Source organism: Micromonospora sp. C28SCA-DRY-2 (genome assembly GCF_030519475.1).
Classification (GTDB): domain Bacteria; phylum Actinomycetota; class Actinomycetes; order Mycobacteriales; family Micromonosporaceae; genus Micromonospora.
This window is the reverse complement of the sequence record NZ_JAUMKD010000004.1, coordinates 370168-426032: the sequence shown is the minus strand read 5'-3', so window position 1 is coordinate 426032 and position 55865 is coordinate 370168. Positions and strand designations below refer to the sequence as shown.

The following is a 55865-nucleotide window of genomic DNA, read 5'->3' as shown; positions in this document are numbered from 1 at the left end:
GGTAGATGGTGGTGATGTTGACCCCGGCCGCCACCTCCCGGACCGCGTTGTGCACCTGCTCCGGGGTGGCGTGCCCGAGGTCCAGCACCGCCTGGAGGACGAGCTGCCGCTGCGCCGTCAGCCGCAGGCCACGGGCGCGGAGCAGTTCCGCGAGGGAGGATTCGGACACCGTTCGATCATAGTTCGGTAACCGCGCCGTCCCCCGTGCCGGCGGGCACGCGGTTACGCTCGGCGGTCATGGCGTCGAGGATCGCGGTGCTCGGGCGGGGGCTCGTTCCGACCGGGGAGCCGGTGCTGCGCGGCGACGACCTGGGCGTGCTGCGCGGTGACGGGCTCTTCGAGACGATGCACCTGCGGGCCGGCCGGCCGTGGCTGCGCGACGAGCACCTGGCCCGGATGGCCCGTGCGGCGGCGGCCGTGGAGCTGGCCCTGCCGCCGGCCGAGGCCCTGGTCGACCTGCTGGACGCCGTCTGCGCCGGCTGGCCCGCCGAGGTGGAGGGCGCGCTGCGGCTGGTCTGCACCCGGGGCCCGGAGGACGGCGGGCCGCCGACCGTCTACGCCACGCTGGCCGAGGTGCCGGCCGCCGCCCGGGCCGCCCGGCGGGACGGGATCACCGTGGCGACGTTGCCGCTCGGCGTGCCGGCGGTGGCCCGGACCGGCCTGGACTGGCTGCCCGCCGGGATCAAGTCGACGTCGTACGCGGTGAGCACGGCGGCCCGCCGCTGGGCGCGGCGGGCCGGCGTGGACGACGTGCTCTGGGTCTCCAGCGACGGGTACGCCCTGGAGGGGCCCACCGCCAACGTGGTCTGGCTGGCCGGCGACACGCTCTGCACGGTGCCCGCCGCCGACACCGGCATCCTGCCCGGCACCACGGCCGCCTGGCTTCTCGCGCACGCCCACGAGCTAGGCCTGAAGGCGACGGAGCGCCTGGTCACCCCGGCGGAGCTGGCCGCCGCCGACGGCGTCTGGTTCACCTCGTCGGTCCGCGGCCTCACCCACCTGCGCACCCTCGACGGCACCCCACTCCCCACCTCCCCCCTGACCCCCACCCTCCACACCCTCCTGGCCTTCCCCCTCCCCTGACGGGGCGGACCCTGTTGATCATGAAGTTGTCGCCGCGACACGCCGAGGCGGGTCACCACAACGTCATGATCACCGGGGTGGGGTGGGTCAGCCGGCTATGCGGAGGAGGCGGGCGGAGAGGTGGGGGGAGAGGCCGTGGCCGAGGGCGGCCATCTCCTGGGCGTAGAGCAGGGCGCCCTCGACGATGCCGAAGAGCCGGTGCCCGCCGGTGACCTCCTTGGCGGTGGCGGTACGCACCACGGCGTCGGTGGCGAACTCGACCTGGGTGCCGGTACGCCGGCCCAGGTAGAGCTCCATCACGCCGGTGGGCGTCGTCATCAGCGCCTCCAGCTCGTCGGTGGCCCGGTCGTCCTTGAGGACCGGACGCCACCAGCCGACCTCCCGACCGGCCGGGCGGACCGGCCGGCTCTGCTCGTCGAGGATCCACGCCCGGGACTCGTAGAACAGGAACGGCCGGCCGTCGTGGCTGATCCGGATCTCCTGGGCGAAGTCGAAGTCCTCGATGGTGGGGAAGCCGCCCCGGCCCCGGCCCCGCCACACCCCGATATACGGCAGCAGGCCGTCCAGCGTGGGGTGCAGCTTCGGACCGACCCGCAGGTCGTGGCTCTCCTCGTACGGGTAGGGGTCGACCGGCGGCGCGTTCAGCCACGGCGGCGGCTGCAGCGGGTTCTCGTCGCTCACCGGATCACCTTCGTTCGCGACTGCGGGGCTCGCAGACCCGGCTCACTCCTCGCGCTCACCGGGCCACCTTCGTTCGCGACTGCGGGGCTCGCAGACCCGGCTCACTCCTCGCGCTCACCGGGCCACCTTCGTTCGCGACTGCGGGGCTCGCAGACCCGGCTCACTCCTCGCGCTCACCAACGTCCTCTCGATATGCGTACCGCGACGTAGACCAGGCCACCGGCGAGCGCGCCGAGGCCGGCGACCAACAGGCTGACGAACCCGATCTCGGTGACCATCCCGACCATCCTATGCTGGCGCCATGGCCCGCACTCTCGTCGTCAAGGCCACCGCCGGCGCGGACGCGCCGGAACGGTGTGCCCAGGCCTTCACGGTCGCCGCCACCGCGGCCGCCGCCGGGGTGGACGTGTCGCTCTGGCTCACCGGCGAGTCGACCTGGTTCGCGCTGCCCGGGCGGGCCCAGGAGTTCGAACTGCCGCACTCCGCGCCACTGGCCGAACTGCTGCACGTGATCCTCACCACCGGCACGGTCACCGCGTGCACCCAGTGCGCCGCCCGGCGGGACATCGGCCCCGGCGACGTGCTGCCGGGCGTACGGATCGCGGGCGCGGCGGTCTTCGTCGAGGAGGCGATGGCCGAGGGGGCGCAGGCGCTGGTCTACTGACCCGCGAGCCCGACCCGATACCGGCCCGACAACTCGGACTAATGCCTACGATTCGGTTGTGGGCCAGGCCATCGAGCGGTTCTTCGAATCACTGCCGGCACGCGCGCCGGAGATCCTCCGCGGCCTGATCAGCGGCACCCTCCAGATCGAACTCACCAACGGCGACGGGACCGACCACTGGCTGGTGCGGATGCGGCCCGGCGCGATCGAGGTGAGCCGGCAGCGGGGTCCGGCCGACGCCATCTGGTACAGCAGCGAGGAACTCTTCGAGCGGCTGGTCACCGGCCGCGCGCAGGGGGTGGCGGCGGTGCTGCGCAACGAGAGCACGTTCAGCGGGAACGTGGTCCTCTTCCTGGCCTTCCGGCGGTTCTTCCCCACCCCGCCCGGCACCCGGGACCCCCGTGAGGTCGCCCGCGAACAGGCCGGACGGCTTCGGTGAGGGCGCTGGTCAGCATCCTGGACGGCAACACCTTCCTGGTCAGCGACCGTCGGGGCGACATCGAGCCCTCCCTCGACTACCCCACCGGGCTCTTCTCCTTCGACACCCGGTTCCTCTCCACCTGGCGGCTCACCCTCGACGGCGAGCGGCTGCACGCGCTCTCCGTCGACGACACCGAGTCCTACCGCACCCGGTTCTTCCTGGTCCCCGGCGAGCCGACCCACTACCTCGACGCGAAGGTCTCGGTGATCCGCAGTCGGGCGATCGGCAGCGGCCTGGAGGAGGAGCTGACCGTCATCAACCACGCCGGCCGGGAGATGGAGTTCACCATCCGGGTCGACATGGGCGCCGACTTCGCGGACCTCTTCGAGATCAAGAACGTGCGGCAGAAGCACGGCCGGATCACCGCCACGGTGAGCGAGAACGAGTTGCGGTTGACCTACCGCCGGGAGGCCTTCCACCGGGAGACGGTGATCCTCACCAGCGCGCCGGGACGGCTCGACGTGTCGGGCATGACCTTCCAGGTCCGGATCGGCCCGCACGACGAGTGGACCACCCGGCTGTACGTGAACACCGTCGTCTACGGGGCGCGGGGCGAGGACATCCGGTCCAACCTGCCGCTGTACCGCGGCAACCGGGGCGCCGCCGCGATCGAGACCGAGCAGAACGAGCTGATCAGCCAGGCGCCCAAGCTCGGCTGCGACTGCGAGCCGCTGGCCGGCGCGTACCGGCGCAGCCTGAACGACGTCGCGGCGCTGCGCTACGAGTCGATCGCGCTCGGCGTGCGGCTGCTGGCGGCCGGGCTGCCCTGGTTCATGACCCTGTTCGGCCGGGACAGCATCATCACCTCGCTCCAGCTGCTGCCCTACCTGCCGGAGCTGATCCCGCCGACCGCGCTGATCCTGGCCGGCCTCCAGGGGCACCGGTTGGACGACTTCCGGGACGAGGAGCCCGGCAAGATCCTGCACGAGCTGCGCTACGGCGAGATGGCCGGCTTCGAGGAGCAGCCGCACTCGCCGTACTACGGCAGCGCCGACTCGACGCCGCTCTTCGTGATCCTGCTCGACGAGTACGAGCGGTGGACCGGCGACGTGAAGCTGGTGAAGCAGCTGGAGGCGGCGGCCCGCGCCGCGCTGGAGTGGATCGACACGTACGGGGACCTGCTCGGCACCGGCTACATCTGGTACCGGACCCGCAACCCGGAGACCGGCCTGCAGAACCAGTGCTGGAAGGACTCCTGGGACGCCATCTCCTACCGCGACGGCCGGTTGCCGGGCTTCCCCCGGGCCACCTGCGAGCTACAGGGGTACGCCTACGACGCCAAGATGCGCGGCGCCCGGCTGGCCCGCGCCGTCTGGGGCGACCCGGAGTACGCCGACCGGCTGGAGCGCGAGGCGGCCGCGCTCAAGCAGCGCTTCAACCGGGACTTCTGGATCCCGGAGAAGGAGTACTACGCGCTCGCCCTGGACGCCGACGGCCGGCACGTGGACGCGCTCAGCTCCAACATCGGGCACCTGCTGTGGAGCGGCATCGTCGACGAGTCGCGGGCCGGCCGGATCGCCGAGCACCTGCTCGGGCCGCGGCTGTTCTCCGGTTGGGGCGTCCGCACCCTCGCCGACGACCAGGGTCTCTACAACCCGATCGGGTACCACGTCGGCACCGTCTGGCCGTTCGACAACTCGATCATCGCCTGGGGGCTGTGGCGGTACGGGTTCCGCGAGGAGGCCGGGCGGATCTGCGAGTCGATGCTCGCCGCCTCCCGGTACTTCGGCGGGCGGCTGCCGGAGGCCTTCGCCGGCTACGAGCGCCAACTCACCGAGTATCCGGTGGAGTACCCGACCGCGTGCAGCCCGCAGGCCTGGTCCACCGGGACCCCGCTGCTGCTGCTGCGGGTCATGCTCGGGCTGGAGCCGCAGGGCGAGCACCTGATCATCGACCCGGCCCTGCCCGAGGGGATGGGTCGGGTCGAGCTGCTCGACATCCCCGGCCGGTGGGGGCGGGTGGACGCGCTCGGCCGCAGCCGCACGCCGCACGACGGCAGCCACGACCGCTGAGGCCGGGCGGTCAGCGGGGGCAGGCGGTGGTGGCGGAGACGGGGCTGTCGCCGGCGGCCCGGTCGACCAGCACCGCGACGTCGCCGCGGCGGTAGGCGTACACCTCGGGGGTGTCGGCGACCGGGGTGGCGAACCGGGCGAGGGCGGCGGCCGGAGACAGCGGCGGCGCCCCGCCGGCGACCCGCGCGGTACGGGCGACACCGCCACCGGGGCAGGGCGCGGCCAGCACCTCCGGGTCCGGTCCGGCCGGCCGGCCGAGGGCGGCCAGCGCCTCGGCGAGGACGGACAGCTCGGCTCCGGCGGCACCGGGCGGCGGGGTCGCGTAGCCGCTGCCCACCGGACGGCAGCCGGTGTCGGCGGTCAGCCGGACCCGGCCGTCGGTCCCGGCGCGACCCTCGACGGTGACGAACTCGCCCGCGTCGGCGCGCAGCCGCGGCCCGTCCGGGGTCGCCCGCACGCCGGCCCCCCAGCCCGCCGGCAGCCGGTCGGCGACCCGCTCCAGCAGTGCCCGCTCCTCGCCGGCGGGCACCACGACGTCGACCCCGCGCGCCAGCGTGGCGCCGTCGGCGAACGGGGTGACCCGGCAGCCCCGCTCGACGCGCGCCGGGGTCAGCGCCAGCACCGCGTCGCCGGCCGCCGCGACCAGTTCGCCGACCGCGCGGTCGACCACCGGGCCGGCCTGGTCCAGGGAGCGCTGCTCGCGGACGGTCGGCGGGTCGTCGCGTACGGACACCCAGGTGAGTGCCGCCAGCAGCACCGCCCAGACCACCGCCACGACGAGCAACCAGCGCCCCCGTCGGGGGGCCGCCGGCTGGTCGGGACCGGTCGGTGGGGCGTACCCCGGCTGGACGACACCGCTCACCCGCTCATGGTGTCACGCGCGGGCAGCGGGCCCGCCGCCGCGTCACCGCTGCCCGGTACACCCTGGCGAGACGACTCGTGGCCCGCCTCCCCGGGTGGGGACGACGGGCCACGGGGCCGATCAGAGCGTGGGTCAGGCCAGGGCCACCGTCACGGCGACCTCGTTGACGCCCCGGCCGGCGGTCACCGTGGTGTCGCCGTTGCCGAACCGGGACAGCGCCCGCAGGGTCCAGTCGCCCGGGGCGGCGAAGAACCGGAACTGCCCGGCGGCGGAGGTCACCACCTCGGCGGTGAACTCGCCGGTCGAGTCGAGCAGCCGGACGTACGCGCCCGGCACCACCTCACCGGACTCGGCCGTGACCTGGCCGGTGATGACTGTCTCCTTCTCCAGGTCGAGGCTGGCGGGCAGCGGGGCGGCCTGGTCGGGAGCGGCGCAGCCGGCAGCGGTCGGTGCGGTCATCTCAGGCCTCCCCGGGCTCGTCGCCGAGCGCGACCGGCACGCCGACCAGCGAGCCGTACTCGGTCCAGGATCCGTCGTAGTTCTTCACGTTGCGGTGGCCGAGCAGTTCCTGGAGCACGAACCAGGTGTGCGAGGAACGCTCGCCGATCCGGCAGTAGGCGATGGTCTCCTTGTTGTCGTCCAGCCCGGCGTCGGCGTAGATCTTGCGCAGCTCGTCGTCGGACTTGAAGGTGCCGTCCTCGTTGGCCGCCTTGGACCACGGCACGCTGAGCGCGGTCGGGATGTGCCCGGCCCGCTGCGCCTGCTCCTGCGGCAGGTGGGCGGGGGCGAGCAGCCGGCCGGCGTACTCGTCGGGGCTGCGCACGTCGACCAGGTTCTTGGTGCCGATGGCGGCCACCACCTCGTCGCGGAAGGCCCGGATGGAGGTGTCCGGCTCCTGCGCCACGTACCGCGTCGCGGGACGGGTCACCGGGTCCTTGACCAGCGGCCGGGCGTCCAGCTCCCACTTCTTGCGGCCGCCGTCGAGCAGCTTGACGTCGCGGTGGCCGTAGAGCTTGAAGTACCAGTACGCGTAGGCGGCGAACCAGTTGTTGTTGCCGCCGTAGAGGACGACGGTGTCGTCGTTGCCGATGCCCCGCTCGGAGAGCAGCGCCTCGAACTGGTCCTTGTTCACGAAGTCCCGGCGCACCGGGTCCTGCAGGTCGGTCTTCCAGTCCAGCTTGATGGCGCCGGCGAGGTGGCCGGTGTCGTAGGCCGAGGTGTCCTCGTCGACCTCGACGAAGACGACGCCCGGGGCGTCGAGGTTCTTCTCGGCCCACTCGGCCGAGACGAGTGCGGTGTCGCGACTCATCAGATCACTCCCTGGTGAGGATGGATGGTGAGCCAGCGCGCGGAGATCGATGATTGTCAGTGTCGCACCACGCGCGGGACCCATGGACGGAACGGATCACGGGTTCGTGCGACGGCGCCGCTGCCGGGCGATGGTGGGATCACCGGAGGGTACGCGGACCCTGCGTGCCGATGGCCGCTAGGCGGCCGAGGACAGCCCCGCCGTCAGATGACGGGGCGACACAGGCAGGTGGCCACGCGGCACAGGTCGACCGCGCGCCGTTTGGTGAGGAGCGTCCCCATGGCCAGGGAGCCTACCAGCCGGACCGGGAGTCGCCACCGGGCCGACCAGCATCCGGGACGCCGGCACGACCGACGGTACGGCCGGGCCGGCCGGCCGTCCCGCCGGCTGACCGGTCGCTCAGCCGGCCGAGTTGATCGGCACGTCGCGGGCGTCCGCGGTCACCGCCAGCCCTTCCGGCAGCGGCCGGACCTCGCGCACCGTGAGCTGGAACGGCAGGTCGGGCAGGGGTACGTCGACCGAGATGCCCTTGGCGTAGTTGCTCAACAGGGCGCGGGCCAGCGGGACGTTCGGCAGCCCCTCGGCGTCCAGGTCGTTGAAGCGCAGCGCCACCTGGCCCTCCTTGCCGACGGTGATGTCGGCGGTGCCGGTGACGGTCAGCCGCTGGCCGAGGATGTCCACCGGCGCGGTGACGGCGAGCCGGCCGTTCTGCTCGGCCAGTCGCAGCCCCGGCCGGTCGAGCAGCTTGGCCAGGCTGTCGTAGCTGATGGTGCCGGTGCCGTTGACCGTCTCGGCCACCACCTCGCCCTGCCCGGAACGGATGGTGTCCAGCGAGGCGCGCACGTCGCGGGCGTCCACGTCGAGCCGGGGCACGCTGACCGCGTCCCCCTGCACCGAGCCCTGCACGTCACGCAGCACGATGGAGATGCGCTCGTAGCGGCCGTCGAGGACCTGGGTGAGGAAGGGGAAGCCGCCCACCTCGACCTCGGGCGGGGCGGACTGCGCGTCCTGCTTGGCGACCTCCTGCCGCACCTGGTCGGCGATCGCGCGCTCGGCCACCCCGGCCGCCACCCGGTCGGCGACGACCAGCAGGCCGGCCAGGACCAGCAGCAGGACCACGAGGGTGATCAGCACCTTGCGACCCCGACGCCGGGGCCGCTCCTCGTACGGGTAGTCCTGCGCCACGCCGCCTCCTGTCTCCGCGCCACCGGCCCGCGCCGTGGCGGTCCGTTCGTACCCGAAAGGGGAAAAGCTCAATCTCCGGTCACAGCACCAGCTTGCACATCGCGTACGCGGCGGGCGCGGCCAGCGCGAAGCCGCCGAGCGGGCCCTGCATGTGCCGGGCGATCCACATCGTCGGCGGCTCGCCGGCCATCAGCCGGCCCGCCTCGGCGTAACCCACCGCGAGGTCGGCCAGCACCGCGGCGACCGCCGCCACCAGCCCGATGATCGCGGCCCGGGTCGGCGTGAACGGGGTGACCAGGTAGCTGCCGAGCAGGGCGCTGACCAGCGTGCCGACCATCGCGCCGGCGACCACGCCGGCGGCCCCGCGGGGCACCTGGGGGGCCAGCCGCGGCCACGGCGCCACCGCGTCGGTCAGCCGGGCGACGGTGAGCGCCACCCCGCTCGCGGTCAGGCAGACGGTGATCGCCTGGGTGCCGGCGGGGATCCGGCTGAGCACGATCAGGGTGCCGAAGGCCACCACGCCGACCACGATCAGCAGCGTGCCGCCGAGCGAGTCGGTCACCCGCACCCGGTCGACCCGCCGGACCAACTGGCCGAGCACGCCGAGGACGAAGCCGCCGACCGCGACGAAGCCCAGCGGCGCCAGCCCGGCGACGTCCGTCTGCACCGCGGCGGTGTCCGCGGCGACCGCGGTCGCCACGCTGACCCCGGCGACCAGCAGCACCGCGGGCGGCCGCATGGCCATCGTCCAGGCCAGCACGTAGAGCATCTGGACGCCGAGGATGATGAACGCGAACGGCAGCCGGTGCCCCGGACCGGAGGTCTGCGCGCCGAGCACCAGACCCACCCCGAGCAGCGCGGCGAACCCGGCGACGGCGACCGCGAGCGACCGGCGTACCTCGACCGGCGGCACGGCCTCCTCGTCCGGCTCGGCGCCCGGCTCGTCGTCGGGGCGGCGGGCCGGCTCACCGCCGCGGCGGGCCCGGCGCGGCCCGCTGCGCTCCCGGCGGTCGTCCTGGTCGACGGCCGGGCCACCACGAGGGGCCGGCGGCTGGCCCCGGGACGGGCCGGCCGGCTGCGGACGGGGGCCGTCGGGCCACTGATCGCGGCCGGTCTCGGGCGAACTGGAGGGAAACACGCCCCGATCGTGCCAGACCGGCCGGCAACCCGGGGAGCACGGTTTCCGCGACGTTAAAACCTGAGTCGCGATCAGGGGCAAGGCGGGCAAACAGGAAAGCGCACGGAGGCGCGGCCGGGGCGATCGGTTACGCTCAAGCCGATACCCGCCCGTCAGCGACGCCGGGACCCACGCCTAGTTCTCAGCGCCACATCCGTGCGGAGTGCCGCTGGTCACGCGCGGCGCCCGCCGCCGGGACGGAGGTGATCGTGGAGATCCTGCTGCTGGTGACCGCGCGAGCGAGCGAGCCGTCCGCTGTGCTGCCGGCGCTCGACCTGCTGCCCCACTCGGTCCGTACCGCGCCGCGCGACGTCCGCACCCTGGTCGCCGGCCCCAGCCCGGACGCGGTGCTGGTGGACGCCCGCTCGGAGCTGAGCGAGGCCCGGGCCACCTGCCGGATGCTGCACGCCACCGGGCTCGGGGTGCCGCTGGTCGCGGTGGTCACCGAGGCCGGGCTGATCGCGCTCAACGCCGACTGGGGCGTCGACGACGTCATCCTCGCCTCGGCCGGGCCGGCTGAGGTGGAGGCCCGGCTGCGGCTGGCCGTCGGCCGGCTGAGCAACGCGATCTCCGGGGCCGGCGGCTCGATCCGGGCCGGCGAGCTGACCATCGACCCGGACACCTACGCGGCGAAGCTGAAGGGCCGCCCGCTCGACCTCACCTACAAGGAGTTCGAGCTGCTGAAGTTCCTGGCCCAGCACCCGGGCCGGGTGTTCACCCGGGACCAGTTGCTGCGCGAGGTCTGGGGCTACGACTACTTCGGCGGCACCCGTACCGTCGACGTGCACGTCCGGCGGTTGCGGGCCAAGCTCGGCTCGGAGTACGAGTCGATGATCGGCACCGTCCGCCAGGTCGGCTACAAGTTCGTGGTGCCGCCCGCGCGGTCGCTGCCGGACGCGGAGCCCGCGCCGCTGCCGGTCTGAGCCGGAGGACCAACCTCTCCGGGGACAGTTTCCGTTATGCCCCTTTTGAGCATCGCGACGCACATATCCTGACTGCCGGGTTTGCCGGTAATGAGGGGGCGGCGGTGCGTGCAGGGACCACGGGGGCGGGGACGGGTCGACCGGGGCGGGGCCACTGATGCCGGAGACGTCCGCCCTGCGCGCCGCCGGCATCGTCGCGCTGGTGGTGACCGCCCTGCTCGGCACCGCGTACGCCCTGGGCCGGAGCCTGATCCCGGACCGGCCCGACCCGGGCGGCTCCGGCGTGGTCACCAGCGCCACCGGCCCGCACTACGGTGAGCAGCCGTCGCCCGCCACCGACCACCCGGACGGCCCGGACACGACCGGCCAGGACCGGACCAGCCACTCCCCCGAGCCGACCGAGACCGACGGGCCGTTCGGCACCCGCACCACGACCGGCAGTTCCCGGGTCACCCTGACCTTCGACGACGGCCCGGACCCGCGGTACACCCCACAGGTGCTCGACGCGCTGCGGGAGTTCGGCGTGCGGGCCACCTTCTGCGTGGTCGGCGAGAACGCGCTGGCCCACCCGGAGCTGATCCGGGCGATCCTGGCCGAGGGCCACACCCTCTGCAACCACAGCTGGGACCACGACGTCACCCTCGGTTCCCGGTCCCCCGAGCGGATCCGGGCCGACCTGATCCGCACCAGCGACGCGATCCGGGCGGCGGCGCCGGACGCGCCGATCGCCTACTACCGCCAGCCGGGCGGCGCGTGGACCTGGCCGGTGGTGTCGACGGCCCGCAAGCTCGGCATGACGCCGCTGCACTGGACCGTGGACCCGGCGGACTGGCAGGCGCCGGGCGCCGGGCCGATCGCCGCGACGGTGGTCGGCCAGGTCGGGCCGGGCTCCGTGGTGCTGCTGCACGACGCCGGCGGCGACCGGCAGGGGACGGTGGACGCGCTGTACCGGATGCTGCCGGAGCTGACCAGCCGGTTCCAGCTGGAGGCGCTGCCCGCCGAGCCGACGTGACCGGGCACTCCGCTGTGGACGGTGCGGACCGGCGCCGGCGACCGCGGGCTACGGTGGCGGGATGAGCAGCGCCGAACCGACGACCGCCCGGGTGACCCGGACCGACCAACTCTCCCCGGAGGAGATCGCCGACGTGCTCGCGTTGGCCCGCCGGGCCGGCGACACGGACGGCGCGGACCCGCTCGACGAACACGTGCTGCTCCGGCTGCGCGACCCGCAGGCCCCGGCCGTGCACCTGGTCGCCCGGGGCGACGACGGGTCGCTCACCGGCTACGCCCACCTGGACACCACCGACGCCGCGAGCGGCATCGGGGTGGAACTGGTGGTGCACCCGGCGCACCGGCGGCGGGGCGCCGGGCGGGCGCTCGCCCGGGCCGTGCAGGCGGCGGCCACCGGCCCGCTGCGTGCCTGGGCGCACGGCGACCACCCGTCGGCCGCCGCGCTCGCCGTCGACCTCGGCTTCCGCCGGGCCCGGGTGCTCTGGCAACTGCGCCGGCCGCTGACCGCCCCGCTGGACGAGCCGCGACTGCCGGACGGGGTGGCGCTGCGCGCGTTCCGGCCGGGCGCGGACGACGCGGCCTGGCTCGACCTGAACGCCCGGGCCTTCGCCGAGCACCCGGAGCAGGGCCGCTGGACCCCGGACGACCTGCGGGTACGGCTCGCCGAGCCGTGGTTCGACCCGGCCGGCTTCCTGCTCGCCGAGGAGTCGGCGACCGGCCGGCTGGTCGGCTTCCACTGGACCAAGGTGCACGAGCGCCCCGGCTCGGCCCGGATCGGCGAGGTCTACGTACTCGGGGTGGACCCGTCCGCGCACCGCGGCGGGCTCGGCCGGGCGCTGACCTCGGCGGGGCTGGCGTACCTGCGCGACCGGCGCGGGCTGGACCGGGTGATGCTCTACGTGGACGACTCGAACACCGCCGCCGTCGCGCTATACCAGCGGCTCGGCTTCGCGCACTGGTCGGCCCACGTCAACTACCACCTGGGCTGAGCCCGGGCCGGACCGGGCCTCGCCGCCGGGCTGTTCCCGCCCGGCGGCCCGGACGTCCGCGCCTCCGCCGCCGGGTGCCGGGGCGTCGACACCCCGGCACCCGCTGCGCGCCCTGAAAAATGCCCATACTTCCGACAGAGGCACCTGAGTTCACGTAACGGACAACTCGCCCTCAGCACGCGGTCACCTGGCGGGCCGGACGAGTTCACCTGGCGTTCATTTCCGCCCGGCAAACCGGCTACCTGGCGCTCCTAGCTTGTGTGACAGCCGGCCAGCGCCGGTTCCCGGGCCCCAGTCCGGGCGCCAAGTCAGACGTGAAGGGAAACCCCTCAGGTGAAGCTCCAGCGGCACGGCACTCTCGCCTGCCTCGCTCTTACCGCGACGCTCGCCCTCAGTGCATGCGGCTCGGACAACAACGAGCCCGCGAGCGGCGCCACCGCCTCCGGGTCGGCCGCCGCCGCCGACTGCGCCACCGGCACGCTGAACGCCCAGGGCTCGTCGGCGCAGAAGAACGCCATGGCCGAGTGGATCAAGGCGTACCAGCAGAAGTGCCAGGGCACCACCATCAACTACGAGCCCTCCGGCTCGGGCGCCGGCATCCAGGCGTTCATCGCCGGCACCGCCGACTTCGCCGGCTCGGACTCCGCCCTGAAGGAGGAGGAGCAGCCGCAGGCGAACGCCAAGTGCGTCGGTGGCCAGGCGATCAACCTCCCGATGGTGATCGGCCCGGTGGCCGTCGCCTACAACCTCAACGGGGTGCAGAACCTCCAGCTCAAGCCCGTCACCCTGGCCAAGATCTTCGCCGGCAAGATCACCAAGTGGGACGACGCCGCGATCAAGGCGGACAACCCCGGGGTGAACCTCCCGGGCACCACCATCCAGACGGTGCACCGCTCGGACTCGTCCGGCACCACCGACAACTTCACCGACTTCCTCAGCAAGACCGCCGAGGCCGAATGGACCTTCGGCAAGGCCAAGGAGTGGAAGGCCCCGGGCGGCACCGGCGCCAAGGGCTCGGACGGCGTGGCCAGCCGGGTCAAGGGTGCCGACGGCACGATCGGCTACATGGAGTGGTCGTTCGCCGAGAACGCCGGGCTGGGCATCGCCAAGATCGGCAACGGCGCCGGCGAGTTCGCCGAGCTGACCGCCGAGTCGGCCGGCAAGACCATCGCCGGCGCCGAGGTGGTCGGCCAGGGCGACGACCTGAAGATGAAGATCGACTACAACACCAAGGAGGCCGGGGCCTACCCGATCGTCCTGGTGACCTACGAGATCGTCTGCTCCAAGGGCCTGGCCGCCGACAAGCTTCCCCTGGTCAAGGGCTTCCTGGGCTACGCGGCCAGCACCGAGGGCCAGGCCGAGCTGACCGAGCTGGGCTACGCCCCGCTGCCGGAGACCGTCCGCACCAAGGTCGAGACCGCGGTCAAGAACATCGCCTGAGCCGACCGACCGACACCACCTCCGCAACCGAAGCGAGCGACAGATGGGTGAATCCCCTCACCGCTCGGCCAACGCCGGCACCGGCGGGACCAACGTGACCGAGAGTCGCGAGTGGCCCGCCGGTGCCTCGGCGCGTGTGGCCGAGGCACCAGTCAGCACCCGTACCCCGGAGGGCCCCGGGCTGGGCGGCGGCGGCGCGTTGCCCCGGGCCCGGGCCTTCGGCGCCGAGCGGGCCTTCCGCGGCCTCACCCTGGCCGCCGGCACGGCCGTCCTGGTCGTCATCGCGGCGATCGCCGTCTTCCTGGTCGCCAAGGCGCTGCCGGCGCTGCGGGCCAACACCGAGAACTTCTGGACCTTCGAGGGCTGGTTCCCGAACGACCCCGAACCGAAGTTCGGTATCGGCGCGCTCGCCTTCGGCACCGTGCTCAGCTCGGTGATCGCGCTGCTGCTGGCCGTCCCGGTGGCGCTGGGCATCGCGCTCTACCTCTCGCACTACGCGCCCCGCCGGGTGGGCACCACGCTCGGCTTCCTGATCGACCTGCTCGCCGCGGTGCCCAGCGTGGTCTTCGGGCTCTGGGGCCGGGACTACTTCTCCGGCCCGGTCGCCGACCTCTCCGCCTGGCTCAACCGGTACTTCGGCTGGATCCCGCTCTTCGGCGGCGACGGCCCGTTCGGCGCCTCGATCCTGCTCGGCGCGCTGGTCCTGGCGATCATGGTGCTGCCGATCATCACCTCGCTCTCCCGCGAGGTGTTCCTGCAGACCCCGACCGCCAACGAGGAGGCCGCGCTCGCCCTGGGCGCGACCCGCTGGGAGATGATCCGCACCGCCGTGCTGCCGTACGGGCGGCCGGGCATCGTCGCCGCGGTGATGCTCGGGCTGGGTCGGGCGCTCGGCGAGACCATCGCCCTGGCGCTCACCCTCGGCATCACCTTCGGCATCTCGGTCAACCTGATCGAGAACGGCGGCAACACCATCGCCGCCAACATCGCCAACGCGTTCGGCGAGGCCAACGACACCGGTCGGGGCGCACTGATCGCCTCCGGCCTGGTCCTCTTCGCCATCACGCTGATCGTCAACATCACCGCGCGGGCGATCATCCACCGCCGCCGCGAGTTCACGGAGTCGGCCGCATGAGAAGCGAGCGAAGCGGAGTGCCGGCATGAGCGCCACCGTCACCACCCACCGTCAGCAGCCGCCGGCCCAGCCGGTCACCCTGCGGGCCAAGCGCCTGCCGCGGTACGTCCCGCCGGCCCTGGCCCTGGCCGCCGTGGTGGTCGCCGCCGCGATCGTGTACGGCGCCGGCATCGGCGGCCCGGTGCTGGTCGTGGTGGTCGGGGCGCTGCTCTACCTGGGCGGGCTCTTCGCCGCCGCGAACGCGGTGGAGGGCCGCCGGTCGGCCCGCGACCGCACCTGGAGCGCGCTGATCCACTCGGCGTTCGTGCTGGCCGTCCTGCCGCTGGCCTCGGTGGTCTGGACGCTGCTCAGCAAGGGCGCCGAGCGGCTGGACGGCAACTTCTTCCTCACCTCGATGAACAACATCGGGGCGCGGGACCCGGAGGGCGGCGCGTACCACGCGATCGTCGGCACGCTCCAGCAGGTCGGCATCGCCACCCTGATCACCGTCCCGCTCGGCATCCTCTGCGCCATCTACGTGGTCGAGTACGGCCGGGGCAAGTTCGCCTTCGCGATCCGCTTCTTCGTCGACGTGATGACCGGCATCCCGTCCATCGTCGCCGGCCTGTTCGTGCTGGCGTTCTGGGTGCTGATCGTCTCGCCGGTGTTCAACGACGGGCGGCCCGGCTTCTCCGGCTTCGCCGCCGCGCTGGCGCTGAGCGTGCTGATGCTGCCCACCGTGGTCCGCTCCACCGAGGAGATGCTGCGTCTCGTCCCGGCGCCGCTGCGCGAGGGGGCGTACGCCCTCGGCGTGCCGAAGTGGAAGACCATCCTGCGGGTCGTGCTGCCGACCGCGCTGCCCGGCATCGTCACCGGCGTGATGCTCGCCATCGCCCGCGCGGCCGGCGAGACCGCGCCGGTGCTGCTGGTCGCCGGCGGCGGGGCGGCGATCAACTTCAACCCGTTCGAGAACAACCAGTCGTCGCTGGCCCTCTTCGTCTACCAGCAGGCCGGCGACGCCTCCCGGTACGCGCCGGCCCGGGCGTGGACCGCGGCACTGACCCTGGTCGCGCTCGTGCTGATCCTGACCATCGCGGCGAAGCTGCTGGCCCGTCGCAACCGGCTCGGCCGATGAACCCCGGAGGTACCACCACCATGGCCAAGCGCATCGAGGCGGAGAACGTCACCGCCTACTACGGCGGCTTCAAGGCGATCGAGAACATCAGCCTGACCGTCGAGCCGAAGACCGTCACCGCCCTGATCGGCCCGTCCGGCTGCGGCAAGTCCACCTTCCTGCGGTCGATCAACCGGATGCACGAGGTGCTCCCCGGTGCCCGCGTCGAGGGCAGCCTGACCATCGACGACCAGGACATCTACCAGCGGGACGTGGACGTCACAGCGGTCCGTCGGATGATCGGCATGGTCTTCCAGCGGCCGAACCCGTTCCCCACCATGAGCATCTTCGACAACGTGGTGGCCGGGCTGCGGCTCAACGGCGTCCGGAAGAAGTCGATCCTGGAGGAGGCGGCGGAGCGGGCGCTCCGCTCGGCGAACCTCTGGGACGAGGTGAAGGACCGGCTCGGCAAGCCCGGTGCCGGCCTCTCCGGCGGTCAGCAGCAGCGGCTCTGCATCGCCCGCACGATCGCCGTCGAGCCGCAGGTGGTGCTGATGGACGAGCCCTGCTCGGCGCTCGACCCGATCTCCACGCTGGCCATCGAGGACCTGATGTTCCAGCTCAAGGACAAGTTCACCATCATCATCGTCACGCACAACATGCAGCAGGCCGCCCGGGTCTCGGACCGGACCGCCTTCTTCTCCATCGAGAAGACCGGCGACCCGGGCCGCCTCATCGAGTACGACAACACCCAGAAGATCTTCAGCAACCCGAGCGTCAAGAAGACCGAGGACTACATCACCGGCCGCTTCGGCTGACACCCCGCCGTCGGCGGCGCGGCCGGCTGTAGTGCCTCCTCGGAAAGAGTGGCCATTCCTCACGGCAATGGCCACTCTTTCCCTGTCGGGGCGAGCCTCAGCCGAGGCGGAAGCGGGGCTGGCCGTGCTCGGGGAGGTCGAGGCGGGGGGTGATCGGGGTGGCGGCGTCCCGGGTGGCGGCCGCCCGGACCACCCCGTCGAGGTCGCCGGCGGCGGCCACCTGGGCGAGGGTGACCAGGGTGGGCGGGAGCATGGTCAGCTCGCCCGCCTCGGCCCGGGCGTGGGCGTCCGCCGGGCGGGCCCACAGCGTCCGGTCGGCCTCGCCGGAGACGTCCCGGGTCCGCTGCCCCTCGGGCAGCAGCGCCACGAAGAAGTACGTGTCGAAGCGGCGCGGCTCGAACTCCGGGGTGATCCACCGGCTCCACGGCAGCAGCAGGTCCGAGCGGAGCGTCAGCCGGCGCTCGGCGAGCAGATCGGCGAAGCCGACCCGGCGCTGCTCCAGGGCGACCCGGGCGGCCTCCCAGTCGTCGCCGCTGACGTCCCCGACCACTGTCGCCGGGTCGGGGCCGGCCAGCAGCACCCCGGCCTCCTCGAAGACCTCCCGGGCCGCGGCGCAGACCACCGCCCGGGCGGCGGCGGGGTCCAGCCCGAGCCGTTCGCCCCACCGGGCCGGGGCCGGACCGGCCCAGCCCGGGTGCGCCTGCGAGTCGGACGGGTCGACGCCGCCGCCCGGGAAGGCGTACATCCCGCCGAAGGCCATCGCGGCGACCCGGCGGATCAGGTAGACCTCGAAGCCGGCGTCGGCCGGGCGGAGCAGCAGTACGGTGGCCGCCACCCGCGGCACCGCGGGGGTGCCGCCCTCGGCGCGGAACCGGCGGGCGTGCTCCACCAGCGCCGGCGGGGCGGCGAAGCCGTCGCTGTCGATCGTCATGCGGCGAGCCTAGTTCCCACCTGCCGGGTGGGCCGCGCCCCGCCCTGTTGATCGTCGCTACGGTTGCCGGCATGACTCGTTGGGGCATCCTGGCCACCGGCCACATCGCCGGCCGCTTCGCCGAAGACCTCCGGCTGGTGCCGGGCGCCGAACTGGTCGCGGTCGGCTCGCGTACCGCCGAGAGCGCGCAGCGGTTCGCCCGCCGGCACGGCGTGCCGCGGGCGTACGGCTCCTGGCCGGAGCTGGCCGCGGACGCCGACCTGGACGTGGTCTACGTGGCCACCCCGCACGCCGCGCACCACCAGGCGGCGCTGACCTGCCTCGCCGCCGGCCGGGCGGTGCTGGTGGAGAAGCCGATCACCCTCGACCTGGCCACCAGCACCGAGCTGGTCGACACCGCGCGGGCCGCCGGGATCTTCCTGATGGAGGCCATGTGGATGCGGACCAACCCGCTCCTGCGGCGGGTCTGCGAGCTGGTCGCCGACGGCGCGATCGGCACGGTGACCAGCGTTCAGGCCGACTTCGGGGTGGCCGGGCCGTTCCCGCCGGAACACCGGATGCGGGCCCGCACCCTGGGCGGCGGCGCGCTGCTGGATCTCGGCGTCTACCCGGTGAGCCTGGCCCACCTGCTGCTCGGCGTCCCGCAGCACGTACGGGCCTGGGCGAAGCTCAGCCCGGAGGGGGTGGACGAGAACACCGGCATCGTGCTCGGCTACGACTCGGGGGCGGTCGCCACGCTCAGCTGCGGCATCACCGGGGTCACCCCGCTGACCGCCGCGATCACCGGCACCACCGGGCGGATCGACCTGCCCGAGCCGTTCTACCGGCCCGGACGGGTGACCCTGCACCGGGCCGGCGCCGAACCGGAGACCATCGACGCGGACCTGGTCGGCGGCGGCTACCAGCACGAGGCGATCGAGGTGCAGCGCTGCCTGGCCGAGGGCCTGCTGGAGAGCCCCCTGGTGCCACACTCGGCCACCCTCGAGGTGATGGCCCTGCTGGACACCATCCGCGCCCAGATCGGCGTCGACTACACCTGACCGCCGGGAAACGCGGAGGGGCCCCGCCGTGCGGCGGGGCCCCTCGACGTCGGCCGGTCAGCTGAACAGCGGACGGGCCAGCAGGTACATCAGCGCGCCGATGGTGCCGGCGGCCGGGAAGGTCAGGATCCACGCGCCGACGATGTTGCCGGCCACGCCCCAGCGCACGGCGGAGAGCCGCTTGGTCGCGCCCACCCCCATGATCGCCGAGGTGATGGTGTGCGTGGTCGAGATCGGGGCACCCAGCACCAGCGCGTTGAAGTAGAGCACCGAGCTGGCCACGGTCTCGGCCGCGAAGCCCTCCGGCGGCTTGAGGTCGATGATCTTCCGACCCAGGGTCCGGATGATCCGCCAACCACCGGCGTACGTGCCGGCGGCCAGCACCGCGGCGGAGGTCCAGAACGCCCACTCCGGGATGTGCGTCGGGTCGTCCTGGTAACCGCCGACGAAGAGGGCGAGCACCACGATGCCGATGGTCTTGGCGGCGTCCTGCATGCCGTGGCCGACCGACATGGCCGCCGCGGACGCGGTCTGCGCCCAGCGGAAGCCCCGGTTGAGCTTGCCCGGGTGCCCCTTCCGGAAGATCCACTGCACCGCGATCATCACGATGTAGCCGAGCAGGAAGCCGACCATCGGCGACAGCACCATCGGGATGATGACGCTCTCCCCGATGCCGGTCCAGAGCACCGTGCCGGAGGCGGCGATGGTCGAGCCGACCAGGCCGCCGATCAGCGCGTGCGAGGACGACGACGGCAGGCCGAAGTACCAGGTGATCAGGTTCCAGACGATGGCGCCGACCACGCCGGCGAAGACGATGCCCAGGCTCGCCGTGCCGGTGGGCAGCTTCACCAGCCCGCTGCCGACGGTCTTGGCCACCTCGGCGCCGAAGTGGGCGCCGATGAAGTTGCCGACGGCCGCCATGGCCAGGGCCACCCGGGGTGTCAGCGCCCGGGTGGAGATGCTGGTCGCGATCGCGTTGGCAGCGTCGTGGAAGCCGTTGGTGTAGTCGAACGCCAGGGCCACCGCGATCACCGCCAGCACGGCGATGAGTTCGGGACTCACAGGATCAGGACTCCTTGACCGCGATGGTCTCGACGGTGTTGGCCACGTGCTCGAAGGCGTCGCAGGCGGCCTCCAGCTCGTCGGCGACCTCCTTCATCTTCAGCACGGTCAGCGCGTCGTACTCGCCGGAGAAGAGCCGGACGAGCAGCATCCGGTACGCCTGGTCGCCGTCGTTCTCCAGCCGGTTGCACTCGATCCAGTAGTCCTCGAGGTCCTTCATCGACTTCAGCCGGGGCATCGCCTCGGCGGTCAGCTTGGCCTGCTGGTCGAGGACGTTGACCAGCTCGTGCATCTCGCGCGGCAGCGACGGGAGCTTGGTCAGCCCGTAGAGGTAGAGCAGGTTGCCGACCGCCTCCAGGTGGTCCATCACGTCGTCCAGCAGCGAGCCGAGCCGGTAGATGTCCTCCCGGTCGAACGGGGTGATGAAGGTGGAGTTGATCTTCTTGTACAGCTCGTGGGTGATCTGGTCGCTGTCGTGCTCCACCTCGGTGAGCCGCTCGCTGACCGACTGCACCTCGACCCCGGGCAGAGCCAGCTCGTTGAGCAGCTCGGTACCCCGCACCAGGTTCTGCGCGGCCCTGGTGAAGAGCTCGTAGAAGGCGCCCTCGTTCGGGCGGAAGGAAAACTTCACAGCACGGACCTCGTCGTGTCGGTGGAAGGGTGGCGGCCGCCCCCAAGGGGTGCCCGCCTGGGAATGCTAGGAAACGGCAGAACCGCGAATACGGCGGCCCACCCCTGGCCAGGCCGCATTCATCGCTCGTTCACCTACTGTTCACCTGCGACGATCTCTCAGGTCCCAGCAGCCGCTCCCGTTCGTGCCGCAGGTCGAAACCGGCTGGCGGATACCCGAGTTGGAGTGTGTCGAACGTCTCCCGGAGCAGGTGCGCCAACGCCCAGTCCCGGTACCACTTGCGGTCCGCCGGCAGCACGTACCAGGGCGCGGCCGGGGTGCCGCAGCGGCTCAGCGCCTCGGCGTACGCGGCCTGGTAGTCGGCCCAGCGGGCCCGGGCGTCGACGTCGGCGGGATCGTACTTCCAGTGCTTGCGCGGGTCGGCCAGCCGGGCCAGCAACCGCTCGCCCTGCTCCCCGTACGAGATGTGCAGCAGCACCTTGACCAGGACCACGCCGGAATCCGCCAGCTCCCGTTCGAAGGCGTTGATCTCGTCGTACCGGGCCTGCCAGACCGGCTCCGGCACCAGCGACTCGACCCGGGCGACCAGCACGTCCTCGTAGTGCGAGCGGTTGAAGATCCCGACGTACCCGGGCGGCGGCAGCGCGCGGCGGATCCGCCACAGGAAGTCGTGCCGGAGTTCCTCGGCGGTGGGCGCCCCGAAGGAGCGGATGTGCAGGCCCAGCGGGTTCATCGCGCCGGCGACCCGCTTGATCGCGCCGTCCTTGCCGCCGGAGTCCATCGCCTGGAGCACCAGCAGCACCCGCTGCCCGGCGCCCCCGGCCGGCCGCTCCCCCGCCGCGCCCGGCTCGACCGCCCGGTCGCCCTCGCGCCGAGCACCGTCGGGACGCGCGGGACCGGCCGGGTCGCCGTCACCGGCCGCCGAGCGGGCCTTGGCGGTGGCGAAGAGCATCTCCTGCTGCCGGCCCAGCTCCGCGCCGACCAGCTCCAGCTGGGCGCGGGCCCAGCCCTTGCGGTGTTCCCCGGTCACCTCCGGCCCGGGCAGCCCCGGCGTGGACCGCGGATCGATCGATCCCAGCTCGACCGGCCCGCCCGGCGGCACCCGCAGCAACTCCCGCAGCCGTCCGCCCACCGGCGGCACGACCCCGGTCTCGACACCCGCGCTCATCCCCGGATCATCACCCACCCCCGCCGATCCCGCCCGTCGAGCGGTCCGCCCCCGACCCCGTGCACTCGCGGCTGTACCGGCGGAAAGCCGTCCTCTCCGGTGCGGGCGACCGGCCGATCGACCCGTTCGCCCGCGGGCGCGTCACAATCCGGGTGCGGCGCGCGTCCCCGCGGGCGGGAGAATGTGTGTTGGTCGGGCGGTGCCGGCCTTGGGAGGGGGCGGCGGTGCGGGACCTGGCGACGGAGTTCGAGGCCGAACGCGGGCGGCTGCTGGCGGTCGCGTACCGGATGCTGGGCAGCCAGAGCGAGGCCGAGGACGCCGTGCAGGAGACCTGGCTGCGGTACGCGGGAGCGCTCGCCGACCCGGCGGCCCGCGCCGAGATCGACAACCTCCGCGGCTGGCTCACCACCACCTGCGCCCGGATCTGCCTCGACGTGCTCCGCTCCGCCCGGGTCCGCCGGGAGGCGTACCACGGCCAGTGGCTGCCCGAGCCGGTGGTGACCCCACTCGACCAGGCGCCCCGCGCCGACGGTTACGCCCCGGACCCGGCCGAGCGGGCCGTCCGCACCGACCTGGTCGGCATCGCCCTCCAGGTGGTGCTGGAGCGCCTCGGGCCGGAGCAGCGGGTGGCCTTCGTGCTGCACGACGTGTTCGCCGTCCCGTTCTCCCGGATCGCCGACGTGCTCGGCACCAGCGAGGCGGCCGCCCGCCAGCTGGCCTCCCGGGCCCGGCGGGCGGTGAACGCGCCGGACGTGCCCCGGCACACGGCGGACCCCGCCGAGCAGCGGCGGGTGCTCGCCGCGTTCGTGGCCGCCGCCGAGTCGGGTGAGCTGGCCGAGCTGGTCCGGCTGCTCGCCCCCGACGTGGTGCTGATCGGCGACAGCGGCGGGCACTTCCCGGCGGCCCGCCAGCCGGTGCGCGGCGTGGCGAAGGTCGCCCGGTTCACCCTCGGCCTCTTCGGCCGCGCCGGTCGTTACGCCGGCACCCTGCGGGCCCGCCCGGTGCTGGTCGACGGGGTGCTCGGGCTGCACCTGGAGACGGTGCACTCCGACGGCCGGCCGATCCGGCTGATCAGCGCGGTCACGGTGCACGACGGCCGGGTGACCGGGATCTTCAACCAGCTCAACCCGGAGAAGGTGGCGCACCTGCCGCCGCTCGGCGCGCAGGACGCCTGGCCGCCCCGCTGGTGACGCCGGCCGCCGGGCTCAGACCACCAGGGCGAGCCACTTGCGGTACGAGGTGGCGAACGGCTCGGTGCCGTCGCCGAGCGCGCCGAAGAGCCAGCGTGCGGCGGCCTCCGCCTCGGTGACCACCTCCTCCGGGTAGCCGAACCGGACCCGGTGCTCGGCGAACTCGTCCTCGTCGCGCAGCTCGACCGCCCCGGTGGCGCGTCGGCGGACCACGTCGAGGTCGAGGTCGATCAGGTGGACGGTGTCGTCGTTCTCCCAGCGGGCCGGGCTGGCGATGTCGCAGTAGACCTCGCTGGTGCGCGGGGGCGGGTTGAACATGCCGGTCCACCAGGCGTGGTGCGGCACCAGCAGCACGAACGGGATCTGCTCCACCGACGGCCGGCCGTGGTAGACGGACTTCGTGCCGGCGGTCACCCCGAGCCAGACGCCGAGATCGTCCTCGGTCAGCCGACGGGCCGGGTAGTCGCGGTGGGCGCTGCCGTCGTACTTGCGGTAGATCACGCGGACCACGTCGCTCGGCATGAGTCGCACCCTAACCGATTCCACCCAGGGGCCGCCGCACGGGAAGTAACCGGGCGCCCCCGGAGAGTCCGTACCGTTACCTCGCCACGGGCGGAGCCCGCCGGCCGCTGTCGGCGCGGCCCGGTACCGTCGCACGGTGATCCCGCCCCGTACCGCCGCCGGTTCCGCCGTCCCGTCGACCCGCGCCGGCGGTCGGCGCCGGGGCGAGCGGCCGAGCGCCGCGGAGCTGCTCGCGGCGGCGGTGGGCGCGGTGCCCGGCGGCGCCGCCCGGCCGGGCCAGCAGCAGATGGTGGCGGCGATCGAGGAGTGCGTGGCGGCCCGCGAGCACCTGCTGGTGCAGGCCGGCACCGGCACCGGCAAGTCGCTGGCCTACCTGGCGCCGGCGCTCACCGTGGACGGGCCGGTGGTGGTCTCCACCGCGACCCTGGCGTTGCAGTCCCAGCTGGTCGACCACGACCTGCCCCGGCTGGCGGACGCGGTCACCCCGCTGCTCGGCCGGCGGCCCACCTTCGCGGTGCTCAAGGGGCGGCACCACTACCTCTGCCTGGCCCGGCTCGACAACTCCACCGAGGAGGAGCCGGAGGACACCCTCTTCGACGCCCCGGCGGCCCGGCCCGGCGGCGGCACCAGATGGCTGGGCGAGGCGGGGCGGCTGGGCAAGCAGGTCCAGCGGCTGCGCGACTGGGCGGCGGAGACCGACACCGGCGACCGCGACGAGCTGGACCCTGGCGTCGACGACCAGGCCTGGCGGCTGGTCTCGATGCCGGCCCGGGAGTGCGTCGGGGCGTCCCGCTGTTCGTTCGGCGCCGAGTGCTTCGCCGAGGCGTCCCGGGCCCGGGCCCGGGAGGCGGACATCGTGGTCACCAACCACAGCCTGCTCGCGGTGGACATGCTCGCCGGCCGGCAGATCGTGCCGCCACACAAGCTGCTCGTCGTCGACGAGGCGCACGAGCTGGCCGACCGGGTCTCCTCCGCGGCCCAGGCCGAGCTGGTGCCGGAGCTGATCGACCGGTCCGCGCGCCGGGCCCGCCCGCTGCTGCGGCCGGAGACGGCCGAGGCGCTCACCGCGGCCGGCGACGCGCTGGCGGTCGGGCTCGCCGAGGCACCCGCCGGCCGGATCACCACCGGCCTGCCCGGCCCGCTGCGCGAGGCGTGCACCCTGCTCGACGCGGCCACCCGCGCGGCGCTCGACGCGATCGGCGACATCAAGGCCGACGACCCCGACCCGGTCCGCAAGCAGCAGGCCAAGGCCGTGCTCGACGAGCTCGCCGACACCGCGCAGCGGCTGCTGGAGGAGGCCGACCACGACGTCGCCTGGGTGGAGAAGAACGACAACACCGGGCGCCGGGCGCTGGTGGTCGCGCCGCTCTCGGTCGCCGGCACCCTCGCCACCCACCTGTACTCCGACCGCACGGTGGTCGCCACCTCGGCCACACTGACGCTGGGCGGCCGGTTCGACACGGTGGCCCGGTCCCTCGGCCTGGAGGCCCCACCGCCGTCACCACCGTCGCCGGCCGCCGCCGCCCTCGCCGCCTCGACCGGGCGCGCCGGCGGGGCGGGCGCGGCACGGTCGGGGGCGGCCGACGGCGGAAGGGGCGGCGCACCCGGTGCGACCGCCGACGCGACGGCCGGCGACGCATCGGGAACGGCCGGCGGCGCGGTGGCCGGCGGGCCGGGCTGGCGGGCGTTGGACGTCGGTTCGCCGTTCGACTACGCCCGGCAGGGCATCCTCTACGTCGCCGCGCACCTGCCCCGGCCCAGCGTCTCCGGGCTGCCCGAGGCGGCCGGCGAGGAGCTGCTCGCGCTGGTCGGCGCGCTCGGCGGGCGTACGCTCGGGCTCTTCTCCTCCCGGCGGGCCGCGCAGCAGGCGGCGGAGCTGGTCCGGGCGCGGACCGACCTGCCGGTGCTGTTGCAGGGCGAGGAGTCGCTGCCGCTGCTGGTCCGCCGGTTCCGCGAGGAGCGCTCCAGCTGCCTGTTCGGGGTGATGTCGCTCTGGCAGGGGGTGGACGTGCCGGGCGACTCGTGCCAGCTCGTGGTCATCGACCGGCTGCCCTTCCCCCGCCCGGACGAACCGCTGGCCGCCGCCCGGGCCGCCGCCGTGGACGCCAGCGGCGGGTCCGGCTTCGCCGCGGTCAGCGTGCCGATCGCCGCCGTCCGGCTGGCGCAGGGCGTGGGCCGGCTGATCCGGGCCACCGGCGACCGGGGCGTGGTGGCGGTGCTCGACTCGCGGCTGGAGACCGCCCGCGGCTACGGCCCGTTCCTCCGCCGCTCGCTGCCGCCGTTCTGGTACACCACCCGCTCCGACGTCGCCCGCGGCGCCCTCGAACGCCTCGCCAAGTCCTGACCCCGCGCCCCAGAACCCGCACCGACAGAGAACGAGTGGCCTTCCGAGCCGGAGAGGCCACTCGTTCTCTGTACGTGCGCGGATCTTCGAGGGGTCAGGGGGCTTGGGAGGCGACCACCACGGCGTCGGGTGGGGTGTCCGGGACGGTGCGGGCGGCGAGCCGGCGGACCGCGGTGTTCAGCACGGCGATCAGCGGCACCGAGACGAGCGCGCCGGTGATCCCGGCGAGGACCACCCCGGCGGCGATGCCGATGATCACGGCGAGCGGGTGGATGGCCACCGCCCGGCCCATGATCAGCGGCTGGAGCACGTGCCCCTCCAGTTGCTGCACGCCGATCACCGCGCCGAGGATGATCAGCGCGGTCACCGGGCCGCTGTCGACCAGGGCGACCAGCACCGCGACGCCGCCGGAGAGGGTGGCACCGACGATCGGGATGAACGCGCCGAGGAAGACCAGCGCGGCGAGCGGGAAGGCGAACGGGATGTCGAAGATGACCAGGAAGATGCCGATGCCGACCGCGTCGATGAAGGCCACCAGCACCGTCGCCCGTACGTAGGCGACCAGGGTCGACCAGGCCGCGCGGCCGGCGTCGTCGACCTTCCAGCGCGCCGCCACCGGCAGCAGCCGGACCAGGAACCGCCAGATCCGGTTGCCGTCGCGGAGGAAGAAGAAGGTGGCGAAGAGCACCAGCAGGGTGCCGGTGAGCACCTCAGCCAGGGTGGCCGCGGTGGAGAGCGCGCCGCTGGTGAACTTCTCGGTGTTGTTGTTGATCCACTGCTGCCCCTCGTCGATGTAGCGGTCGAGTTGACCGTCGGAGAGGTGCAGCGGCCCGGTCTTCAACCAGTTCTGGATCTGCCGGACGCCCTCCGAGGACTTCTCGCTGAGCTCCGGCACGCCCTGGATGAACTCGTTCACCACCAGGGTGAGCGTGCCGATCACCGCGGCCAGGCCGCCGACCAGCACCACGGCGGTCGCCAGCGACCGGGGCAGGCGGGCCCGCAGCAACCAGCCCACCGCCGGCGCGAGGAGCGCGGAGAGCAGCAGGGCGACGGCGAGCGGGATGATCACGATCCGGATGGTGCCGACGATCTTCAGCAGCGCCCAGGCCACCACGCCGATCACGATCAGCCGCCAGGACCAGGCGGCGGCGATCCGCAGCGCGTGCGGCACGTCCGCGTCGTCGCGGCTGGACGTGGAGTTGTGCATGGCGGCCGGTGGCTCCGCCCCGACCACCGTCGCCGTCACCGGGGCCGTCGGCCCCGGGGAGGCCGGGGTGGCCACCTCGGCCGGCTCGGGAACCGCCGCGGACCTGTTCCGGCCGGAGCGCACCGATTCGCGTCCCGACTCGTACGCGCGACGCAGCCGTCCGCGTACCCGCTCGAAGCGGCTCAAGCGCACCTCCTGGCATGAGAACCGGCCCGTCCACGGTGTCAGGTCGCACAGGATACGCCTGACCACGTCACCGTAGGGCAGTTCCGCCACCCAGTGCCCCGGTGCCGGGCGGCCTAACCACCGGGCCGCCGGCCGACCCGGACACGGTAGCGTCTGCGGCGTGACCGCCGACAAGAATCTCGACTCCGGCCTGCCGATCCGGCTGCTGCACGACCGGGTGCTGGTGCGCATGGAGGGCGGCGAGGGCGAGCGCCGCTCCACCGCCGGCATCGTGATCCCGGCGACGGCCGCCGTGGGCAAGCGCCTGGCCTGGGCGACCGCGGTCGGGGTGGGGCCGAACGTCCGCTCCATCGTCTCCGGTGACCGGGTGCTCTTCGACCCCGACGACCGCTCCGAGGTCGAACTGCACGGCCGCGGCTACGTGCTGCTGCGCGAGCGCGACGTGCACGCCGTCGCCGCCGAGCGGGTGGAGAACGACTCCACCGGTCTCTACCTCTGATCCGCCCCACGACCACCCGCCACCCGGTCCGCCACCCCGCCTGACGCGGCCGCGGCCCCGGTCCCGCACCGAGCCCGCCCGGTGCGCCGCCCCGGCCGACATCGGCCGGGGCCGGCCGCTGGCGTGGCCGGCCTCGTTTGCACCGCTCCCCGCCGGGAAGCCAGCCGCACCACCGGCCCTGGGGAGGGACGATGCCGGAACTGGTGAAGAAGGTGTTGCTCTGGGGCTTCGTCGCGTTCCTGATCTACTTCATGGCGTTCCGGCCGGAGGGCGCGGCGGAGATGTTCAAGTCGATCGGGGCCGGGCTGATGGCCATGTTCCAGGGCTTCGGCGACTTCCTCACCAGCCTGATGACCTGACCGGCCCGGGCGCCGCCACGGTGCCGCGCCGGGGCGGGCGCCGGGCGGGGCCCCGGCGTCAGGGATGCCCGGGCGGCCAGGGCGCGGCCGGGCGCGGGCCGGGCCAGCCGTAGCCGGCCGGGAAGACCGGCGGCGGTGGCGGCGGGGCCAGCACCACCGGGATCGGCACCACCGGCTCGTCCGGCGCCTCCACCGGCCGCTGGGAACCGTCCGGGAAGCGCAGGTGGTAGCGACGCCCGTCCCAGACCCCGGCCGGCGCCTGTGGATCCCTCCCCACGAAGAACGACCGGTACGCGGTGATCGCGTCCAGCAGCTCCCGTTCCTCCCGCGCTGTCCGTTCCCTGTCCGCCGGCCGGCGGTCCAGGCCGCGCAGCGCGCCGTCGCGCAGCAGCGCCAACCGGGTCGCCGCGAACTGGTAGCCGCGCATCGCCTTCACCCCGGCGTCGCCGCCCACCCGGCGGGCCCACACCCGGGCCGCGTGCCGGCGCCCGAGGCTGCTCAGCGCGGCCACCTCGGGCGGGGTGAGCCAGCCGGCCCGGACGTAGTCGGGCAGGGTGCGCTCGGTGAGCCGCCCCTCCCAGGCGCGCAGCCACACCGCCAGCCCGACCATGCCGAAGAAGATCGGCACCATCACGCCGATGAAGCCGTACAGCATGATCAGCGCCTGCCCGGTGGCCTGGGTGAGGGTCGGCAGCAGGTTCCAGGTGCCGTGCAGCATCATCGCCAGCAGCAGGCCGGCGACCGGGGCGAGGAAGCGGACCCGCCGGTCTGCCGTCCGTGCGGCGATGCCCAGGCCGACCCCGGTCATCGAGGTGAACAGCGGGTGGGCGAAGCCGAAGAGCAGGATCCGGACGATGAAGATCGCGATCACCTGCTGCGCGCCGGTCGCCGGGCCGTACCGGTCCACGCCCGACGCGTAGCCGTAGCCGCCCAGGTAGAGGATGTTCTCCACCATGGCGAAACCGACCGCCGAGAGCCCGCAGTAGACCAGGCCGTCGGTGATCCCGGACCACTCCCGGCGCCGGAACACCAGCAGCAGGATCGGCCCGAGCGCCTTGGTCAACTCCTCGATGAACGGCGCGACGAGCACCGCGGTGAGCGCGGTCGGCAGGCCCATCTCGGCGAACACGCCGGCGGCGAACCCGTTGACCTCCAGCGAGGCGGCGGTGGAGACGAACGCTCCCCAGGCGAAACAGAAGACCAGGTACTTCAGCGGTTCCGGTTCGTACCGGTCGAGCCAGAGGAAGCAGGCGACCAGCACCGGGACCGGCAGGATCGCCGCGGCCACGCCGATCAGCAGCGCCTCGACGCCGAGCTCGTCGTTCAACTCGGACACCATGTAGATCGCACAGGCGGCGATCAGCAGGAACACCGCGATCAGCACGAGAACCCGTCGCCAGCCCAGCCGACGGGCCGGCATCGCGGGGGCGCCGCCGGGCGCGACGGCGACGGCGGGCGCGGTGGGCGACGGCGGTGGGGGTCCGCCGGGCGGGGTGTCGGCCATGCGGTCAGCGTAGTCACCCCCGGCCCGCTGTTCCGGGCGCATCGGCGGCCGCTATGCTGCGGACAGGTCACGAGCGCCAGCGTCAAGCCCCGGCTTGCTGGCCGGCAACCCTCGTCGAGGTTCGCGGTGGGGTGCCCCGGGTGATGACCGGGCCCGGCCCGATCCGCGCGCCGGGCAAGCGCGGACCCCGCCCTGCGCCCGCCCCGGGGTCCCTGGACCCGGAGGTCGTGCCATGACCGTCACCCTCGTACCCCCGTCGCACCGCACCCCCACCGCGCCCCCGGCCGGGCTCGACGTGCTCGGCGTGCCCGGCGAGATCAACCTGGACTACGCGGCCACCGCGCCGTGCGCGCGGGCCGCGGCCGACGCGGTGGCCGAGCTGCTTCCGTGGTACGCCAGCGTGCACCGCGGCGCCGGAGCGCTGTCGCGGCGCTGCACGCTCGCCTACGAGCGGGCCCGGCAGACCGTCGGCGACTTCTTCGGCGCCCGCGCCGACGACCACGTGGTCTTCACCCGCAACACCACCGACGCGCTGAACCTGCTGGCCCGGGCACTGCCGGCCGGCACCACGGTGGTCACCTTCGCCGGCGAGCACCACGCCAACCTGCTGCCCTGGCCGCGCGGCTCGGTCCGGCTGCCGGTGCCCGCCTCCCCGGGCGAGGCGGTACGCGCGCTGGACGCCGCGCTCGCCGAGCTGCGCCGCGACGGCAGCCCGGGGGTGCCGGTGCTGGTCGCGGTGACCGGGGCGAGCAACGTGACCGGGGAACGCTGGCCGGTGGCCGAGCTGGCCCGGGTGGCCCGCCGGCACCACGCCCGGATCGCCGTGGACGTCGCGCAGCTCGCCCCGCACGCCCCGGTCGACCTGCTCGCCCTCGACGTGGACTACCTCGCCGTCTCCGGGCACAAGCTGTACGCGCCGTTCGGCGCCGGCGCGCTGATCGGCCGGGGCGACTGGCTGGACGCCGCACCGCCGTACCTGGCCGGCGGGGGCGCGACCAGCCACGTCGGAGCGGCCACCCACGACGTCCGGTGGGCGACCGGCCCGGCCCGGCACGAGGGGGGCACCCCGAACCTGCTCGGCGCGGTGGCCCTGGCGGCGGTCTGCGCGGCGCTCGACGGCGCCGACCGGGCCGCGCTGCACGACCAGGAGCAGGAGCTGCTGGCCCGGCTCCGGGACGGCATCGCGGCGCTGCCGCACGTGGTGGAGCTGCGCACCTTCGGGCCGGACGCGCCGCGGGTGGGCATCGTGTCGTTCGTGGTGGCCGGCCGGGACTCGTCGGCGGTGGCGGCGGAGTTGGCCCGCGAGCACCGCATCGGCGTCCGGGACGGGCTGTTCTGCGCCCACCCGCTGGCCCGCCGGCTGCTCACCGAGGCGGCGAACCGCAGCGGCCGGCGCGACCTGCCTCCGACCGCGCTGCGGGCCAGCATCGGCCTGGGCAGCACCGCCGAGCAGGTGGAGACGCTGCTCGCCGCGCTGGCCGCCCTCGGCTGACCGGGCCGCGGTGGCGGGCGCCGGTCGCGGCGGACGGCGTGCGGGGCCGGGCGGGTCAGCCCACCGGCGGGGCGGTCGGCGGTTTCGGGGCGGTCTCCGGCGCGCTCTCGCCGCGGGGCCGCTCCAGGTCGCCGAAGGACTGCCGGACCAGCCGGTTCGCGTCCTCCTGGCTGATCCCGGAGGCCACCATCAGGTCGCTGGCGGTGGTACGCACCTGGGCGACCACCACGCTGCCGGAGAAGCCGACGCCCTGGGCGTACGCCCGGCCGGCCTCGCTGACCGCGCGCAGCGAGCGTTCCCGGGCCTGCTGCGGCTCCTCGCCGACGGCGAACTCGTGCTTGAGCAGCCGGACCGACTCGGCGAGGTGGGCGATCGCGTCCGGCATCGGCTCCGGCACCGGCTCCTCGTCCTCGATCAGGGTGACCGCCCGGCGGATCAGCGTGCCGCTGTTGCGCATCGCCCGGTCGATCGGGTCGGCCGCCTCGGCGTAGTGGGTGAGCTCGTCGCGCCGGTGCCAGCGGGCCGGCGACAGGGTCACGGTCTCCCGCGCGCCCTCGATCGCCTCGGTGAAGGTGGCCAACTCCTCCTTGTTGTCGCGCAGCCGCTCCAGTGCCCGCTGGACCGCGTCCCGGTCCCGTTCGCGCAGCCCCTGGGCCGCCGCGTCCAACTGGTCTGCCAGCAGGTCCAGCGCCGGTCGGGCGGCGCGGTTGATCACCCGTAGCGGGTTGAGCGGGAGCAGGACCGCGGTCACCAGCAGGGCGATGCCGCCGCCGACGAAGGCGTCCACGAACCGGGGGATCTCCAGGTTCTCGGTGGACGGGGTCAGGGTGACGATCAGCACGGCGGTGGCGGCGGCCTGGATGACGATCCCCACGCTCGCGCCGGCGAAGACGGTCAGGATGACGGCCAGCGTGACCACCAGTCCGAGCTGCCACGGTCCGGTGCCGACGAAGTAGATCAGGACGTCGCCGAGGAAGACGCCGATCGCCACCCCGATGATCAGCTCCACGGTCCGGCGGAACCGCTGCCCCACCGAGACGGCGAGCGTGCCCACCGCGGAGATCGGCGCGAAGACCGGCTGCGGGTTGCCGAGCAGCTCGTGCGCCGCCAGCCAGGACAGTCCGGCGGCCACCCCGGCCTGCAACGCCAGCCCCATCGCCAGGCGCACCCGGTGCAGCCGGTCGTGCAGGGTGGCCTTGCTGCGCTGCCGCAGCTCCCGGGTGGCCTCCTCGACCCGCGGGAAGTCGGGTTCCTCTCTCCTCCGGTGCAGCACGACCCGGCGCAGCAGCGAGCGGGTGCGGTACCGGGACAGCGGCATGGCCGGGACTACCCGCACCACCGCGGGTGAATCCTCGCCTTCGGCGATCTGCGGCAGACTCGTCCGGGTGGTGGAACTGATCGACCGGTGGCGGCGGGCGGCCCGGGAGGCCGGGGCGCCCGACGGGGCGGCCCTGACCACGGCCGGGGAGGAGCTGCTGGCCCGCTGGCGGGAGCCGCACCGGCACTACCACACGCCACGGCACCTGACCGCGGTGCTGGACGTGGTGGACGCGTACGCGCCGCTGGCCCGCCGGCCGGACCTGGTCCGGCTGGCCGCCTGGTGCCACGACGCGGTCTACGACCCCCGGGCGGCCGGGGACGCCAACGAACGGGACAGCGCCGCGCTGGCCGGGACCCTGCTCACCGGGCTCGGGGTGCCGGCCGCCGCGGTGGCCGAGGTCCGCCGGCTGGTGCTGCTCACCGCCGGGCACGCGGTGGACCCGGCCGACGCCGACGGGGCCCTGCTCTGCGACGCCGACCTGGCCGTGCTGGCCGCGCCGAGGCCAGCGTACGACCGGTACGCCGCCGCCGTCCGCCGGGAGTACGGGCACGTGCCGGAGCCGGCGTTCCGGGCCGGACGGGCCCGGGTGCTGGCCGGCCTGCTGGCCCTGCCGGCGCTGTTCCGGCTGCCCCCGCTGGCCCGGCGCTGGGAGGCCGTCGCCCGGGCCAACCTCACCCGCGAGCTGGCCGCGCTGACCGGGCCGGCGCCCGATCGGGAGCCGACCTGACCAGGTGCTTCGGCCGGCGCAGGCCGGCCGAACGGAGCAGCCGGACCAGCTCCCGGCTCGGCACCACCCGGGCGCCCAGCCAGACCGCCGCCGGGAACCGTTCGGCCGGGATGTCGTAGTGGTCCCGGTCGAAGCCGCGGCGCGGCACGCCCAGCATCTCGGCGAAGGCGTGCAGCTCGGCCAGGGAGACGTCGCTGATCAGGTGCGACCATAGCCGCCCCCGCCACGGCCAGCCGGGCTGGTCCAGATAGAGCATGGCGGCAAATCTAGCCCGACCCGGGGCGGTTGATGATCGCCCGACGGCGACCGTAGCCTTCCCCGCATGGCCGGATCCCCCCTGCTCGACGACCTGCGGGCCGCGCTCGGCGACGACGCGGTGCTCACCGACCCGGACCTGCTCCGGATGCACGAGCGGGACGAGGCGGATCTCTGCGCCGCCGGCACCCCGCTGGTGGTGACCCGGCCACGCGACACCGCTGAGGTGGCCGCGGTGGTCCGGGCGGCGGCCCGGCACGGCGTACCGGTGGTGCCGCAGGGGGCGCGGACCGGGCTGGCGGGCGCGGCGAACGCGGTGGCCGGCGCGGTGGTGCTGAGCACCGTCGCGATGGACGCCATCCTGGAGATCGACCCGGTCAGCCGGATCGCCGTGGTCCAGCCCGGGGTGGTCAACGCGACCCTCGCCGCCGCGGTGGCCAAGCAGGGGCTGTGGTACCCGCCCGACCCGGGCTCCTGGGAGTCCTCCACGATCGGCGGCAACGTCGCCACCAACGCCGGCGGCATGTGCTGCGTCAAGTACGGCGTCACCACCGAGTACGTGCTCGGCCTGGAGGTGGTGCTCGCCTCCGGCGAGGTGCTGCGCACCGGGCGACGGACCGCCAAGGGGGTCGCCGGGTACGACCTCACCCGGCTCTTCGTCGGCTCGGAGGGCACGCTCGGGATCATCACCGAGGTCACCGTGGCGCTGCGCCCCGCCCCGGCGGAGTCGCTCACCCTCGTCGCGGTCTTCCCGTCCACCGCGGCGGCCGGCGACGCGGTGGCCGGGATCGCCGCCCGGGGCCTCTCCCCCAGCCTGCTGGAACTGCTCGACCGGACCCACCTGCGGGCGATCGAGGCGTACCGGCCGATGGGGCTGCGCACCGACGCCCAGGCGCTGCTGCTGGCCGCCGCCGACACCGGCTCCCGGGCCGCCGACGACCTGGCCGCGCTGGCCGAGGTCTGCACGGCGGCCGGCGCCGACGAGGTGTACGCGGCCACCGACGCGGTCGAGGCGGCGGCGCTGTTGCAGGCCCGCCGGCTGGCGCACCCGGCGATGGAGAAGTTCGCCGCCGACACCTTCCCCGGCGGCAACGGCGGACTGGTCATCGACGACGTGGCGGTGCCCCGCGGCGCGCTGGCCGCGCTGCTCGACGGGGTGGCCCGGATCGCTGCCGAGTGCGAGGTGCCGATCGGCGTGGTCGGGCACGCCGGGGACGGCAACATGCACCCGAACATCGTGGTCGACCGGGCCGACCCGGCGAGCCTGGCCCGCGGCCGGCGCGCCTTCGACGAGATCATGCGACTCGGCCTGGAACTGGGCGGCACCTGCACCGGCGAGCACGGGGTGGGCCTGCTCAAGCGGGACTGGCTGGCCCGCGAGATCGGCCCGGTCGGGGTCCGGGTGCACCAGGCGGTCAAGGCCGCGCTGGACCCGACCGGACTGCTGAACCCCGGCAAGGTGCTCTGAGCCGGCGCCGTCGGCGCCCCGGTCCGGCGGACCGGGCCGCCGTCGGGCGGCGCCCGCGTCAGGCCGTGGGCTCGGCGGGGGTGGCCTGGGTGAGCAGCAGCAGGATCTCGTACGCCACCAGCGGCTGCTCCTCGCCCGGACAGTCCTGGGTGGTGATCATGCCGACCGAGGTGAGCAGGCTGGAGGTGAGCGCGTCGATGCAGGTCACCCGGTACTGCCGGGCCTGGTCGGTCTCCTGCGGCAGCCGCGGGTCGTCCAGCAGCACCTGGAGCCGCTGCACCTGCTCGGCACCGAGCGTGCCCGACGAGGTCACCCCGTCGCCGGCGCAGTCGACGCACTCCCACCGGCCGTCCGGCGACACGTTGAGCGTGCGCAGCGGGCCGCTGGAGCCGAGCTTCTGCAACAGGCTGACCTGGCCCTTCCCAATGGTCGCCGCGCCGCCCAGTCCGGGCTGCACCGACGCCGACGTGGCCGGTCGCGGTGTCGGTTCGTCGTCGGCGTTGCCGGTGCTTGTGCAGCCGGCGAGGTTGACGGCCAACAGGGCGGCGGAGAACAGCACCAAACGGGACCGGAATGCGGAAACCACGCGCCGCAACCTACCCCACCGTAGGTAGCGTCGGAACCCGTCGAGCGGACCGAGATCGTTGCGTAACGTTACCGGCCGGTTAGGTTACCGTGACGAGGAGGGGACATCGGCCGTGTCGCCGTCGGAACCCCGGTCCCGGGCGAAGCCGCGGACGTCGGGCGCGCCCAGCCGGGCCGCGTCGGCCGCGACGTCGTCCGGCATCTGCTGCGACTGCCGTTCGGCCGCCACCCGGGCCCGGTAGTTCTCCACCTCGCGGGCCCGGGTCGCCGCGTCCCAGCCGAGCACCGCGCCCATCAGTTCGGCGGCGTGCTCGGCCGACTCCAGTCCACGGTGGCTGGTCTCGAAGGAGATCCGGGTCCGGCGGGTGAGCACGTCCTCCAGGTGCAGCGCCCCCTCGGCCCGGGCCGCGTAGGTCACCTCGGCCGCCAGGTACTCCGGTGCGCCGGCCAGCGGGGAGGCGAGCAGCGGGTCGGCGTCGACCAGCGCGAGCAGGTCGAGGCTGAGGGTGCCGTACCGCTCCAGCAGGTGTTCGACCACCCCCACCGGGACGCCGTGCCGGCGGGCCAGGTCGGCCCGGTCCCGCCACATCGCGGCGTAGCCGTCCGCCCCGAGCAGCGGCAGGTCGGCGGTGCGCGACGGGCGTACGCCGCCGAGCCGGCGGGCGGCCCGGTCGACCACGTCCGAGGCCATCACCCGGTACGTCGTGTACTTGCCCCCGGCGACCAGCAGCAGCCCGAGCATCGGCTCGAAGACCGCGTGCTCGCGGGAGAGCTTGGAGGTGGAGTCGGCCTCGCCGGCCAGCAGCGGCCGCAGCCCGGCGTAGACGCCCTCGATGTCGTCCCGGGTGAGCGGCCGGTCCAGCACGGTGTTGACCTGCTGGAGCAGGTAGTCGATGTCACGGGCGGAGGCGGCCGGGTGGGACCGGTCGAGTCGCCAGTCGGTGTCCGTGGTGCCGATGATCCAGTGCCCGCCCCACGGGATGACGAAGAGCACGCTGGTCGCGGTCCGCAGGATCAGCCCGGTCTCGCCGGTGATCGCGGAGCGGGGCACCACCAGGTGCACGCCCTTCGAGGCGCGGACCCGGATGCCGGGGCGCAGCCCGACGTCGTTGAGCATCCGGGACATGTCGTCGCTCCACACCCCGGTGGCGGCGATGACGGTGCGCGCCTGCACCTCGAACTCGGCGCCCGGCGAACCGGCCGGCGCCTCCAGGTCGCGGACCCGGACCCCGGTCACCTCGCGGGCCTGCCGGATCAACCCGACGGCCCGGGCGCTGCTCACCACGGTCGCCCCCAGGCTGGCCGCGGTGCGGGCCAGGGTGACCACCAGCCGGGCGTCGTCGACCTGCCCGTCGTAGTAGCGGATCGCGCCGGCCAGCCCCTCGGCCTTCAGGCTGGGGAAGACCCGGCGGGCGCCCTCGCGGGTCAGGTGGCGGTGCAGCGGCATGCCCCGGCCGCCGCCGAAGACGCCGGCGAAGGCGTCGTAGGTGGCCACCCCGGCGCCGTAGTAGGAGCGGCGGAAGAGCCGCCCCGGCAGGTCGCGGACGCCCCGGCCGGCCGGGAGCGGGACGAGGAACGGGACCGGCCGGACCAGGTGCGGCGCCAACCGGGTGGCGAGCAGGCCGCGCTCGGTGAGCGCCTCGTGGACCAGGTGGAACTCCAACTGCTCCAGGTAACGCAGGCCACCGTGGATGAGCTTGCTGGAGCGGCTGGAGGTGCCGGCGGCGTAGTCGCGCGCCTCCACCAGGGCCACCTTCAGCCCGCGCGAGGCGGCGTCCAGGGCGGCACCGGCACCGGTCACCCCACCCCCGATGACCAGCACGTCGAACCGCTCGGCCCGGAGCCGGCGCAGGTCGTCGGCGCGGCGCTCCGGGGAGAGCTGACCGGCGACTGATCGGGACACGTTCGGGTCGCGCACCCGTCCACCGTAACCGTCCCGGGCACTCCGCCGGCAGGCGGCGCTCGGGCCGTACTGTCTGGGGATGCAGGTCGGTCCCCCGTCGCCCACCGGTCCGTACGTGCCGCAGCCCCCGCCGGTGCCGCCCCGGCCCAGCCCGTGGGCGGTGGTGGCGGCCGCGCTGGCCGGCGGCTGGATCGTCGGTTGCGCGGTGCTCACCCAGGCCGGCGGGTGGCTGACCGACCAGGTGCTGCTGGCCAGCGGGCTGGACCGGCTGGTCTGGCTCTGGCCGGTGCTCGGCCTGCCGGCCGTCCTGCTGGTCGGCACGCCCGCGCTGCTGCTGGCCCTGCTGCCCCGCTCGGCGGCGGTCCGGGCCACCGGTCGCGCCTGGCTGGCCGGGGTGCTGGTGCTCGCCGCGCTCGGGCTGCTCCGCGCCATCCCGCCGGTGCACCACGAGGCGTACCTGGCGGCGCTGGCCGGCACCGCCGCGCTGGCCGCCGCCGTCCTGGCCCGGCTGGCCCGCCGGCGCGCGGTGACCGGCCCGCCTCCGACGGGCCCGGGCGTTCCGGCGCCGGCCGGCCCGACCCCGACCGGCGGCGCCCCGACCGCGGCGCACCCGGCGGCGGCCGGCCCCGGCGAGGGCCCGGACCCGGCGGCGGGGCCGGGCGGCCTGGACCCGGCGGGACCGGGAACGGCGGGACCGGGAACGGCGGGACCGGGAAGGGCGGGCACCGGCGGGCAGCCGGCGTGGGCCGGCCGGGGCCGCCGGCCGGGCGGTCTCACCCTGTTCGGCGTGGCCGGCGGGCTGGTGCTGCTGCTGCCCTGGGTCTGGTTGGGCGCGCTCGGCGGGCCGCTGGAGACCGGACTCGCCGCGCTCGCGGCGGCCGCGCTGGGCGCGCTGGCCGGGGCGCTGCTGGACGCCGGCTTCTGGGCCCCGTTCGCGGTCGGCGAGCCGCCCCGGCCGGCCCGGCTGGTGCTGGTCGGCGGGCTGGTCGCCGGGGTGGCACTGCTGCTGCTGGCCGCCGGGGTGGGCCAGTCCGGGGCGCAGTTGCCGTTGCTGCTGACCCTCCCGCCGGCCGGCTTCGCGCTGGCCGCCCTCCAGGCGGCGGCCCGCCGCCCCGGCGCCGGCCAAGCTGCCGACCGCACCCCGACCGGCTGGCTGGTCGGGCTCGCCGTGTTCGGCCCGCTGGCCTTCACCGATCCCGAAGAGATCACCCTGGTCCTCACCAACACCCGCGACGTGCCGTTCTGGGTGGCGGCCGCCGCCGGCGCGGGGCTCGCCGTCGCGGCCCTGCTGGCCGTCGCGTACGGGGTGCTGCTGGCCCGGCCGCACGGCCGCACGCCGAGCCGCCGGGTGGCCGCGGTGACCGCCGCGACCGTGCTGGTCGCGGCCGGGGTGGTGGCCGCCGGCCCGGGCCAGCCCGGCCTGCACGGCGAGCGGCTGCTGGTGGTGCTGCGCGAGCAGGCCGACCTGACCGGGCTGCCGGCCGGCACGCCGGGGCGGGCCGGCCGGAACGCCCGCGCGGCCGAGGTCTACCGGCGGCTGGTGGCCACCGCCGATCGCAGCCAGGCCGAGCTGCGCCGCGACCTCGGCCGGCTGCGCCTGCCGTACACCTCCTACTACCTGGTCAACGCGGTCGAGGTGGCCGGCGGGCCGGCGGTGCGGGCCTGGCTCGCCGGCCGGCCGGAGGTGGACCGGGTGCTGGTCAGCCAGCGGCTGCGACCGTTGCCGGCGCCGGCCGGGACCAGCCGCGGCACCGTCGCCGCCCCGACCGGCCCGGAGTGGAACATCCGGCTGATCGGCGCGGACCGGGTCTGGTCCCAGCTCGGGGTGGACGGCTCCGGCGTCGTGGTGGGCAGCTCCGACTCCGGCGTGGACGGCGGGCACCCGGCGCTGGCCGGCGGCTTCCGGGGCGGCGACGACTCCTGGTACGACCCGTGGAACGGCAGCCGCGCGCCGGCCGACCGGGGCGGGCACGGCACCCACACGGTGGGCAGCGCGGTGGGCCGGGGCGGCGTCGGGGTGGCCCCCGGCGCGCAGTGGGTGGGCTGCGTCAACCTGGACCGCAACCTCGGCAATCCGGCGTACTACCTGGACTGCCTCCAGTTCATGCTGGCGCCCTTCCCGCCCGGCGGGGACCCGTTCACCGACGGCCGGCCGGCCCGCGCGCCGGACATCCTCACCAACTCGTGGGGCTGCCCGTCGGTCGAGGGCTGCGACCCCCGGGTGCTCCGCCCGGCCACCGCCGCGCTGGACGCCGCCGGCATCCTGGTGGTGGCCGCGGCCGGCAACACCGGGCCGTACTGCGGGTCGATCGACGACCCGCCCGCGCCCTACCCGGACGTGCTTACCGTGGGGGCGGTGGACCGGCAGCGCCGGGTCACCAGCTTCTCCTCCCGCGGGCCGGCGCCGGGTGGCGCGGCCAAGCCGGACCTGGTGGCGCCGGGCGCCGAGGTGGTCTCCGCGATGCCCGGTGGCGGGTACGCCCGGCTCGACGGCACCTCGATGGCCACCCCCCAGGTGGCCGGCGTGGTGGCGCTGATGTGGTCGGCGAACCCGGCGCTGGTCGGCGACCTGGCCCGGACCCGGCAGATCCTGCGGGACACCGCCACCCCGGCGCTCGCCAGCTACCGCTCCGGCGATCCGGCCGACTCCTGCGGGGGCGACCGAAACGTCACCGGCGCCGGTCTGGTCGACGCGTACGCCGCCGTCCGGGCCGCCCGCTCCTGAGCCGCCGCCGGGCGGACCCGGCCGCGCCGGGCTCCGGGCCGCCGGCGGTTCCCGTGCGGCCCTTGCGCACCCCGGTACCCGGTGATCTAGGGTCGGCCACCATGGACGCGGAGATCGTCGAGCTGAGCGCCGACCGGACGCCGGCCGTGGTGGAGCTGTGCCGTCGGGCGCTGGACCTGCCGGAGGACGCGGCCGAGGCCGCCGAGATCGTGGCCGCCCTCTGGACCCGGGCCGGCGCGGACCGGCCGGTGGTCGCGCTGGGCGCGTACCGGGGCGGGGAGCTGGTGGGTGCGCTGATCTGCTCGGTCGGCACCGCCGACCAGCGGCTCGGGCACGTGGACCTGGTGGCGGTCGACCCGGGCGCGCGGCGCCGGGGCGTCGGGCGGGCGCTGCTCGGGCACGCCGAGCGCAGGCTCGCCGCGCTGGGCGCGGCCGAGGTGCTGCTGGCCGGGAACCCGCCCTACTACGCCTGGCCCGGCATCGACGTCCGGTACACCCCGGCGGTCTGCGCCGCGCTGGCGCTCGGCTACCGGCAGGACCGGACGGCCTGGAACATGACCGCCGACCTGTCGTACGAGGGGTCGCCCGCGCTGCGGTCCACGGAGGACGCCGAGCGGCGGCTGGCCGGGCAGGGCGTCACCGTACGCCGGGCCGAGCCGGCCGACCTGCCGGCGCTGACCGCGTTCGCCCGGTCCACCTTCGGCGGGGCCTGGGACGCCGAGCTGCTCGGCTCGGTCGGCCGGGACGGGGCGGGCTGCCACCTGGCGGAGCGGGACGGCGAGGTGCTCGGCTTCGCCGCGTACGGGTCGAGCCGGCCGAGCTGGTTCGGGCCGATGGGCACCGCCCCGGCGGCCGAGGGCTCCGGCATCGGCGGGGTGCTGCTGCGCCGCTGCCTGCGCGACCAGCACGCGGCCGGGCTGGCGGCGGCACAGATCGGCTGGGTCGGGCCGGTGCCGTTCTACTCCGGCAGCGCGGGCGCCCGGATCGAGCGGGTCTTCTTCCTGTACCGCCGGACGATCCAGCCCTGACCGAGGCGAACCGGACATAGATCCCGATAACGCCGTTCACCCGCAGCGCCGACCGCCGCCTCCTACCGTTTCGGTAGAGGAGGCAGCCATGACCACGGACGACGAACATACCGACGACGTCCAGCCCGTCACCTGGACCCCGGTCGGCGAACTCCCCGGGCAACTGCCGTTCGACCGGCTCGACTACGGCGACGCCGAACAACTGGCCGAGATGGCCGGCACCGAGCCGGCCGAGGTGGAGGAGCCGCTGGAGATGGTCGACGCGCCGATCCAGGTCCGGCCGCCGTACGACCGGGCACAGAAGCGGCGTAACCAGCGCCCGTTGCCCACCTGACGACGAAACGGGGCGGACCGCGTCAGCGGCCCGCCCCGTTTCCGGTCGGAACTGGACTCAGAAGTCCATGTCCCCGCCACCCGGACCAGCCGGGGCGGCCGGGGTCTTCTCCGGCTTGTCCGCCACGACGGCCTCGGTGGTGAGGAACAGCGCCGCGATCGACGACGCGTTCTGCAGCGCCGAGCGGGTCACCTTGGCCGGGTCGATGATGCCCGCGGCCAGCAGGTCGACGTACTCGCCGTTGGCGGCGTTGAGGCCGTGGCCGGCCTCCAGGTTGCGGACGTGCTCGACGACCACGCCACCCTCGAGGCCGGCGTTGACGGCGATCTGCCGCAGCGGAGCGTCCAGCGCGATCTTGACGATCTGCGCGCCGGTCGCCTCGTCGCCGGTCAGGTCCAGCTTGTCGAAGGCGGTCTTGCCGGCCTGCACCAGCGCGACACCACCACCCGGGACGATGCCCTCCTCGACGGCGGCCTTCGCGTTGCGCACGGCGTCCTCGATGCGGTGCTTGCGCTCCTTCAGCTCGACCTCGGTGGCCGCGCCGACCTTGATCACCGCGACGCCACCGGCCAGCTTGGCCAGCCGCTCCTGCAGCTTCTCCCGGTCGTAGTCGGAGTCGCTCTTGTCGATCTCGGCCCGGATCTGGTTCACCCGGCCCTGGATCTGCTCGGCGTCACCGGCACCGTCGACGATCGTGGTCTCGTCCTTGGTCACCACGACCTTGCGGGCCCGGCCCAGCATGTCGAGGCCGACGGCGTCCAGCTTGAGGCCGACCTCCTCGCTGATGACCTGGCCACCGGTGAGGATGGCGATGTCGGTGAGCATGGCCTTGCGGCGGTCACCGAAGCCCGGCGCCTTGACGGCGACCGACTTGAAGGTGCCACGGACCTTGTTGACCACCAGGGTGGCCAGGGCCTCGCCCTCCAGGTCCTCGGCGATGATCAGCAGCGGCTTGCCCGACTGCATGACCTTCTCGAGGATCGGGAGCAGGTCCTTCACCGACGAGATCTTGCTGTTGACGATCAGGATGTACGGGTCGTCGAAGACGGCCTCCATACGCTCCGGGTCGGTCATGAAGTACGCGGAGATGTAGCCCTTGTCGAAGCGCATACCCTCGGTGAGCTCCAGCTCCAGGCCGAAGGTGTTGCTCTCCTCGACGGTGATGACGCCTTCCTTGCCGACCTTGTCCATCGCCTCGGCGATGATCTCGCCGACGCTGGTGTCACCAGCCGAGATGGAGGCGGTGGAGGCGATCTGCTCCTTGGTCTCCACGTCCTTGGCGAGCTTGAGCAGCTCCTCCGAGACGCTGGCCACGGCGGCCTCGATGCCCCGCTTCAGGGCCATCGGGTTGGCGCCGGCGGCCACGTTGCGCAGGCCCTCACGAACCAGGGCCTGGGCCAGGACGGTCGCCGTCGTCGTGCCGTCACCGGCCACGTCGTCGGTCTTCTTCGCGACCTCCTTGACCAGCTCGGCGCCGATCTTCTCGTACGGGTCCTCGAGCTCGATCTCCTTGGCGATGCTCACACCATCGTTGGTGATGGTGGGGGCACCCCACTTCTTCTCGAGCACGACGTTGCGGCCCTTGGGGCCGAGGGTCACCTTCACGGCGTCGGCGAGCTGGTTCATGCCCCGCTCGAGGCCGCGGCGCGCCTCTTCGTCGAACGCGATCATCTTGGCCATACGGCGTTGTCCTCCTGGACACTCACGGGCCACCCGAGTGTGTGTCCCGGATGGGCCGCCTGGTGTACGCACCTTGGGACGTCGCCACCGGACGACGGCGACGCCTCCTCGGCCGGGCCGGATAGCCCGCGACGACCGGCCACGTGCCTCGCCGGCGGTTGTCCCACCGGCGTGGCCGCGGCCCCACCGCCCCGACCATTGGCACTCACAGGTTGCGAGTGCCAATGACTTGTTTAGCACTCTCACTGGGCGAGTGCAAGCACGACCGCCCCGGTCAGCCGAGTTCGCCGGCCAGCCGGGCGGCGTTCACCGGGCCCTCGTGGGCGCGCTGCTCGGCGTAGGTCACCACCAGGCCGACGAGCTGCACGACGTGTGCCGGCAGCGCCAGCACCGCGGCCACCAGGATGACCATGATCACGCCGACCGCCGAGCCCGCGGAGTCGAGCGGAGTCATGCCGAACGGCAGCGTGCCGACCGCCTCGACCACCCCGGCCACCATCGACCCGACGATCACCGCCGCCACCACCATCGCCACCCGGCCGAGCAGCAGGCCCAGCCGGTCGTGGAACATCCGCCAGGCCCGGCCGATCGGGGCCTGCCGCTCGAAGAGCCAGACCGGGCCGGCCATGCTCAACGCGAACGCGAAGTAGATGCCGGGGATCACGCAGAGGCAGGTGCCGAGCGCGACGATCAGACCGATCAGCAGGGTCCAGCCCCAGAGTCCGAGCGCCCGGCGCAACCCGTACCGCAGCGCGGCGCCCAGCCCCACCGGCTCGCCGGCCGCCTGCCGGGCGACCACCCAGCTGCCGGCGGCCCACCCCACGCTCTGCACCAGGCCGAAGAGCAGGCTGCCGCCGATCAGCACGCCGAGCATGGTGGCCAGGTCGGTGAGGAAGGTGTCCGGCAGGGCGTCCGGGTCCTGGCCGACCGTGGCGTCCCACTCGGCCGTCGGGTCGACCGCCAGGCTGATCACCGACAGCACCGCGGCCGGCAGCACCTGGGTGAGCAGCAGGATCGGCAGCAGCAGCCGCCAGCCGCGGCGGATCGCGCCGACGCACCGGTCGAACCAGCCGGACACCCCCGCCCCGGGCGGGGTGACCAGCGGGTCGGTCGGGTCGAAGCCGTAGCCCGGCGGGTACCAGCCCGGGTACCCGGGCGCCGGCTGCGGATACCCGGGCACGCCGTACCCGCCGGTCGGGAAGCCGCCGGTGGGCGGCGTCGGCCAGCCCGGCCCGCCGGCGGCCGGCGGCCAGCCCTGCGGACCGTACGGGGTACCGCCGCCCGGCCACGGTTGCGGCGCGGCCGGATCCCACGACGGAGGCTGCTGCGCCCCGGCGGGTGGCGGCGCGGCCGGGTCCCACGGCTGGGCCGGCTGGGCGCCGGACGGTGGCGGAGCGGCCGGGCCGGTGGCGCCGGGCGGTTGCGGCGCGGTGGCGTCCCACGGCTGGGCCGCCGGAGGCGGCGGCGCGGTCGGCTCCCCGGGCCGGCCGGCAGCGGACGGCTCCGCCGGCTGGTTGGCGCCCGGAGCGGGGTCGCCCGCTCCGGGGGTGCCGGGGTTGGGGGACGACGCGTCCGGGGGCGGCTGGTCGGACATGAACCCTCCTCAGCGAGAGCTGGAACGGCTCACGATCTTTCCTGGTGCGGTGGCCGCACCGCAGCCCCCCGGCGCGTCGGAACGTGGGGGCGCCGGATCAGGCGATGACGCGCACCCGCTCGGCCTGCGGCCCCTTCTGGCCCTGGGCGATCTCGAACTCCACCCGCTGGCCGTCGTCCAGCGCCTTGTAGCCGTCCATCTCGATGGCGGAGAAGTGGACGAAGACGTCCTGCCCGCCGTCGACGGCGATGAAGCCGTAGCCCTTTTCGGCGTTGAACCACTTCACGGTGCCCTGTGCCACGGTGCACTTCCTCACTCTGCGCGGCGTACCACAACCCGGAGGCCGGCACGCCGGCATCCCGGGGCCACCGTTCGGCGATCGGCGACGGCCGCTGAAACGGTGACCGAAATCGCACGCTACACGAGGCGTGACTACGGTGCACGACCACAAATCGGGCATATTCCGAATGATCGCGGACTCGGCGGGATCGTCGTCCGTCGTTGTGGTAGGCATGCGGGCATGACCAGCGATCCGGGCGGGCCGGGCCGGCGGGTGGCGGAGGTCCGACGGGTCCGGCCGCGGGACGCCGCCCGGATGCGGGCGCTGCGCCTGGAGATGCTGGCCGACGCGCCGCTGGCGTTCCTGGAGACCCTGGCCGACGCGGCGGCCCGCCCGCACGCCGAGTTCGCCGCGCGGGTCGCGTACACCTCGACCGGCACCGACACCGCGCAGTTCGTCGCCGACCCCGGTGGTCGGTTCGTCGGGCACGCCGGGGGCACCACGATCCCGACCGAGCCCGGCCTCACCGTCATCTACGCGGTCTACGTGACCCCGACCTGGCGCGGCAGTGGACTGCTCAGCGAACTGGTGGCGGCGGTGGCGCAGTGGTCCCGGGAGTGCGGCCGGCCCGAGCTGATGCTGGAGGTGGTGGTCGGCAACGACCGCGCCTACCGGGCCTACCAGCGCCTCGGCTTCGTCGACACCGGCGTCCGGGTGCCCCACCCCACCATCCCCGCCCTGACCGAACTCCAGATGCGCCGCCCCGCCTGACCCCCAGACCCCGCTAGCCCCCGGTGACCGTAAACCCCACCCGAGGCAGCACCCCGAAGATCAACACCCCCAGGGCCCCCCGACGCAGGCCGCCCCGGAAGGGTTTCCGGGGCAGCCCGCCCGCGTCGGGATCAAGCCTGACCGCCCAGAGCGGGGCGGGCTGCCCCGGAAACCCCAACCGCAACCACGGCTGCCCCCGAAAACCCGAACTCAGACGTGCCGACGCGACTGCACGATCCGGAACCGGTTCGCCACGTACGCCCCGTCCGTCAGCGCCGCGTTGGCCGCCGGGTTGGCGCCGCTGCCGTGGAAGTCGGAGAAGGCCGCCGACTGGTTGACGAACACCCCGCCGGTGAGGTTGCAGGACAGGTGCACCCCGACCTCGATCGCCGCCGCCTCGGCGGCGTCCAGCACCGCCTCGTCGGTGGAGTAGACGCCTGCGGTGAGCGCGCCCTTCTCCCCGACGGTCTTCCGCATGATCTCCAGGCTGTGCGTCGTCGAGTCGGTGGGGATGACGAACGAGATCGGCCCGAACCACTCCCGGCCGTAGGTCGCGGTGTCGTCCGCGCCGACCTTGACCACCGTCGGGGTGCGGACCACCGCGCCCGGGAAGGCCGGGTGCTCGACGGTACGCGACTCCAGCACCGGCTCGCCGACCTTGGTCACCTCGTCCAACCGCTCCAGCACACCGTCGTTGACGATCGCCCCGGTCAGCTCGACGCCCCGGGCCGGGTCGCCGGTGAGCTTGCCGACCGCGGCGGCGATCCCGCCGGCCACCTCGTCGAAGCTCTTGTGCCCCTGGTCGGTCTCGATGCCGCCGGCGGGGATCAGGATGTTCTGCGAGGTGGTGCACATCTGGCCGCTGTAGAGGGTCAGGGTGAAGCCGAGGTTGCGGCACATCCCGGCGAAGTCGTCGGTGGAGTCGATCACCACGGTGTTCAGGCCGGCCTTCTCGGTGTAGACCGCCGCCTGCCGGGCGTTGGCCTCCAGCCAGTCGCCGTACTCCGTGGAGCCGGTGAAGTCGACGATCTTCACGGCCGGGTGCAGGGCCAGCGTCGAGGCGAGCTTCTCACCCGGGGCCTCGGCGGCCAGCAGCACCAGGTCGGGGTCGAAGCCCGCCTCGGCGAGCACCTCGCGGGCGTACCGGACGGTGATCGCGAGCGGCAGGACCGCACGGGGGTGCGGCTTGACGATCACCGGGTTGCCGGTGACCAGCGAGGCGAACAGCCCCGGGTACGAGTTCCAGGTCGGGAACGTGTTGCAGCCGATGACCAGGCCCACCCCGCGGGGCACCACGTGGAACGTCTTGGTCATCCGCAGCGGGTCGCCCTTGCCGGCCGCCTTCTCCCAGCCGGCCGTCCCCGGGTGCCGGGTCATCTCCGCGTACGCGTAGGCCAGCGCCTCCAGCGCCCGGTCCAGGGCGTGCGCGCCGCCGGCCTGGAAGGCCATCACGAACGCCTGCCCGCTGGTGAACTGCACAGCGTTGGCCAGCTCGAAGATGTGCTTGTGCAGCCGGTCGAGGATCTCCAGGCAGACCCCCACCCGGGCCTGCGGGCCGGCATCGCGCCAGGCGGGCAGCGCGGCGCTCGCCGCGGCGACCAGCTCGTCGGCGCCGGCGTGCGGGTAGCGGACGTCCAGCGCCACGCCGAACGGGCTGGTCTCGGTGGCCACCCGGTCGCCGGCGCCCGGCTGGTCGAGGGGGAAGTCGCCGCCCAGGTACGCCTCGAAGGCGGCCTTGCCGTCGGCGGCGGCGGTCTCGCCGTAGACCCGGGGGCTGGGGGACTCGGGATAGGCGGACCAGTACCCGCGCTCCGTGATCGCGGTCAGCGCCCGGTCGAGGGTGTCGGCGTGCCTGTCGTACAGGGGGTGCGGGGTCTCCGTCATGCCCGCCATCATGCAACAGGTGGCACCAAAATCAGTAGGCCCGTGTCACAACTCAGATGGTCAGCTGCCAGTCGGTCCAGCCGTCCACCGGGCGGAAGCCCAGTTGCTCGTTGATCCGCACCATGTGCGCGTTCTCGGCCGCGTTGAAGGTGTCGATCGCGCGTACCGCCGGCTCGTGGGTCAGCAGGTGACGCAGGTTCTCGATCTTGCCGAGCAGGCCGAGTCGCCGGCCGCGGTGCTCCGGGTCGACGATGGTGATCTGCTGGAACGCGTGCCAGTCGGCGGACGCGCCCACGTCGAGCAGCGTCCAGGCGACCAGCCGGCCGGACTCCTCGTGGCGTACCGCCGTGTGGTAGCGCCGCCGGCCGCGCGCGTCCAGCGCCCGCTCGGTGCCCCGGACCCGTTCGGCGTCCACCCGCTCCGCCTCCCAGTGCAGGTCGCCGATGGGTGAGTCGGTCATCAGCCGGCCGTCCAGGTAGGCGATGTCGGCCAGGTGTTCCTCCGGCGTCGCGCCGCGCCACTGGACGGTCCGGTAGCCCTGGGCGTGGCCCCGGGCCTCGGCGAGCAGCGCGTCCAACCCCGCCGGGTCGAGCCGGGTGGTGTCGAGCCGGCGCCGGATCTCGGCGAGCGCCGGGTGCGCGCCGAGGGCGGCCGCGAACGCGGCCCCGGCCGCCGGCCGGGGCGGGCCGCCGGGCAGCGCGGAGACCGCCATCCCGACCACCCGCTTGCGGCCCTGCTCGCGCAGCAGCCGTACGCCGTGCTCGTGCAACGCCCGGCCGACGCCGCGCCGACGGTACGCCGGGTGCACGATCAGGTCGGCGGTGGCGTTGTCGGTGTTGTCCAGTTGCGGCAGGTCGAGCGCGAGATAGCCGGCCGGTACGCCGTCCAGCCGGGCCAGCGCCCAGAGCGCGGCGGTGCCCGGCATCGGGTGCCGGACGCTGGCCTCGAACCGTCGCCGGCAGAACGGCGGGAAGTCGGGCAGGTCGGCGTCGTTGGCCGCGGCGCCGACCTGGTACGCCGCGTCGATCGCGGCCTGGTCGGTTGCCTCGATCGGCGCGATCGTGATGCTCATGCAGCGAGGGTGCGCCCGGGAACGACGACCGGGCCAGCGAATTTCGCCGGCCCGATCGGAGGTTGGTCGGGAGGGGCGCTCGCACAACGCCGCCGGCGTTGGGTCGTAAGGACTCGCAAGTCTTCCGGCGAAACGCCCTCCCGCACGGAGCATCTTGCGCCGTCCGGTTCCTACCGTCAAGTCCCCGACGGCGGGTTTTCCGCACCCAGAGCAAAAAGCCCGTTACCCGGCGGATCGGCCGCATCCCCCGTCCGGGTGATCCGCGCCTCCGGCGGGCGGCCGGGGCGCCCGGTCGGTGACCGACTCCGTTTTCCGGAGGTCGCGGTGTCCGAGCCGGCTGGACACCGCGACCTCCGGGACGTCGCGTCGAGCGCTCGCCCGGTCAGCCCGCTTAGCGGGCGGTTCAGCCGAGCAGGCCGGCGTCGCGGGCGGCGCGCAGCGAGGGCTTGATCCGGTGGGTCGGGCCGACCTGGCCGGCGACCGCGTCGAGGGTCTTCAGCCCTTCGCCGGTGTTGAAGACCACGGTCTCCGCGGCCGGGTCGAGCCGGCCCGACTCGACCAGCTTGCGCAGCACGGCGACGGTCACCCCGCCGGCGGTCTCGGCGAACACCCCGGTGGTACGGGCGAGCAGCCGGATGCCGGCCCGGATCTCGTCGTCGTCGACGTACTCCATCCAGCCCCCGGTACGGCGCACCGCCTCCAGCGCGTAGAGGCCGGCCGCCGGGTCGCCGATGTTGAGCGACTTGGCGATGCCGGTCGGCTTGACCGGGGTGATGGTGTCGGTGCCGGCGTGCAGCGCGGTGGCGATCGGGTTGCAGCCGGCCGACTGGGCGCCGAACACCTTCCAGCCGCCGGCCGGCGCCTCGACCAGGCCGATCTCGACCAGCTCGGCGAATGCCTTGTCGATCTTGGTGAGCAGCTCGCCGCTGGCCATCGGGATCACCACCTGCGCGGGGATCCGCCAGCCGAGCTGCTCGGCCACCTCGTAGCCGAGCGTCTTGGAACCCTCGGCGTAGTAGGGGCGCACGTTCACGTTGACGAACGCGGTGTCCTCGAACTCGTCCGTCTCCACCAGTTCGCCGCAGAGCCGGTTCACGTCGTCGTACGAGCCGTCGATGGCGACCAGCTCGCCGCCGTAGACGGCGGTGGTGACCACCTTGCCCTGCTCCAGGTCGCTGGGGATGAAGACCACCGACGGGGCGCCGACCCGGGCCGCGTGCGCGGCGACCGAGTTGGCCAGGTTGCCGGTGGAGGCGCAGGCGAACCGGGTGAAGCCGAGCGCCCGGGCGGCGGTCAGCGCCACCGACACCACCCGGTCCTTGAACGAGTGGGTGGGGTTGGCGCTGTCGTCCTTGACCCAGAGCGGGGCGGTGATGCCCAGCTCGGCGGCGAGGTGCGGGGCGGCGACCAGCGGGGTGAGCCCCGGGTCGAGGGTCACCCGGGCCGCCGGGTCCTGGCCGGCGGGCAGCAGCGCGGCGTACCGCCAGAGGTTGGCCGGGCCGGCCTCGATCTGCTCCCGGGTGACCTTGGCCAGCTCGGCGGTGTCGTAGTCGACCTCCAGCGGGCCGAAGCACTCGTAACAGGCGTGCTGGGCGGCGAGCGGGTAGCGGGCCGAGCAGGCGCGGCAGACCAGGGCGCGGGCGGGGCTGGCGGAGGTGTCGATGCCGGAGGCGGCGAGCGTCGACGTCATGTCGAGGAGTCCTCTCATCTTTCCCCGCATCGCACTCTGCGGCGGGGACGGAATTGGCACCTGCCCCGCCGGTCGCTCAGCGGTGAGCGCGCGGGGTGGTTGCCGGGGCGTCGTCGGGCCGTATCCCTCAGCCCCTCTGGATGAGGTATGCAGTTGTGCCGCCGAGTCTAAGCGCTCGCCCCGACGCGCCTCTGCCGGGTTCCCACGCTGTGAGCGGGCCGGCTACCGGCCGACCACGGCGACCGGGTCGACGACCGCCACCGGGTCCGCGACGGCCACCGCCTCGGCGTGGTTGGCCGGGCGCGGGCGGGCGGCCCGGCGGGGCCGGGTGGCCAGGTTGGCGGCGACCAGGGCGGCGATGGTGATAGCCACGCCAGCCAGCTCCACCGCGCCGGGCCGGTAGCCGCGGGCGATCTGCACCGCGAACGTGGTCACCGGCACCAGGTTCATGAACAGCGCCGCGTTGGCCGCGCCGAGCCGCTGCACGCCGGTGTTCCAGGCCAGCACCGCGACCACCGCGGCCACGATGACGGCGTACGCCAACTGCGGGGCGACCGCGACGAGGTCGGCGGCGGCCGGCGCGTGCTGCCAGCCGGCCAGGTCCGCCAGCACGCTGGCGGCCAGCATGGCGAGCGTGCCGGCGAGCGCGGTGAGCGTGGTGTAGCGCAGCGGCGACCAGCCGCCGAACCGGCTCCCGCCGTGCGTGTAGACCGCCCAGCCGAGCACCGCACCGATCGTCAGCACCGCGCCCACGCCGAACTCGCCGAGGCCGTCGAGCCGGCCGCGGGTGAGCACCAGACCGATGCCGGCCAGCGCCACCAGGGAGAGCGCGAAGAGCGCCGGGCGCGGGCGTACGCCGTCACGCGCCCAGCGGACCAGCTGGGTGACCAGCGGGATGGTGGCGGCGAAGAGCGCGATCTGCTGCGGGGCGGCCTGCCCGAGCGCCAGGTTGATCAGTAGGTTGAAGCCGGCGAACCCGACGACGCCGAGCACCACGATCTCGGTGGCCCGCCCGGCCGGCCGCAGTGCGCCGCCGCCCTCCCGGAACAGCAGCAGCGCGACCAGGATCGCGGTGGCCAGCAGGTACCGGGCGGTGGTCAGGTTGAGCGCGTCGACCCGGACCAGCGCGCTGGCCAGGACGGGGAACATCACCCCCCAGCTCAGCACGGCGACCAGGGGGAAGGCGGCGGCCCGAGAGCGCATCCTCAGCTCCTATGTTCGAGTATCGTCGAACCAACGTCACCGACCTTAGGAGCTTGTTCGACAAAAGTCGAACAAGGGTTACACTGGTCACATGGAGCTGCACGAACCCGAGTTGCGCGACGTGCCGGTCACCGCCGTGCTGGCCGCGCTGGCCGACGATGTCCGGCTCCAGATCGTCCGCGCGCTCGCCGAGGGCGGCGGCGAGTACGCCTGCGGCACCTTCGAGTTCGGCATCTCCAAGGCCACCCGCAGCCACCACCTCAAGGTGCTGCGCGAGGCCGGGCTGACCCGCACCCGGGTCGCCGGCACCACTCGCTTCGTCCGGCTGCGCCGCGACGAGCTGGACCGCCTCTACCCCGGCCTGCTGGACGCGGTCCTCACCGCCCCCACCCCCACCCCACCCACCCGCGACTGACCGCTGGCCCGCGTTTCCCGCCTCCGATCCCGGCCCGCCCCCGCCGGCACCAGCCGTTTCGGTCCGGCTGCGCCGCGACCATCTGGACCGCCTCCACCCCGGCCTGCTGGACGCGGTCCGCACCGCCCCGCCCCCCACCCGCCCTGACCGCCGGCCCCGCGCTCCCCGCCTCCGACCCCGGCCCGCCCCCGCGGCACCGGCCACTTCGCCCGGCTGCGCCGCGACGAGCTGGATCGCCTCCACCCCGGCCCGCTGGACGCGGTCCTCATCGCATCCACCCCACCCCAGCCACCGGACCGCCGGGCTTCCGGCCCCGGCCTTACTTCGCCTGCCGCATCACTGGCCTCGGTCGCACTGACCCCCGCGCGGCCCCGGACCCGGCCCCGCCACATCCGGCCTCGCTGTCTGGCCCTGGCTCCTCACCCCCCGCCTGCAGCGCTCGGCCTGGGCGGCCTCGCGGCCCGCGGCATACCTTCCGCAGTCCCTGTCGAGCTGCCCCACCAACGAGACCAGCCCAACGAACACCCCCATCCGGCCCTTCGAGCTGCCTCACCAACGAGACCAGCCCAACGAACACCCTGCCTGGCCCTGCTGCGCCGCCCCACCAACGGGACCAAGCCGACGAACATCTGCACGGGCCCTGTCGAGCTGCCCCACCAACGGGACCAAGGCGAAAGCGCTCGCTGGACCTGGCGGAGCTGATCCGGTCCGCGGAGTGCTCGTTTGTCTTCCTTGGGTGCGGTTGTTGTCGTTACGGCAACCACACAACTGCACCCAAGGCAGCCCACCCCCCCCGCCACGTGCCAAGGACGCCGCGCTGGCGAGGCCGGCGGGTACCCCATGTTTCGACAGCCGCCAGTGCCGCCGTCGCCGGGCGCAGGCGGCAGGCGGCAGGCGGCAGGCGGGTGCGGCAGGCGGCAGGCGGCAGGCGCAGGCGGCGGTAGGCGGCAGGCGGTGCATCGCCGCTGGCGCTGGTCGCGGCGCCGGTCATCACTGGCGACACCCACGCGCGGTTGCGGAACGAGCCTCGGGCGGAGGCGGAGACGGAGACGGAGGCGGACCCGGGGCCGCTGGAAGGCGGTGGAAGGATGGGTCGATGCTCCCGACCACCCCGCCGCCGAATCCTGCTCGCTGCCGTACCGCTCGCGGCGACGCCGCTGGCCTGCACGCCCGGCGACCACGCCGGGATGGTGGGAGGCCGGTCTCCCCCGTCCGGCGCGATCGGGGCGAGCCCGGACGGCGGCCGGGGCCCGGGAACCGCTCGCCCGAGTCGGGGGTCCGGGATCCGGGGCCACCGGGCCCTGGGGACCGAGGCCGCCAGGGCTGCGCGCTCGGCGGAGCTGGTGAACTGCGTACGGCGGCGTACCTGGTGCATCGCCGGCCACCCGCTTTGGTTGTCTGACGGCGACGGCGCGCCGATCCGGTCCAGGGTCGTGGAGGGGGCGAAGGGCATCACCCGGCTGGACGACCCGCCCCGGCCGCTGATCCCGCAACCGGGCGAGCGGGGCCCGTGCCGCCCCGCGTTCATAAATCCCATACCGACTCCGCCAGTGGTCGACCAACGGCGAGGCGCTGGAGGTGGTTTTCGGCCGGCCAGCCGCCGCAGGCCGTCGAGTTGGACGGCCCGATCAGACCTGGCAACACCGGCCGGGTCGGGGTCAGCGTCCGGAAGAAGGGCCACCGACCTCGGCGCCACGCCGTGACCCTGCCGGCCCCGGAAACGCCGGAGCCCACCCGGTCGGTGCCCTGTAGCCAGGACGAGACACTCCAGCATGGACTCCTCAAGTGCCAGGGCTGCTGGTGCCGAACGCCGGGCTGGACGGAGCACGACGCCCGAGCACGGACGTCGAGCACGCATCTGGAGCACGTGACGTCTGGAGCATCGACGCCCGAGTCATCGATCGAGCACGACGTCTCGAGTATTTATGGTGGCCTCGTGAAGGCCACCGGTTCGTGCTGGTGCTGCCGCCGGTCAAGGGTCACTCTATGGACCCTTGTCCGGCGTGGGCAGCTCCCCGAGGCGGTACGGCGACCGCGAGGTGTCACCGGAGACGGCGGAGCCGCTGGCGGTACCGGGGTAGAGCCAGTACGTGCCGACGACGTCCGCCACCACGCCGGTGGTGCCGGAGTGGTTGTAGACGTTGAACGCGTCGGTCGGACCGATCAGGGTGACGGCGGCGTTCGCCACCGTCTGCCCCGCCGCGGCGTTGAGGTTGCTGACGTCCGGCCGGTCGATGCCGGTGACGCCGTTCGGCCACAGCTTCAGGTAGGTGCTGGCGGTGGGGCTGACCGCTGTGACGTTCAGCGCCAGCGCCCGGGTGCTGTCGGTCACCACCGAGCCCGGCGTGGTGACCGTGCCGATCACGGCCGGGCCGGGGTTGGTCGGCAGGCCCTGGCCGATGCGGCTGTCCACGATCCGGGTCGGCGTCTTCGGGTCGAAGCGCAGCCCGTTGGCGAGACCACCGTCGTCGATGAAGCCGACGATGTCGACGATCACGTGACTGTCCTTGTGCGTGTAGACGCCGAACGTCGGCAACTCCGCGCCCCACGGGCAGTCGTAGCAGCGCCGTACGGGCACCACCGCGAGATTCGGCGTGACCGACCCGGTCGCGTAGTTGACCGTGGACGTCGGCGGTTCCGGCCACTCACCGTTCCAGGCGGTCAGGAACCCGCTGGCCGACGGCGACACCGCGGTGATGTTGACGACCACGGCCCGCATCCGCGCGTTGGCCTCGGGGCCGTAGTTCACCGCGAGCCGGACCTGGTCCCCGGCCGGCAGCTTGCTCCCCCAGTCGCTCCGGCTGTCGAAGAGCCGCAGCGGCGCGACCGGCTGCAACTGCCCGCCGACGCCGATGCCGTTCATGATCGGCGTGTTGTCGCTGGCGTAGTAGCCGACCACGTCGACGATCGCCTGGGTGGAGCCGGCGTGGTTGGTGATGGCGACCTTGCCGCCGGTGCCGACGGCCACCGTCACCGAGTTCGAGCGGACCCAGCCCGTGCCGAAGTTCAGCGACGAGGCGGTGGGCTTCGCCCGCCCGGCCGGGTACACGGTCAGGTAGCTGGACGCCGTCGGCTCGGCGACGGTCACGTTGAGCACGACCGCGCCCACCCCGGCCGACGGCACGCCGCCCCGCCCGGTCACCTGGAGGTTCACCGTGCCGTTCGGGCCCAGCTTGGCCTTCGGGGCGCCGTTGCCGGTGCGCGTGTCCATGATCCGGGCCGGCGTCAGCGGGTAGTAGGTGCCCGTCGCGCCCACCACGCCGTTGAGGGTCAGCGGCACGGTACGGGGATTGGTGAGGCTGTCGTTCGGCAGCTGGAGGGTGGCGCTGCGGGCGCCCCCGCCGGCGGCCTTGGCGACCACGTCGACCCGGCAGGTCTGGTTCTTCGCCAGGGTGGCGCCCTTGCAGGTGTCGGCCTTGACGGCGAACGACGAAGCGTCGGTGCCCCCGATGGTGGCGGCGCCGAAGGTGACCGGCGTGTCACCGGTGCCGGTCACGGTCACCGACTGGGTGCCGCCCGTCTCGGCGATGTACTGGTCACCGAAGGCCAGCGACGCCGGGGCGACGCTGACCGTACGCGGGTCGACGCCGTTGACGCCGAGCTGCACCATCCGCTCGCCGACGACGGTGTTGTCGGGGAGCACCAGCAGGTTCCACTCGCCGCCCAGCTTGGTCGGCCGCACGCTCACCGTGACGGTGCACGTCTCGCCGGCCGCCCGGGTGGTGCCGGAGCAGGTGTCGGCCGTGATCGAGTAGGCGCCCGGGGTGTCGAACCGGGCCGTGCCGTACTCCACCGGGTCGGAGCCCATCGACCGTACGGTGATGGTCCGGCTCGCCGCCGGACCGCCGACGAGCCGGTCCCCGAAGTCGTGCGACATCGTGTCGGTGCCGGCGGCGGCGTAGCCGACGGTCGAGTTCCACCGGATCTCGCCG

Annotated in this window: 51 protein-coding genes, 1 pseudogene and 2 riboswitches (2 of these 54 only partly in view); of the genes and pseudogenes, 24 read left to right on the top strand and 28 right to left on the bottom strand. The window is 74.1% G+C overall.

Features of this window, described 5'->3' with window-relative positions:
• Nucleotides 1-169, bottom strand: the start of a protein-coding gene (locus Q3W71_RS19590) for a Fur family transcriptional regulator (RefSeq protein WP_302920798.1). The gene continues 260 nt to the left of window position 1, outside the view; 169 of the gene's 429 nt are visible here — the first part of the coding sequence; it begins with the start codon at nt 167-169; the stop codon falls past the left edge of the window.
• Between the two features lie 68 nt (nt 170-237).
• Between Q3W71_RS19590 and Q3W71_RS19585 the strand changes: the two genes are divergently transcribed.
• The gene (locus Q3W71_RS19585; protein ID WP_302920797.1) at nt 238-1083 is read left to right on the top strand and encodes an aminotransferase class IV; all 846 of its coding nucleotides are present in this window, start codon (nt 238-240) and stop codon (nt 1081-1083) included.
• An 87-nt stretch (nt 1084-1170) separates the two neighbouring features.
• Here the strand turns inward: Q3W71_RS19585 and Q3W71_RS19580 are convergent, their stop codons facing one another.
• Together Q3W71_RS19580 and mtfM are read right to left on the bottom strand one after the other, a co-directional pair.
• Nucleotides 1171-1764 carry an FABP family protein gene (locus Q3W71_RS19580; protein WP_302920796.1) on the bottom strand — a complete coding sequence of 198 codons (594 nt, stop codon included), beginning with the start codon at nt 1762-1764 and terminating at the stop codon, nt 1171-1173.
• Between the two features lie 173 nt (nt 1765-1937).
• Nucleotides 1938-2042, bottom strand: a complete 105-nt coding sequence (mtfM, locus tag Q3W71_RS19575) for a small membrane protein MtfM (RefSeq protein WP_043966460.1) — start codon at nt 2040-2042, stop codon at nt 1938-1940.
• A gap of 23 nt (nt 2043-2065) precedes the next feature.
• Here mtfM and Q3W71_RS19570 point away from each other — a divergent pair, with 23 nt between their 5' ends.
• The 3 genes from Q3W71_RS19570 to Q3W71_RS19560 are packed head-to-tail and all read left to right on the top strand — an operon-like array spanning nt 2066 to nt 4921.
• Nucleotides 2066-2428 (top strand): DsrE family protein, encoded by a 363-nt coding sequence (locus tag Q3W71_RS19570; protein WP_109898117.1) that lies wholly within the window; start codon nt 2066-2068, stop codon nt 2426-2428.
• 58 nt (nt 2429-2486) lie between these two features.
• A complete protein-coding gene (locus Q3W71_RS19565; RefSeq protein ID WP_302920795.1) occupies nt 2487-2867 on the top strand; it encodes an SCP2 sterol-binding domain-containing protein in 381 nt (126 codons plus the stop codon).
• On the top strand, nt 2864-4921 hold the full coding sequence (locus Q3W71_RS19560; protein ID WP_302920794.1) for a glycogen debranching N-terminal domain-containing protein: 2058 nt from the start codon (nt 2864-2866) through the stop codon (nt 4919-4921). The genes Q3W71_RS19565 and Q3W71_RS19560 overlap by 4 nt, the downstream gene beginning before the upstream one ends.
• 10 nt (nt 4922-4931) lie before the next feature.
• Here the strand turns inward: Q3W71_RS19560 and Q3W71_RS19555 are convergent, their stop codons facing one another.
• From Q3W71_RS19555 to Q3W71_RS19535, 6 genes are all read right to left on the bottom strand, one after another.
• On the bottom strand, nt 4932-5690 hold the full coding sequence (locus Q3W71_RS19555; protein WP_368050937.1) for a hypothetical protein: 759 nt from the start codon (nt 5688-5690) through the stop codon (nt 4932-4934).
• A gap of 225 nt (nt 5691-5915) precedes the next feature.
• The gene (locus tag Q3W71_RS19550) at nt 5916-6242 is read right to left on the bottom strand and encodes a DUF1416 domain-containing protein (RefSeq protein WP_302920792.1); all 327 of its coding nucleotides are present in this window, start codon (nt 6240-6242) and stop codon (nt 5916-5918) included.
• A gap of 1 nt (nt 6243) precedes the next feature.
• The gene (locus tag Q3W71_RS19545; protein ID WP_302920791.1) at nt 6244-7092 is read right to left on the bottom strand and encodes a sulfurtransferase; all 849 of its coding nucleotides are present in this window, start codon (nt 7090-7092) and stop codon (nt 6244-6246) included.
• A 203-nt stretch (nt 7093-7295) separates the two neighbouring features.
• Nucleotides 7296-7373, bottom strand: coding sequence for an Ms5788A family Cys-rich leader peptide (locus Q3W71_RS31020; RefSeq protein WP_311202345.1), 78 nt, complete (start codon nt 7371-7373; stop codon nt 7296-7298).
• Between the two features lie 118 nt (nt 7374-7491).
• Nucleotides 7492-8277, bottom strand: coding sequence for a DUF2993 domain-containing protein (locus Q3W71_RS19540; RefSeq protein ID WP_302920790.1), 786 nt, complete (start codon nt 8275-8277; stop codon nt 7492-7494).
• Between the two features lie 79 nt (nt 8278-8356).
• Nucleotides 8357-9415: a hypothetical protein gene (locus Q3W71_RS19535; RefSeq protein ID WP_302920789.1), complete on the bottom strand. Its 1059-nt coding sequence runs from the start codon at nt 9413-9415 to the stop codon at nt 8357-8359.
• 242 nt (nt 9416-9657) lie between these two features.
• Here Q3W71_RS19535 and Q3W71_RS19530 point away from each other — a divergent pair, with 242 nt between their 5' ends.
• The 7 genes from Q3W71_RS19530 to pstB all read left to right on the top strand — a co-directional run bounded on the left by Q3W71_RS19530 (nt 9658) and on the right by pstB (nt 16863).
• On the top strand, nt 9658-10377 hold the full coding sequence (locus Q3W71_RS19530; protein ID WP_302920788.1) for a response regulator transcription factor: 720 nt from the start codon (nt 9658-9660) through the stop codon (nt 10375-10377).
• A 157-nt stretch (nt 10378-10534) separates the two neighbouring features.
• Nucleotides 10535-11389: a polysaccharide deacetylase family protein gene (locus Q3W71_RS19525; RefSeq protein ID WP_302920787.1), complete on the top strand. Its 855-nt coding sequence runs from the start codon at nt 10535-10537 to the stop codon at nt 11387-11389.
• A gap of 61 nt (nt 11390-11450) precedes the next feature.
• Nucleotides 11451-12377 (top strand): mycothiol synthase, encoded by a 927-nt coding sequence (gene mshD, locus Q3W71_RS19520; protein ID WP_302920786.1) that lies wholly within the window; start codon nt 11451-11453, stop codon nt 12375-12377.
• Nucleotides 12378-12710: 333 nt separating this feature from the next.
• On the top strand, nt 12711-13817 hold the full coding sequence (pstS, locus tag Q3W71_RS19515) for a phosphate ABC transporter substrate-binding protein PstS (protein ID WP_302920785.1): 1107 nt from the start codon (nt 12711-12713) through the stop codon (nt 13815-13817).
• Between the two features lie 43 nt (nt 13818-13860).
• The gene (gene pstC, locus Q3W71_RS19510; RefSeq protein ID WP_302920784.1) at nt 13861-14952 is read left to right on the top strand and encodes a phosphate ABC transporter permease subunit PstC; all 1092 of its coding nucleotides are present in this window, start codon (nt 13861-13863) and stop codon (nt 14950-14952) included.
• A 25-nt stretch (nt 14953-14977) separates the two neighbouring features.
• Complete coding sequence (pstA, locus tag Q3W71_RS19505; RefSeq protein ID WP_302920783.1) at nt 14978-16066, top strand: phosphate ABC transporter permease PstA; 1089 nt, start codon at nt 14978-14980, stop codon at nt 16064-16066.
• Nucleotides 16067-16086: 20 nt separating this feature from the next.
• A complete protein-coding gene (gene pstB, locus Q3W71_RS19500) occupies nt 16087-16863 on the top strand; it encodes a phosphate ABC transporter ATP-binding protein PstB (protein ID WP_302920782.1) in 777 nt (258 codons plus the stop codon).
• Nucleotides 16864-16960: 97 nt separating this feature from the next.
• On the opposite strand, the gene Q3W71_RS19495 is transcribed toward pstB, so the two are convergent.
• Nucleotides 16961-17794, bottom strand: coding sequence for an NUDIX domain-containing protein (locus tag Q3W71_RS19495; protein ID WP_302920781.1), 834 nt, complete (start codon nt 17792-17794; stop codon nt 16961-16963).
• Between the two features lie 71 nt (nt 17795-17865).
• On the opposite strand from Q3W71_RS19495, the gene Q3W71_RS19490 reads away from it, so the two are divergent.
• Complete coding sequence (locus Q3W71_RS19490; RefSeq protein ID WP_302920780.1) at nt 17866-18834, top strand: Gfo/Idh/MocA family protein; 969 nt, start codon at nt 17866-17868, stop codon at nt 18832-18834.
• A gap of 57 nt (nt 18835-18891) precedes the next feature.
• Here the strand turns inward: Q3W71_RS19490 and Q3W71_RS19485 are convergent, their stop codons facing one another.
• The 3 genes from Q3W71_RS19485 to Q3W71_RS19475 all read right to left on the bottom strand — a co-directional run bounded on the left by Q3W71_RS19485 (nt 18892) and on the right by Q3W71_RS19475 (nt 21695).
• Nucleotides 18892-19896 (bottom strand): inorganic phosphate transporter, encoded by a 1005-nt coding sequence (locus Q3W71_RS19485; protein WP_302920779.1) that lies wholly within the window; start codon nt 19894-19896, stop codon nt 18892-18894.
• A gap of 4 nt (nt 19897-19900) precedes the next feature.
• Nucleotides 19901-20527 (bottom strand): DUF47 domain-containing protein, encoded by a 627-nt coding sequence (locus Q3W71_RS19480; RefSeq protein ID WP_088996260.1) that lies wholly within the window; start codon nt 20525-20527, stop codon nt 19901-19903.
• Nucleotides 20528-20657: 130 nt separating this feature from the next.
• Nucleotides 20658-21695: a PPK2 family polyphosphate kinase gene (locus Q3W71_RS19475; protein ID WP_302920778.1), complete on the bottom strand. Its 1038-nt coding sequence runs from the start codon at nt 21693-21695 to the stop codon at nt 20658-20660.
• 224 nt (nt 21696-21919) lie between these two features.
• On the opposite strand from Q3W71_RS19475, the gene sigJ reads away from it, so the two are divergent.
• The gene (sigJ, locus tag Q3W71_RS19470) at nt 21920-22885 is read left to right on the top strand and encodes an RNA polymerase sigma factor SigJ (protein ID WP_302920777.1); all 966 of its coding nucleotides are present in this window, start codon (nt 21920-21922) and stop codon (nt 22883-22885) included.
• Nucleotides 22886-22900: 15 nt separating this feature from the next.
• Here the strand turns inward: sigJ and Q3W71_RS19465 are convergent, their stop codons facing one another.
• Nucleotides 22901-23407: a DUF402 domain-containing protein gene (locus tag Q3W71_RS19465; RefSeq protein ID WP_302920776.1), complete on the bottom strand. Its 507-nt coding sequence runs from the start codon at nt 23405-23407 to the stop codon at nt 22901-22903.
• A 124-nt stretch (nt 23408-23531) separates the two neighbouring features.
• On the opposite strand from Q3W71_RS19465, the pseudogene Q3W71_RS19460 reads away from it, so the two are divergent.
• Nucleotides 23532-25751 (top strand): annotated as a pseudogene (locus tag Q3W71_RS19460) (ATP-dependent DNA helicase); the annotation flags it as partial.
• Nucleotides 25752-25845: 94 nt separating this feature from the next.
• Here Q3W71_RS19460 and Q3W71_RS19455 read toward each other — a convergent pair.
• Complete coding sequence (locus Q3W71_RS19455) at nt 25846-27210, bottom strand: AI-2E family transporter (protein WP_368050877.1); 1365 nt, start codon at nt 27208-27210, stop codon at nt 25846-25848.
• A gap of 94 nt (nt 27211-27304) precedes the next feature.
• Here Q3W71_RS19455 and Q3W71_RS19450 point away from each other — a divergent pair, with 94 nt between their 5' ends.
• Nucleotides 27305-27643, top strand: coding sequence for a co-chaperone GroES (locus Q3W71_RS19450; protein ID WP_302920773.1), 339 nt, complete (start codon nt 27305-27307; stop codon nt 27641-27643).
• Between the two features lie 191 nt (nt 27644-27834).
• The gene (locus tag Q3W71_RS19445) at nt 27835-28002 is read left to right on the top strand and encodes a hypothetical protein (RefSeq protein ID WP_302920772.1); all 168 of its coding nucleotides are present in this window, start codon (nt 27835-27837) and stop codon (nt 28000-28002) included.
• Between the two features lie 58 nt (nt 28003-28060).
• On the opposite strand, the gene Q3W71_RS19440 is transcribed toward Q3W71_RS19445, so the two are convergent.
• Entirely contained in the window at nt 28061-29548 is a 1488-nt protein-coding gene (locus Q3W71_RS19440; RefSeq protein WP_302920771.1) for a PrsW family intramembrane metalloprotease, read from the bottom strand.
• A 23-nt stretch (nt 29549-29571) separates the two neighbouring features.
• Nucleotides 29572-29693, top strand: a riboswitch (SAM riboswitch).
• 45 nt (nt 29694-29738) lie between these two features.
• Here Q3W71_RS19440 and Q3W71_RS19435 point away from each other — a divergent pair.
• Complete coding sequence (locus Q3W71_RS19435; protein ID WP_302920770.1) at nt 29739-30998, top strand: aminotransferase class V-fold PLP-dependent enzyme; 1260 nt, start codon at nt 29739-29741, stop codon at nt 30996-30998.
• A 55-nt stretch (nt 30999-31053) separates the two neighbouring features.
• Here the strand turns inward: Q3W71_RS19435 and Q3W71_RS19430 are convergent, their stop codons facing one another.
• Nucleotides 31054-32337: an aromatic acid exporter family protein gene (locus Q3W71_RS19430; RefSeq protein WP_302920769.1), complete on the bottom strand. Its 1284-nt coding sequence runs from the start codon at nt 32335-32337 to the stop codon at nt 31054-31056.
• A gap of 46 nt (nt 32338-32383) precedes the next feature.
• Between Q3W71_RS19430 and Q3W71_RS19425 the strand changes: the two genes are divergently transcribed.
• On the top strand, nt 32384-33046 hold the full coding sequence (locus tag Q3W71_RS19425; protein WP_302920768.1) for a metal-dependent phosphohydrolase: 663 nt from the start codon (nt 32384-32386) through the stop codon (nt 33044-33046).
• On the opposite strand, the gene Q3W71_RS19420 is transcribed toward Q3W71_RS19425, so the two are convergent.
• Nucleotides 32991-33302 (bottom strand): DUF4031 domain-containing protein, encoded by a 312-nt coding sequence (locus tag Q3W71_RS19420; RefSeq protein WP_302920766.1) that lies wholly within the window; start codon nt 33300-33302, stop codon nt 32991-32993. The two genes, Q3W71_RS19425 and Q3W71_RS19420, sit on opposite strands and share 56 nt — an antisense overlap.
• Nucleotides 33303-33368: 66 nt before the next feature.
• Between Q3W71_RS19420 and Q3W71_RS19415 the strand changes: the two genes are divergently transcribed.
• Nucleotides 33369-34769, top strand: a complete 1401-nt coding sequence (locus Q3W71_RS19415; RefSeq protein ID WP_302920765.1) for an FAD-binding oxidoreductase — start codon at nt 33369-33371, stop codon at nt 34767-34769.
• A 58-nt stretch (nt 34770-34827) separates the two neighbouring features.
• On the opposite strand, the gene Q3W71_RS19410 is transcribed toward Q3W71_RS19415, so the two are convergent.
• Together Q3W71_RS19410 and Q3W71_RS19405 are read right to left on the bottom strand one after the other, a co-directional pair.
• A complete protein-coding gene (locus Q3W71_RS19410) occupies nt 34828-35355 on the bottom strand; it encodes a hypothetical protein (protein ID WP_302920764.1) in 528 nt (175 codons plus the stop codon).
• A gap of 84 nt (nt 35356-35439) precedes the next feature.
• Nucleotides 35440-37257 carry a glycerol-3-phosphate dehydrogenase/oxidase gene (locus Q3W71_RS19405; RefSeq protein ID WP_302921018.1) on the bottom strand — a complete coding sequence of 606 codons (1818 nt, stop codon included), beginning with the start codon at nt 37255-37257 and terminating at the stop codon, nt 35440-35442.
• 79 nt (nt 37258-37336) lie between these two features.
• On the opposite strand from Q3W71_RS19405, the gene Q3W71_RS19400 reads away from it, so the two are divergent.
• From Q3W71_RS19400 to Q3W71_RS19390, 3 genes are all read left to right on the top strand, one after another.
• The gene (locus Q3W71_RS19400) at nt 37337-39982 is read left to right on the top strand and encodes a S8 family serine peptidase (protein WP_302920763.1); all 2646 of its coding nucleotides are present in this window, start codon (nt 37337-37339) and stop codon (nt 39980-39982) included.
• Between the two features lie 101 nt (nt 39983-40083).
• Nucleotides 40084-41010, top strand: coding sequence for a GNAT family N-acetyltransferase (locus Q3W71_RS19395; protein WP_302920762.1), 927 nt, complete (start codon nt 40084-40086; stop codon nt 41008-41010).
• A gap of 88 nt (nt 41011-41098) precedes the next feature.
• Nucleotides 41099-41344 carry a hypothetical protein gene (locus Q3W71_RS19390; RefSeq protein WP_302920761.1) on the top strand — a complete coding sequence of 82 codons (246 nt, stop codon included), beginning with the start codon at nt 41099-41101 and terminating at the stop codon, nt 41342-41344.
• A 57-nt stretch (nt 41345-41401) separates the two neighbouring features.
• Here Q3W71_RS19390 and groL read toward each other — a convergent pair whose 3' ends face one another.
• The 3 genes from groL to Q3W71_RS19375 all read right to left on the bottom strand — a co-directional run bounded on the left by groL (nt 41402) and on the right by Q3W71_RS19375 (nt 44919).
• The gene (gene groL / locus Q3W71_RS19385) at nt 41402-43024 is read right to left on the bottom strand and encodes a chaperonin GroEL (protein WP_302920760.1); all 1623 of its coding nucleotides are present in this window, start codon (nt 43022-43024) and stop codon (nt 41402-41404) included.
• Between the two features lie 274 nt (nt 43025-43298).
• On the bottom strand, nt 43299-44618 hold the full coding sequence (locus tag Q3W71_RS19380) for a hypothetical protein (protein WP_302920759.1): 1320 nt from the start codon (nt 44616-44618) through the stop codon (nt 43299-43301).
• 97 nt (nt 44619-44715) lie between these two features.
• Nucleotides 44716-44919: a cold-shock protein gene (locus Q3W71_RS19375; RefSeq protein ID WP_013288855.1), complete on the bottom strand. Its 204-nt coding sequence runs from the start codon at nt 44917-44919 to the stop codon at nt 44716-44718.
• A gap of 219 nt (nt 44920-45138) precedes the next feature.
• Between Q3W71_RS19375 and Q3W71_RS19370 the strand changes: the two genes are divergently transcribed.
• On the top strand, nt 45139-45669 hold the full coding sequence (locus tag Q3W71_RS19370) for a GNAT family N-acetyltransferase (RefSeq protein ID WP_302920757.1): 531 nt from the start codon (nt 45139-45141) through the stop codon (nt 45667-45669).
• 210 nt (nt 45670-45879) lie between these two features.
• Here the strand turns inward: Q3W71_RS19370 and paaN are convergent, their stop codons facing one another.
• From paaN to Q3W71_RS19350, 4 genes are all read right to left on the bottom strand, one after another.
• A complete protein-coding gene (paaN, locus tag Q3W71_RS19365; protein WP_302920756.1) occupies nt 45880-47553 on the bottom strand; it encodes a phenylacetic acid degradation protein PaaN in 1674 nt (557 codons plus the stop codon).
• A 52-nt stretch (nt 47554-47605) separates the two neighbouring features.
• Entirely contained in the window at nt 47606-48625 is a 1020-nt protein-coding gene (locus Q3W71_RS19360) for a GNAT family N-acetyltransferase (protein ID WP_302920754.1), read from the bottom strand.
• A gap of 403 nt (nt 48626-49028) precedes the next feature.
• Complete coding sequence (gene thrC / locus Q3W71_RS19355) at nt 49029-50315, bottom strand: threonine synthase (RefSeq protein ID WP_302920753.1); 1287 nt, start codon at nt 50313-50315, stop codon at nt 49029-49031.
• Between the two features lie 11 nt (nt 50316-50326).
• A riboswitch (SAM riboswitch) is annotated at nt 50327-50462 on the bottom strand.
• 75 nt (nt 50463-50537) lie between these two features.
• A complete protein-coding gene (locus Q3W71_RS19350) occupies nt 50538-51518 on the bottom strand; it encodes a DMT family transporter (protein WP_302920752.1) in 981 nt (326 codons plus the stop codon).
• Nucleotides 51519-51609: 91 nt separating this feature from the next.
• Between Q3W71_RS19350 and Q3W71_RS19345 the strand changes: the two genes are divergently transcribed.
• A complete protein-coding gene (locus tag Q3W71_RS19345; RefSeq protein WP_302920751.1) occupies nt 51610-51933 on the top strand; it encodes a helix-turn-helix transcriptional regulator in 324 nt (107 codons plus the stop codon).
• A 1984-nt stretch (nt 51934-53917) separates the two neighbouring features.
• Here Q3W71_RS19345 and Q3W71_RS19340 read toward each other — a convergent pair.
• Nucleotides 53918-55865: the 3' portion of a choice-of-anchor D domain-containing protein gene (locus Q3W71_RS19340; protein WP_302920750.1), read on the bottom strand. 473 nt of this gene lie beyond the right edge of the window; only the last 1948 of its 2421 coding nucleotides appear in the window; its start codon lies beyond the right edge, outside the window — the gene reads right to left on this strand; it ends in the stop codon at nt 53918-53920.

What these genes read in the sequence shown, in the direction of transcription:
- Q3W71_RS19490 (WP_302920780.1), top strand. Translation starts at nt 17,866, where the DNA reads ATGACTCGTTGGGGCATCCTGGCCACCGGCCACATCGCCGGCCGCTTC.
- Q3W71_RS19440 (WP_302920771.1), bottom strand. Translation starts at nt 29,548, where the DNA reads ATGCGCCCGGAACAGCGGGCCGGGGGTGACTACGCTGACCGCATGGCC.
- pstB (WP_302920782.1), top strand. Translation starts at nt 16,087, where the DNA reads ATGGCCAAGCGCATCGAGGCGGAGAACGTCACCGCCTACTACGGCGGC.
- pstA (WP_302920783.1), top strand. Translation starts at nt 14,978, where the DNA reads ATGAGCGCCACCGTCACCACCCACCGTCAGCAGCCGCCGGCCCAGCCG.
- Q3W71_RS19525 (WP_302920787.1), top strand. Translation starts at nt 10,535, where the DNA reads ATGCCGGAGACGTCCGCCCTGCGCGCCGCCGGCATCGTCGCGCTGGTG.
- Q3W71_RS19465 (WP_302920776.1), bottom strand. Translation starts at nt 23,407, where the DNA reads ATGCCGAGCGACGTGGTCCGCGTGATCTACCGCAAGTACGACGGCAGC.
- Q3W71_RS19415 (WP_302920765.1), top strand. Translation starts at nt 33,369, where the DNA reads ATGGCCGGATCCCCCCTGCTCGACGACCTGCGGGCCGCGCTCGGCGAC.
- Q3W71_RS19395 (WP_302920762.1), top strand. Translation starts at nt 40,084, where the DNA reads ATGGACGCGGAGATCGTCGAGCTGAGCGCCGACCGGACGCCGGCCGTG.
- Q3W71_RS19445 (WP_302920772.1), top strand. Translation starts at nt 27,835, where the DNA reads ATGCCGGAACTGGTGAAGAAGGTGTTGCTCTGGGGCTTCGTCGCGTTC.
- Q3W71_RS19550 (WP_302920792.1), bottom strand. Translation starts at nt 6,242, where the DNA reads ATGACCGCACCGACCGCTGCCGGCTGCGCCGCTCCCGACCAGGCCGCC.
- Q3W71_RS31020 (WP_311202345.1), bottom strand. Translation starts at nt 7,373, where the DNA reads ATGGGGACGCTCCTCACCAAACGGCGCGCGGTCGACCTGTGCCGCGTG.
- Q3W71_RS19380 (WP_302920759.1), bottom strand. Translation starts at nt 44,618, where the DNA reads ATGTCCGACCAGCCGCCCCCGGACGCGTCGTCCCCCAACCCCGGCACC.
- Q3W71_RS19345 (WP_302920751.1), top strand. Translation starts at nt 51,610, where the DNA reads ATGGAGCTGCACGAACCCGAGTTGCGCGACGTGCCGGTCACCGCCGTG.
- mshD (WP_302920786.1), top strand. Translation starts at nt 11,451, where the DNA reads ATGAGCAGCGCCGAACCGACGACCGCCCGGGTGACCCGGACCGACCAA.
- Q3W71_RS19435 (WP_302920770.1), top strand. Translation starts at nt 29,739, where the DNA reads ATGACCGTCACCCTCGTACCCCCGTCGCACCGCACCCCCACCGCGCCC.
- thrC (WP_302920753.1), bottom strand. Translation starts at nt 50,315, where the DNA reads ATGACGTCGACGCTCGCCGCCTCCGGCATCGACACCTCCGCCAGCCCC.
- groL (WP_302920760.1), bottom strand. Translation starts at nt 43,024, where the DNA reads ATGGCCAAGATGATCGCGTTCGACGAAGAGGCGCGCCGCGGCCTCGAG.
- paaN (WP_302920756.1), bottom strand. Translation starts at nt 47,553, where the DNA reads ATGACGGAGACCCCGCACCCCCTGTACGACAGGCACGCCGACACCCTC.
- Q3W71_RS19390 (WP_302920761.1), top strand. Translation starts at nt 41,099, where the DNA reads ATGACCACGGACGACGAACATACCGACGACGTCCAGCCCGTCACCTGG.
- Q3W71_RS19360 (WP_302920754.1), bottom strand. Translation starts at nt 48,625, where the DNA reads ATGAGCATCACGATCGCGCCGATCGAGGCAACCGACCAGGCCGCGATC.
- Q3W71_RS19400 (WP_302920763.1), top strand. Translation starts at nt 37,337, where the DNA reads ATGCAGGTCGGTCCCCCGTCGCCCACCGGTCCGTACGTGCCGCAGCCC.
- Q3W71_RS19495 (WP_302920781.1), bottom strand. Translation starts at nt 17,794, where the DNA reads ATGACGATCGACAGCGACGGCTTCGCCGCCCCGCCGGCGCTGGTGGAG.
- Q3W71_RS19350 (WP_302920752.1), bottom strand. Translation starts at nt 51,518, where the DNA reads ATGCGCTCTCGGGCCGCCGCCTTCCCCCTGGTCGCCGTGCTGAGCTGG.
- mtfM (WP_043966460.1), bottom strand. Translation starts at nt 2,042, where the DNA reads ATGGTCACCGAGATCGGGTTCGTCAGCCTGTTGGTCGCCGGCCTCGGC.
- Q3W71_RS19545 (WP_302920791.1), bottom strand. Translation starts at nt 7,092, where the DNA reads ATGAGTCGCGACACCGCACTCGTCTCGGCCGAGTGGGCCGAGAAGAAC.
- Q3W71_RS19420 (WP_302920766.1), bottom strand. Translation starts at nt 33,302, where the DNA reads ATGCTCTATCTGGACCAGCCCGGCTGGCCGTGGCGGGGGCGGCTATGG.
- Q3W71_RS19570 (WP_109898117.1), top strand. Translation starts at nt 2,066, where the DNA reads ATGGCCCGCACTCTCGTCGTCAAGGCCACCGCCGGCGCGGACGCGCCG.
- Q3W71_RS19585 (WP_302920797.1), top strand. Translation starts at nt 238, where the DNA reads ATGGCGTCGAGGATCGCGGTGCTCGGGCGGGGGCTCGTTCCGACCGGG.
- Q3W71_RS19370 (WP_302920757.1), top strand. Translation starts at nt 45,139, where the DNA reads ATGACCAGCGATCCGGGCGGGCCGGGCCGGCGGGTGGCGGAGGTCCGA.
- Q3W71_RS19475 (WP_302920778.1), bottom strand. Translation starts at nt 21,695, where the DNA reads ATGAGCGCGGGTGTCGAGACCGGGGTCGTGCCGCCGGTGGGCGGACGG.
- pstC (WP_302920784.1), top strand. Translation starts at nt 13,861, where the DNA reads ATGGGTGAATCCCCTCACCGCTCGGCCAACGCCGGCACCGGCGGGACC.